We start from the raw sequence: 54,908 nt of genomic DNA, 5'->3' as shown, positions 1-54,908 counted from the left end.
CCACCCCCGCGGCCCTCCCCTCCCGGGGGTAGGACGGTAAACTCGCCTTTGGCCAAGGAGGTCCACACGATGAGAAAAAAACTGTTCTCTGCCGCTGTCTGCGGTTCCGCATTATTGCTCGCCATCACCGGGTGCAGCACCACGTCCGGCAACGGAACGAAGGATGACGGCGCGACCGGATCCGGCACCGGAGCGGATTGCGTCATCAAGTCCGCCGTGCCGATCTCCGCGGCCTTCAGCCTGACCGGAGCGGCAGCGCAGTACGGCGCGAGCCAGAAGAACGCGCTCGAACTCGCCGTCGAAGACCTGAACAAGGTCGGCGGGGTCACCTACGAGCTCACCGTCGAGGACGACGCGACCGACCCCAAGCAGGCCATCCAGGTGTTCGACACCCTGATCGCTTCCGGCGCCGCCGTCATCATCGGCCCGACGCTGTCGAACACGGCCAAGCAGACGAACCCGATCGCCCAGGACGCCAAGGTCCCCGTGCTCGGTGTGTCCAACACCGCTGCCGGCATCACGGAAATCGGCGACTACATCTTCCGGGACTCCCTGACCGAGGATGCCGTCATTCCGCAGACCATCAAGGCGGCCGTCGAGACCCTCGACGTGAAGAAGGTCGTCGTGATGTACAGCAACGACGACGCCTTCACCGAATCCGGCTACCAGGCCTTTGCCGCGGCTCTCAAGGACGAGGGCGTCGACATCGCCGACACGCTGACCTTCTCCAAGGCCGACACCGACTTCCGCGCCCTGCTGAACAAGGCCAAGAAGTCCGACGCCGACGCGATCGTCGTCTCCGGCCTGATCGACGCGGCCGTGCCGCTGGTCACCCAGGCGCGCGAAATCGGCATCGACACCCCGATCATCGGCGGCAACGGCTTCAACTCCCCCGCCCTGATCAAGGGCGCCGGAAAAGCCGCCGAGGGCGTCATCGTGGGTGCCGCGTGGAACTCGGCCTCCGACAACGAGCAGAACGTGAAGTTCATCGAGGACTACACCGCGAAGTTCGATGCCGCCCCCGACCAGTTCTCGGCGCAGGCGTATGCCGGGCTGCAGATCATCGACCACGCGGTTCGCGCCGAGTGCTCGGCGGAGCGCGAGGCCATCAAGGCGGGGCTCGGTGACATCACCGACGTGCCCACCGTGCTGGGCGACGTGAGCCTGAACGAAAACCGCGACGCCGTGCACGACGCACTCGTGCAGGTGGTCAAGGACGGCAAGTTCGCCATCCTGGAGTAGCCTGACCCGCGCACCCCGCTCCGCCTCGCTCAGGTCGTGTGCCGCCCGGATTCCGGGCGGCACACGACCGATAACAGGGACGTCACCATGCAACTCTTTCTCGACGGGATCTTTCTCGGTTCGATCTATGCGCTGTTCGCCATCGGTTTCACGCTGGTGTTCGGCATCCTGGACCGGCTGAACCTGGCTCACGCCTCGGTCTTCACGGCCGGCGCGCTGGTGGGGATCGAGGTGGTGTCGCGGTTCGGGATTTCGATCTGGCTGGCCATCCCGCTGGTGCTCGTCCTGGGCGCCCTGCTGGGCGTCCTGATCGAACGGATCGCGTTCCGGCCGCTCGCCGGACGGCACGATGCGCACTTCGCGGGGCTGATCTCCTCGATCGCGTTCGGGGCGATCATCCTCTCGCTGCTCCAGGCGCTGTTCGGAGCGGACACCCGGCGCTTCCCGGCCGACGCGTTCCCGCAGGCCCGGTTTGAGATCCTCGGCGCCACCGTCTCCCTGCTGCAGGTGATCATCCTGGTCATCAGCGTGTCGCTGATGGTCGTGCTGACCTGGCTGGTCGCCAAATCCAAGCTGGGCCGCGGGATGCGCACGATCGCCGAGAACCCCCACGCCGCCGCCGTGCTGGGGCTGAACGTGGGCCGGATCAGCAGCACCACCTTCGCCATCTCCTCGGCGCTGGGCGCCGTGGCCGGTGTGCTGTTCACCCTCAACGTCAACGCCGCCCAGCTTGGAATCGGCCACGCGGTGGAGCTCAAGGCCCTGGCCGTGATCGTCGTCGGCGGGATGGGATCCCTGCCCGGCGCCCTGGTCGGCGGCCTGATCCTGGGCCTGTCCGAGGTGCTCGCCGTGAATTACATCGGCAGTTCCTGGCGGGACATGGTGGCGTTCGGGCTGCTGTTCCTGATCCTGATCCTGCGGCCCCAGGGCCTGTTCGGCGCACGCAAGACGCGGGAGGTCTGATCATGTTGGTGGAATACAGCTCACTGATCACGTTGATCGCGCTGACGGCCATCCTCGCCTTCAGCTTCTACGCCGTGCTGATCGCCGGCCAGCTCAGCCTGGCCCAGCTCGGGCTGGCGTCGCTCGCCGCCTTCACCTCCTCCCTCGTCGTGCCGGACGAGCCCCTGTTCGGGTTCATCCCGCCGCTGGCCGTCGGCATCGTCTTCGGCATGTGCGTGGGCATCCTCGCCGCGTTCATCCTCGGCCTGCCGGTGATCCGCCTGCGCGGCGTCTTCCTCGCCATCGCCACCCTCGCCTTCGGCGAAATGGTGCGGATCTTCCTGATCAACCAGACCTGGACCAACGGCGCCCAGGGGCTGGGCTTCCCCAAGCTCGTCGGCATCGAGGTCGCCTGGATCGCCCTGATCGTGGTGGCCTACTGGTTCTGGCGCCTGTCCGGATCCCGGATGGGGCGGGCCTTCGCGGCCATTCGCGAAGACGAGCTGGCCGCCACCACCATGGGGATCAACGTGGCCCGGTACCGGATGGCGTCCTTCGTCATCGCGGGGGCCGTGGCCGGCCTCTACGGCGTGCTCCTGGCCTACTTCTCCCGGTTCGCCGACCCCAACGAGTTCTCCTTCACCGCGGCCGTGGACGGCCTGGTCACCGCGGTGGTCGGCGGGGTGACGCTGTTCGTCGGCCCGCTGCTGGGCTCCGTCTTCCTCTCCGTGCTCCCCGAGCTGCAGCGCCTGCTCGGCATCAACGCCGGCTGGATCCGCCCCACCATCTCCGGGGTGCTGCTCCTGGTCGTGATCCTCTTCCTGCCCGGAGGCCTCTCCGGCCTCATCCCGCGGCGGAAGTCCGCCAAACGCCTGGTCGCCAACCCGGCCCTGCGGCCCGACCTGCCTGCCCTCCCCGCGCCCGGCACGGAACTGGTGAGCCTGCAGGGCATCGGCAAGTCCTACGGCGGGGTGCACGCCGTGCGCTCCGTCGACCTCAGCGTGCAGGCCGGGGAGGTCCTCGGCCTGATCGGTCCCAACGGCGCCGGCAAGACCACGCTGGTGAACATGGTCACCGGGCTGACTCCCCCGAGCACCGGCACCGGGGTCGTGCTCGGCGCGGCCCTGACCGCCGGCACCAAGGCTCACCGCCTGGCCCAGTCGGGAGTGGCCCGCACGTTCCAGCAGATCAAGCTCTTCAACCGGCTCTCGGCCCTGGAGAACGTGCTCGTCGGCGGCTACCGGATCACCCACGACACGCTGCTGCGGCGCCTGCTGTTCCTGCCGTCGGCCAGGCGGTTCGAGCGGGAGGCCGTGGCGATGGCATCCGCCCAGCTGATCCGGGTGGGGCTCGGCGACAAGGCGGCCAACGCCGCCGGAGACCTGTCCTACGGCGACCAGCGCCGGCTGGAGATCGCCCGCGCGCTGGCCTCGCATCCGTCGCTGCTGGTGCTCGATGAGCCGGCGGCCGGCATGAACCACGTCGAGGCCGGACGCCTGTCTGAGCTGATCAGGTCGCTGGCCGCCGACGGCATCGCCGTGCTGGTGATCGAGCACAATGTGCGGATGATGCTGGCCACCTGCGACCGGATCATGGTGCTGAACTTCGGCGAGGTCATCGCCTCGGGCAAGCCCGCCGACATCGCCCGCGACCCCAAGGTGCTGGAGGCGTACCTCGGGTCGGCCGGCAATGATGCCGACGTGGAAGCGGCATCCGTTCTCGCCGCAGAGAACCTGGCCGAGGTCGCCGTCGAACTGGCCAGGGAACACGAACAGGGTCCGGATGCCGTGATCGGCGACGACGCCGAACCGAACGGCGCGGCCGAACCGGAGGACAAACGATGAGCGACCCGATCCTGAGCGTGGAGGGCCTGCAGGTCAACTACGGGCGAGTGGAGGCGGTGCGCAACGTGTCCTTCGAGGTGGCGACCGGCGCGCTGGTCACCCTCGTGGGCGCCAACGGCGCCGGCAAGACCTCCATTCTCAATGCCGTTTCCGGGCTCATCCGCCCACGCCACGGTGTGATCAAGTTCAAGGGCCAGGACATCACCAAATGGCCGGCGCACCGGCTGGTGAAGGCCGGGCTGGTGCAGGTGCCCGAGGGGCGGGAGATCCTCGGCACGCTGACCGTGGCCGAGAACCTGAGCCTCGGCGGCTGGCACCGCGGCAGCACCCTGAACGCGAATGTGGCCCGCGTCTACGACCGCTTCCCGGTGCTCTTCGAACGACGCAGGCTCCACGCGGGGGCCCTCTCCGGCGGCGAGCAGCAGATGCTCTCGATCGCGCGGGCGCTCATCGCCGAGCCCGAGATCCTGCTGCTCGACGAACCGTCGATGGGACTCGCGCCAAAAATCGTGGATGAGGTCTTCTCCGTGATCGAGGAGATTCGGAGCACCGGAACCACGGTGGTCCTGGTCGAGCAGAACGCGCGGCGGGCCCTCGCGGCGGCGGACTTCGGTTACGTGCTGGAGACCGGGGAGATCACTCACTCGGGTCCCGCCCACGAACTGCTCGCCGACGAGAAGGTGATCGAGGCGTACCTGGGCCTCGACTAGCGAGCAGCCTCCGAGCGATCCCGGATCCGCGACCACTATGGCGCCGTCGACGGTTCTGCTAGGGTGCCGTCCAGGGTGATGCGGCCATGCTGCGGCACCGGAACGGGAGCAGCCCGCCCGCGGCGGTGGAGGTGACGGAGTGAGCGGTGTCGACACGGTGCAGCGCAGCGCGCTTCACCACAGAACGCTGTTCCTGACCTTCTCCTATCTGGTCGTGCTCGCGCTGATCGCGTTCTGGCCCAGCCGGGTCGACCGCGACGCCGGGGACCTGCTCGGCTCCGTCGTCGGCTGGCTCCATCGGCACGGGGCGCCCCGCTGGATGCACTACGACGTCATCGAATTCGGGGCGAACATCGCGCTGTTCGTGCCGGTGGGGCTCTTCGTGGTGATTCTGGCCGGTGCCAGCCGCTGGTGGCTCGGGCTGGTCGTCGGGTTCACCGCCAGTTGTGTGATCGAACTCGGTCAGCTCGCCTTCGTGCCGGCCCGATTCGCGACGGTGAACGACGTGGTCGCGAACACGGCCGGCGCCACCGCCGGGGCGGCCGCCGCCGTGCTGCTGCTGCTGGCCCTCGGCGTGCCCGCCGACCGCCGGCTGTAGCCGGGCACCCTCCGGGCCGCCGCTACTCGGCCGCTCTCGCACCAGATCCGTGGCCAACTCAGGAGAATCGGCACGCGGGCAGGCAGGTCCCCCGTGTTTCCGGGCGGCCGACGAGGCGCGGCACCGGATCTCCTGAGTTCGCCACGGCGGGAGCCTGACAGTGTCGGCTGGTGCCGGGGAGGCACGCGCTACGGACCGGTGAGGAGGCCCCGGAGCTGCACGGCGGTGGGGTTGGCGGGATCGAGCGAGAGCGCCCGGTCGGTCTCCGCCACGGCACCGGAGATGTCGCCGAGCAGGTAGCGCGCGACGGCGTTCTGCACGGCAACCGCGGAATCCTTCGGGGCGAGTTCCGCCAGGGCCTCGAGCGTCCGTCCGGCCGCGGAGGTATCCCCCGAATTGAGCTGGCCGACGGAGAGCGCCCGCTCGGTGGAGACGGTGGCCAACGGCACCTCGGCGCTGAGCACGACCGCGAGCCAGAGGCCCCACGCGCCCAGGGCGATCGTGCGGACGCCGGACCACAGCGACCGGGTCACCCCCAGCCGCAACCGCAGCCGGCCCCCCACCCTATTGGCCGGGGCGCCGGCTCCGAGGGGGGTTTGCGCCCTCGCGCGCACCCAGACATGGGCCCCCAGAAATGAGGGCACTCCGCAGCGCCAGAGGGCGAAACCGGCGCGGAGAGCTGATACTAAGGGAATGGCCAACACGCGCGTCCGTCGAACGCTCGCGCGCGGGCGGCGCACCGTGCGGCACCACACCCCATCGGTGAGGTCGCGGATCGTGGTGTCGATCCTGGCCGTGGCCGCCCTGGGCCTCGCGGCGTCCGGGGTCGCGGCCTACCTCGTGCAGCGGGAGGGCGTCGTCGCCAGCATCGACGCGCGGCTCCTGCGCACGGTCCCCGACCTGAAGGCGATCGCCTCCGGCGCGACCACCGGCGGCGATACGACCACCGGCACCGGCACGGATACCGACACGGGCCCCGGCCCCGCTTCCGCAGGCGGCCCCGGCCCCACCGCGCTCGCCACCACGGGCGCCGCCGTGTCCTCGCCGCTGACCAGCGTGGATGCCATCCTGCGGGTGGCCATGAAGCAGGTCATCCCGGCCGCGAACGAGAGCGTCCTCGGACTGATCGACGGCAAGCCGGCACTGGTCCCGGCGGCGAACCTGCCCTTCCGGATGGACGAGGACGCCGCGTTCGTCGCGCGGATCCTGGCCGAGGCCGACCCGACCCAGGTGGTGATCGGCACGGCCACGGGCACGGAGCAGACACTTCGCTACCTGATCGTTCCGGTCAGCGCCGCCGGTGACCCGAGCTCGGGCCTCTACGTCGCCGCGTTCGACCTCGACGCCGAGCTCGGCCTGGTCGCCGAGTCCTTCCAGACCTTCGTGCGCGTGGCCCTGGCCGCCCTGATCGTCGTCGGGCTGGTCGCCTGGGTCGTTGCCGGCCGGCTGCTGCGCCCGATCCGGCTGCTGCGGGATGCCGCCGCGGGCAGCACCAACGCCGCCGACCTCACCGAGCGCATCCCGGTGACCGGCCACGATGACGTGTCCGAACTGGCCACGGCCATCAACGGCATGTTCGACCGCCTGCAGGCCTCCTCGCTGAGCCAGCGCCGGCTGCTGGATGACATCGGCCACGAACTCAAGACGCCGATCACGATCATCCGCGGCCACCTCGAACTGCTCGACATCGCGAATGTGGGAGAGGTCAGGGCCACCCGGGAACTCGCCATCGACGAACTCGACCGGATGTCCACGCTCGTCTCCGAGATCTCCCTGCTCGCGTCGTCGTCCGGGCCGAACTTCGTCGAACTCGCCGAGGTCGACATCGAGTCGCTGACCGCCTTCGTGGGCGCGAAGGCATCCGCGCTCGATCCGGCGCGCACCTGGCGCACCGAGTCGGTCAACGTGCTCGCGCAGATCGACTCCCGCCGGATCACCCAGGCCTGGCTGCAACTCGCCGACAACGCCGTCAAGTATTCGACCCCGGGGACCCCGATCACCATCCTCGGCGAGGTCGCCGAGACCCCGGCCGGACCGCATCTCAACCTGTCGGTTCAGGATGCCGGGCCCGGCATCGCCGTCGAGGTCCAGGAGCAGATCTTCGAGCGCTTCCGCCGGCTCGAATCGAGTCGGGGCGTCTACGGCTCCGGGCTCGGGCTGTCGATCGTGTCGGCGATCGCGGAGGCCCACGGCGGCTCCGTGCTGCTGCAGAGCGCGCAGGGTGCGGGATCCGTCTTCACCATCAGCATTCCCCTCGTCGCCGAGGCGGCCATCCCCGAGGCCCTCGTGGGCGCGGAAGCATAAGGAGCACCAGGTGACCAGGATTCTCATTGCCGAGGACGAGTCGCGCATTGCATCGTTCGTGGAGAAGGGGCTGCGCGCGGCCGGCTTCTCGGTGACGATCGCCGACGACGGCCGGGCCGCCGTCGCCGAGGCCGAGACCGGGCAGTACGACCTTTTGGTGCTCGACGTCGGCCTGCCCGGCCTCGACGGCTTCGACATCCTCGAAACACTGCGCGGCCAGGGCAACCGGATCGCCGTCATCATGCTCACGGCACGGGACTCGGCCGCCGACACCCTGCGCGGGCTCGAAGGCGGAGCCAACGACTACATGTCCAAGCCGTTCCGCTTCGACGAGCTGCTGGCCCGGGTGCGGCTTCGGCTGAGGGACGTCCGCCCCGACACCGCCGGCACCCTGGCATCCGGTGATCTCGAACTCGACCTGAAGACCCGGCGGATCCGTGTGGCCGGGCGCCCCGTCGACCTCTCCGCGCGCGAATTCGGCCTGGCCGAGGAGTTCATTCGCCACCCCGAGCAGGTGCTCAGCCGAGAACAGCTGCTCAGCCGGGTGTGGGGCCTCGACTACGACCCCGGCTCGAACGTGGTTGAGGTGTACGTGCGCTACCTGCGCGCCAAGATCGGCGCCGACCGGATCGAGACCGTTCGCGGCATGGGGTACCGCCTGAAATAGAAATGGCCGGGGAGCGTCCAACCCGATGGTCGCTCCCCGGCTCTGGCTACTGTCGGCGCGGTGCGCCGGCAGAGTGTGTGTGGCTAGTCGTCCGACTCGTCTGAATCGTGCGAGTCACCGGAGTCCTCTGAGTCCTCGGAGTCCTCTGAGTATTTCGAGTCCTCTGCGTCCTCTGAGTGGGTCGCTTCGTCTTCGCGCTCGGCCTCGTCGGCGTCGTCCGACTCGTGGTCGACCTCGACCGCGTCATCCGGCTCGACGGCCTCGACGGAACCGGAGGAGTCGGATTCCTGCTCGTTCTCGTCGGCGTCATCGCCGTCGTCGTCCGAGGACGAGTGCTTCGTGCCGGCGTCTTTGGCTGCGTCCCTGGCTGCGTCCTCGGCGTCCTTGGCCGCATCTTTGGCTGCGTCCCTGGCGCTCTTGGCAGAGTCGCGGGCCTCGTCCCTGGCGTCCTTGGCCGCATCGCGGGCTTCGTCGCCGGCCGCGTCGTCATCCGCGCCGGATGCGTCGTCCTCCGGCGTATCGGTGGACTCCGTCGTCCAGCCGAACAATCCGTGGGCGTTCGGGTTCGCGTGCTCGAGGGCGTTCTCGCTGGCGTGCTCGGAGGCGGGCCCGACGCCGCTCACGGGCATGACCTGGCCCGGGGCATCCACGGTCGTCAGGGATGCGGTCGTCGCATACGCGCCGCCGGTGGCGAGCGCCACTCCGAGCAGGCTCGCGGCCCCGGTCATGAACAGCTTCGTTGATTTCTTCATCGTGATGCGCTCCCGTTTCTTCCCGAACCCGATCGGGTCATTGGGGCAACTCTGGCGACGGGAGATGAGGCCACCCGGAGAGCGGGATGAGAGATTTCTCATCCTCGAGGCGGGCCTCGGCCGCCGGACCCGGGTGCCGGACCTGGGAGACGAATATAACCCGGCCTGTCTCGAGGCGCCAGAGGGGCTTACCCCGGCACTATGGGCGCGGCTTAGACTGGTGCCGGAAAATACTCGACGGCACGGGCACCCTGAAACCCGGCCGGGCTTGGGCGGTCGGAAGGCAATCGGTGGGGAAATTCATGCGCTGGGCGCTGGTGCCGCTCATGACGGCCTGGGCCGCGCGGACGGGCGCGAGCCTCGGGCATGTGCCCCGGCCGACGGATGCTCCCCAGGCGCGATCCGCGGGCGTCGATAGCGACCGCGTGCTCGTCTTCGGCAGCGGTCCGGCGGTCGGGTGGGGGGTGCTCAGCCACGATCTCGCCCTGCCGGGTTCCCTCGCCCGGGCACTGTCGGCCCGCACCGGGCGCGGGGTCGACGTCGAGGCCCTCTTCAGCCCCCAGACGACCGCACGTTCGGCGGTGGCGGACCTCGACGACCGCGACCTGGGCCGCTACGACGCCATCGTCGTGACCCTCGGCGGCAATGACGCTCTCACCCTTACCTCGGTGCGGGCGTGGCGCCGCGAACTGTCCGCGTTCCTGAGGCTGCTCGTGCGCACCTCGGGGCGCAGCACGCAGGTCTTCATGCTGGGCGTGCAGCCCATTCGATCCGTGCCCGGGTTCGGCGGGCCGTTCGGCACCATCGCCGACCGGCACGCGGCGGTGCTCAACGAGGCGACGGCAGTGATGTGCCGGGCGCTTCCGCGCACGACATTCGTTCCGTTGACGGCTCGGCCCGGCGTCGCAGCAGACCGGTTCCGCACGGCAGAGGACTACCGCCACTGGGCGGGGATCCTGGCCGCGACCATGGCCGGCCCGCTCGACGCCGAGCATGCCAGGGGCGCACGCCCCGCAGCGGAGAGCCCGGGCGGCGACCACGCCCCGTGAGCCTCCGGCGAGCGCTCCGGCCAGGGCGGGACGCCGCCCGGGAACACGCGGCCCACGCCCAGCCCGGTCGGATTACCCTCGATACATGAGCAGGATTGCGGAGCGCTGGCGGTCGCACCTCCTCACGACTTTTTCCGGCAACTCCGAGGGTCGCCCGCACTGGATCGGCCCGATCGAAGAGGGCGATGACGCCGGCTACTTCGGCCCGGGTTCGGCGGCCTGGGCCGTGCACGGCGGGATGGCGACGATGGTCGCCGGCATCCGTGCCCTGCTCATGCAGACGCTGCACCCGGGCGCAATGGCGGGCGTGCACGACTGGTCGCGGTACCGTGAGGACCCGCTCGGGCGGCTCGGCGGCACCATCCAATGGCTGATCACGGTGACCTTCGCCGACACGAAACTGGCGGGGCTCGAGTCCTCGCGGGTGGCGCGCTTCCACGACCGGGTCGCGGGCACCTACCTCGACGCGCGGGGTGTCGAACGGCCATATGCGGCGGGCGACCCTGAGCTGCTGTCCTGGGTGCATGTGGTGTTCACCGACGCGTTCCTCGCCTGCGAGCAGTTGTGGGGCGGCGACATCCCCGGCGGCGCGGATGCCTACGTGCGCGAATGGGCGATCGCCGGCGAGCTGGTGGGCGTGCCCACCCCGCCGCGCTCGGAGCGGGAGCTGCGGGCGCAACTAGCCGCCTTCTCCGAGGCCGGGACGCTCAAGAGCGACGAGCGCGTGGCCGAGGCGGTGCGCTTCATCCGCAATCCGCCGCTGCGTCGCTCGATGATGCCGGCCTACCGGGTGATGTTCGCCGGAGCGGTCGCGTCGCTGCCGGAGGAGTATCGCCGGATGCTCGGGCTCCGGCGGTCGAGGCTGCCTGCCGTGTGGGCGACGGGCGTGGTGCTCGGGGCGGTGCGGATGCTGCTCGGCAGCCGCTCGACCTCGGAGGATGCCGCGCGGAAGCGGATCGCCCGCCTGCAGACCCGCCGAGATTGACACTTGCGGTCGAGTTGCCCCCGCGCACCGGGCAAACTCGACCGGAACAGGCAAAGTCGGCGCATCCCCCGCTGCGCTGGAAGGGAACCGAGGCGGCGAAAACGCCTCACGAGGGCGCGATCGAGGCGTTTTGGTTGCGTCCCCGTGAGTGGTGTGGTTTCCCGCTCGTGAGCGTTGCTCCGGCAACGTGAAGAGCCACCGTGCGTGGGACGGCGTCCACCTCCGCGTAGCGATCAATAAGTTCCTCATTATCAAGGCTCCCCATTTGGACAACCAGGATGACGACGAATTGACCGAAACCGACACCGATTCTCTGGACGAGTATTACGCCATCTCAAACGGCACCGACCGGTGCGAGGCTGCCGGGCTCCGTGACGACGCCCCGACACACCATGCTCGCGCCCCTGACCCGACCGTCCCCCGGCAGACCAATGCGCCTATTGCAGGATTTGCAGAATAGAGCTCCAGCAAGAACGTCCACGGATTCACCCCCCACCTACGGCTGGTAGCCTCCGGCGTCCGCGTTGTGGCCCGGTGGGTTTCCGCTGATGAGCGTTCTCTCTTGTGAGCTGTTCACCATCGGGGTCGAGGCACGCAGGCGGCCTTGCGATCGTCAGCGGTCGCGAACTGGTCATCCGGTTTCTGCTTGGCGGGGTTGACCCCGGCGCCGTCACTCGTCTTCGCTGGGCTTCCTTTCGGCGACGTTTTCGGCAACTGCTGGCAGGTCTGCCTGTTCCATGTTTTCGATGTGAGTCAGGGACGGGTACGGACCTACTTCGGTTTCGCCCTCCACTGACATATCGCCAATCGGGGTGCCCACGGCCGGTTTGCCTGGCTTCGCGGACTAGGACGTCCCGCTTTCATCAGATACTGGTGTCGCCATCTCTTCGCTCATGGTGGACCTCCGCACGTCGCTTCGCGAACGCTTCGCGAACGCTTCGCTGCTGGTGAGAATATGCCTGCGGTCAGCGCGCGTCCAGTGCACGATTCAACGGTTGCCGCGGCGGGTGTGGGCATTGCGATCTGGACTGATGGTCCTGGCAATTCTGCGACTGGCACAACAGGAACGCGGATTTCAGCTCGGTCCTATCGAGCACCTGTGAGCCCAAACAGCAGCCGCAGGAACCAGGACCAGCCTTGCATCGTGGCTTCGGCGGGGTTCAGACGCCTGTTACGCGCCTCGGCGACCCGACATCGAGCGCACCAAGAACGCAATCACCGCTATCACCAGAAGGATCACACCCACCCACAATAGGAAGTTCAGGGACGGCACAAATCCTCCCGTCAGCAAGAGGACGAGCGCGATGATAGCCACGACGATGAGCAGCATGTTCATGGTGTTCCTTTCCGTTGTTCCCGGAAGGTCCGGGCAATGGAGTACCGGGTGCGTTCGCTATTTCTTGAACATGTCTTTCACCTGTTCGCCGGCCTGCTTCAGACTCGCCTTGGCCTGGTCGGTCTTGCCTTCAGCCTCGAGCGACTTGTCCCCCGCGATCTTGCCCGCGCTCTCCTTGATCTTTCCCGCGGCCTTCTCAGCCGCATTCTTGATCTTGTCAGCCTGACTCATAGTTTCCACCTCTCATCAGTCGAAGACAGTGAGGCCGCGCCGACAGATCGAATCTTCAGCGTTCTGGGCGAGCCCCTTTCCGGCGACGATACCCTCGCGTCAGGGTTGCAACAATGGGGCTGGACACCGGCTCCCGCTTCATCCACCGGCAATTCCGGGGAGCTGAAGGTGCCCTACGCCCGCGCGTTGGCGCCGGAGATGGTCGCGACGGCCCGCGCGCAACGCTGGGAACCGATCGAGGTCATCAAGGCCCTCTTCGTCGAGGAGGTCGCCGGTCGATCCCGGTCCATGCTCGCCACCCGTCGGAAGGCCGCCGGCTTCCCGACCGGGAAGACGTTCGACACCTGGGACGAGTCCGCGTCCTCGATCCCGGTGCCGACGCAGCACGTCCTGCGGACCCTGGAATGGATCGGTCGGAAGGAGAACGTCGTCGTTTGCGGGCCGAGCGGCACAGGGAAGACGTTCTTCCTCGAGGCCCTCGGCCAGCAAGTCGTGGAGGCCGGGATGCGCGTTGCGTGGTTCCGCCTCGAGGACCCAGGCGCGCTGGTCCGCGCGCACCGCTCCGACGACTCCGTCGGCCGCGTGGTCGCCCGGATCCTCCGCGCCGATTTGATCGTGGTCGATGACATCGGGCTGCTCGAAGTGGGTGCCGATGCGGCGGAAGGGCTCTATCGGCTCGTTGACGCCGCCTACGAGAAACGCTCCATCGCCGTGTCGTCGAACCTGCACCCGGGCGGCTTCGACGCCCTGATGCCCTGACGCCCTGATGCCCTGACGCACATGGTGGATTCAACCGGTCGTCGCAACACCTCGATTATGGAGGTATCGGATGGGTCGGCCAGCGGATTGGATGAAAGAGCTGACGGGCAGGTCGCCAATGAAGTCGCCGGGTGCTCCGTCGCTTCGTCGGGAGGTTGAGCGGAAGTTCTGGGGTCAGATAGCAGAAGGGCTAACCAGCGAGAACGCTGCGACTGCGGTCGGCGTGTCGCAGGCGGCTGGTAGCCGCTGGTTCCGGGAGCGTGGCGGTGTGCCGCCTTTTGAGGTGCCCAGGTAAACAAAGCGGTGGCCCGTCTTTGAAGACGGGCCACCGGCGGTTGTTGCCCAAGAAAGGTTCCTGGGTGTGTGCCTTACTCCAGGACGCCGCAGGCGGCCGGGTCCGTCGCTTCTGCAGGCAGGTTCGGGTCCAGTTCGCTTGCACCTCGGCTGAAGTCATAAGAGCCGTTGCCGTTGTAGTCGATGCCGTGGATCACGACGACGCCTTCGCCTTCCCGGATGGAATCTGCGATCTCTTTGGCCGTTCCGGTTCCGTTGGGGCCCGGGTAGCCCGTTCCCGCCACCTTGGTGATGCGGATGTTATCGCGGCTGTAGTGGTAACTGCCATCCGCAGACACCGGGAAACGGGTCACGTCCAGGAAGCTGGCGGGAGTCGTGTCGCCCGTCGTAGTCAGCGACACGACGACCGGTCCGTACGCCGGAATCCCTTCCACGGTGTTTAGGCGGCCATCACCGTTGCTGTCCAGTGCCAGGGTGGGGCACTCGTTCAGCGCTTGGTTGCCGTAGTGGATGTGCTGCGCGTGCGGAGCGTCTGGTGTTAGCCCGGAAGCGTGCACTTCTATGTGCTTGATCTTCTGGTTGCGAACTACTGCGGTAGCGGTGCCGGATGCCCCCGAGCCGTTTAGCTCCGTGAGATTGGCGGTCAGCGTTACCGTTTTGTCGGCACCTGTGGCTTGATCACTGTGCGCTTGAGCTGCGCCGGATCCGAGTGCAGCCGCAGCGAGTAACGCAACGGTTGAGGCTCCGAAAATCCCAATGGAATATCGTTTCACGATTGTCTCCTTGGTTAGCGGCCAACGAGGAGGTCCCGTTGGTCGTGGGTAGTTCGTAACAAACACTAATGAGGTTTGGTCATCTTAAGGGATTTTAGTGCTTTCCCGCCCACGGAGTCGGAGCAATGCTCGTTTGACGCCGAACCCCCTTGGAACTGGGCCATCCGCTCGCGCACAGCCATTGATACCGTGCACAAGAAGACACTCATTGAGTGTCACAATCGCGGACGATCGGTGGTCGGCCGTTGTCCAGGAGGGCAACTCTAGCTGTCGCCTGGCCAACCTCCATACAGTCGGGATCGGCGAGAAACACCCTGTGATCACCATCTCCGTCCGGCGCAGGTCACGTCCCGCACGGTGTTGAGAAGCTCCACCACTCAGCGGGACGTGACCCGTTTTTGTTAGAATCGTCGGATGCCTTCAGCCGGTTCGACCCTCGCCTCCACGGTTTTCCGCTGGTTTCGCGACCGGTTTCGCCCATCCCGCGGCCCGTCCGACGGCGCATCCCGCGGCTCGTCCGACGGAGCATCCCACGGCCCATCCCACGGCCGGTCCCGACGGATCGCCCTCGGCCTGATCGTCGGCCTCGTCGGCCTCGCAGCCATCGGCGTCGTTGCCTCGACGCTCACCCTCGGCGCGGATCCGGAGAACGAAACCGTGCGCGTCACCCGTCCGGCGGAGGGGTCACTGCGGGTGCTGTTCGCCGGGGACTCGATCACGTACGGGCTGTCGGCCGAGGACAAGGACCTCGGGTACCGGCCGCTGATGGTCGATGCGCTGTCCGCGGGCGGGCCGGTCACCGAACTTCGGGCGAACAGGGCCGGCGCCGACACGGGCGTGGTGTCCGGCATCCTGAACGCGCCGGCCAACCTCGACCTGGCGATCATCGAACTCGGCACGAACGACGTGGTCGAGAAGACGCCGCTTCCCCGGTTCGAGACGGTCTACGGTGCGCTTCTGGACCGCATCCGTCACGAGTCGCCGGCCGTGCCGCTGCTCTGCGTCGGCACCTGGGGCAGCGAGGGCGGCGCCGACGGCTCGGATGCCTACAACGCGGTCATCGAGGACGAATGCGGCGAGCGCGGCGGCGCGTTCGTCAGCCTGTACGGGCTCTACCCGGTGGAGGCAAACCGTGGCCCGGCCGGACGGGACGTCTTCGGCGGCACCAGCGACAACTTCCACCCGAACGACCGCGGCTACCGCGCGATCGCCGAGCTGCTCCTCGCCCGCATCAGCGTCGACTGACCGGCCCCTCCCCCGCCGAGATTGGCACTTGCGGTCGAGTTGCCCCCGCGCACCAGGCAAACTCGACCGGAACAGGCAAACTCGGCGCATCCGGGGCGCATCCTTGGCGCACGCTCGGCCCCGCGCCGATCGGAACTCGGCGAGAGTGGGCGAGAGTCGCCGATCGTGCCGAGAATCGCCGGTGCAACGGGGACTCTCGGCAGGAACGGCGACACTCGGCGCATCCGGGGCGCGGGGTGGCGGGGGTTCAGCCGCCCAGCGCAGCCGTCCCGCCCAGCGCAGCGGCCGCGGCCCCGTCCGCCTTGCCGAGGACGGTGAGCACGTAGACGAGCATGATGGCCACCCAGACCCACATCGGCGCGAGGCTGGCGCCGGTCAGGCGCCGCACGGTGACCGAGCGCCCTACCACGTAGGCCCCGGGTGAGAGGATCGCCCAGGCCCAGTGGAACGGCCGGTCCAGGCCGTCGCGCAGCAGCTGCCGGTGGTCGAGGTAGGCCAGCACGACGCTGCCGATCGCGATGCCCCAGCCCAGCAGGGGCGACGACGTCTCGGCGGAGGTGAGCGCCAGGAACGACACCACGGGCAACAGGGCGATGGCCCAGATGTAGTTGTTGAAGACGGATGCCTGCGCCCCCGCCGCCAACGCGCCGTCGATCCCGTAGGCGTTCCGCTCGGGATCATGCAGGTGTTCGGTCCACTGGTCGCCGTCCCACCATCGCTTCTGGGGCAGCCCGGCGGGATCGGCGTACCAGCCCCGCTGGGTGGGGACGTCTGGCGAGGCGTCGCTCACGATGGCTCCTTGCAGGTCGACTCCGGCAAGTCTACGTCGGCGGCTACTTGACGCTGCCCGCGGTCAGGCCGCCGATCAGCCGCTTCTCGATCAGCATGAACAGCACGACGACGGGGATGATCGCCACGACGGACACGCCGAAGACGTAGTGCCAGCTGGTTTCGTACTGACCCACGAACTTGGTCAGCGCCACGGCCAGGGGCTGGTTGCCCGCGGTCGACATGATCACCAGGCTCGCCGCGAACTCGTTCCAGCAGGCGACGAAGGTGAACACGATCGCGGTCACGATGCCGGGCCAGACGAGCGGCAGGTTGATCCTGAAGAGCACCGCGAGGCGCCCTGCCCCGTCGATCTGGGCCGCCTCGTCGATCTCCTTCGGCACCCCGGCGAAGAAGCTGTGCATGATCCACACGGCGAAGGAGAGGTTGAACGCGGCGTTGATCAGGATCATCGCCAGCCAGGTGTCCGAGATGCCGAAGAAACTGAACTGGCGGAAGAGCCCGGAGGTGAGCACGGCCGGCTGCAGCATCTGCGTGACGATGACCAGGAACATGAACACCATCCGCCCCGGGAAGTGGAACCGGGCCGTGTAATACGCGGCCGGGAGGGCCACCAGCAGCACCAGCAGCGTGGCGAAGACGGCGATGATGATGGTCGAGACGAGGTTCTGCACGAGCGGCGTCTCGGGCGTCGACCACATGGTGAGGTAGTTCTCCCAGCGCCACGCGGTGGGGAAGTAGGTGGGGTTCACGGATCGGATCTCGCTCTTGGACTTCACCGAGCCGAAGAACATGATCAGGTACGGGATGACGAAGATGGCCAGGACCACGGCCCCGGCGAGCATCCTGAGCAGCATGGTCCGAAGCGGAACCTGGTCGGCCGTGAACCGGCGCCTCCGGGCGCCATTCGGCGCCTGCGCGATGACGGTCACAATCACAGCTCCTTCATGGGCTTGACGAGCTTCACGTAGATCGCGACGATCACGATGACGATGAGGAACGCGATCACGCTGAGTGCGCTGGCGACGTCGATCTTGTGCTCGTTCTGGATGTACTTGAAGATCATGGTCATCACGGTGTCTGCGTCGTAGCCGGGGATCGACCCCGTCATGATCTTCAGGATCGGCAGCGAGTTGAAGACATTGATGATGTTGATGAGAACCGCCACCGACAGCGCCCCGCGCAGCTGCGGCAGCACAATGGCGACGTAGGTGCGGATGCGTCCGGCCCCGTCCATCTTCGCGGCCTCGAGCACGTCGGCCGGCACCGTTGCCAGGCCGGCGAGGATCGTATAGGTCGTGAACGGGAGGGAGACGAAGACCGCGATGCCGATCGACCAGACGAACGCGCTGGTCGCGTTCTTGGTCCAGCCGTAGGGAGCGTCGATCAGGTTGATGTCGACCAGGAACTTGTTGATGATGCCGATGTACCCCTCGAGCCCGTAGTACACGACGAGGGTGGTCATCACGACGCTCGCGGCCCAGGGGATGAGCACGGCCATGCGAACGATCTGGCGGCCGGGGAACGCCTTGTTGAGGAACTGGGCGAGGGCGAGGGAGGCGAGCACCGCGATCGTCACGACGGCGAAGACCCAGATCACGGTGCGCACCATGATCCCGCCGAGCGGCGCGAAGGCGAACAGGGTCTCGTAGTTCTCGAAACCCACCGAGCCCTTGTCGACGCCGCTCAGGCTGATGTCCCGGGTGGAGTTGTAGATCATCACGACGGCGGGGAACAGCACGACGCCGAAGATCAGGATGAGCGCCGGCCCGATCCAGGGCAGCGCGGAGAAAAGGTCGGTGAGGCGGGTTCCCGCCGCCGCACGTGCTCGCACGACCCCCGCGCGGGGACGGCCGTTGGCCGCCCCCGTGGGGACCGGTGTTTCGTGAATGCTCTGAGTCATGTCGTCAGGGGTCATTTCGTCAGTCACCGGTATTCGTTCGTCGTCGTGCAATGCGTTGTGCGTGGTGCGTTGTGCGGGACTGGCTAGCCGGCGTCGGCCTTGGCCTGGATCTCCGACAGCACCGCCTGGGCGTCCTTACCCTGGGCGAGCTGGCCGACCAGGCTCTTGAAGGCCGCGTTCGTCGCGTCCCACTTCGGGTTGGTGCTCGGGTAGAACTGCGCGTCCGGCAGCATCTCGAGGAACGGAAGGAGATCCTCGTTGCTGTCCATGGCGGACGAGCCCGACTTCGTGGTGGGGAGGAACTTCTCGGCCGTGACCCAGGGAACATACTGGTCTGCCGAGTAGAAGAAGTCGAGGAACTTCGTGATGGCGGCCTGCTTCTTGCCGTCATTCTGGAAGGCCATCAGGTGGTCAGCCACACCGAGGGTGAACGGCTTGCCGTCCATCGTCGGGATCGGGTTGACCGAGTACTTCATCTCCGGGTTTCCGTCGGCGATCTGGCCCACGGTGGGCGGGAGGCCGATGATCATGCCGATCTTGCCCTGCACGAAGACGTCCATCAGCGGGCTGCGGTCGGTCGCGCCGGCATCCGGCTGGGTTGCGCCGGCTTCGACCATCTTCTGGATGAACTCTGCGCCCTTGAGGTTCTCCGGGGTGTCGACCGTGATCTCCGTCGCGTCACCGAAGCCGCCGCCTGCGCCGTAGAACCAGATTGCGCTCTCGGCCTGGGCCTCTTCAGAGCCGAGCGGGAGTCCGTAGCCGGCCACCCCTCCGCCGATCTTGGACACCTTCGTTGCCGCGGCGAGCAGCTCGTCCCACGTCGCGGGAACCTTCGTGACGCCGGCCTGGGCCAGCAGGTCTTCGTTGACGAACAGGGCGCGCGCCGACGCGAGCAGCGGTGCTCCGTACTGCACGCCGTCCACCGATGCGCTCTCGACGAACGAGTCCTGGAAGTCGCCGAGGGTGTCGGCCGAGACGACGTCTTCGATCGGGTAGAGCAGCTCATCGGCCGCGAATCCGGCGAAGGGGCCGCCGTTCATGATGTCGGGGGCCTTGTTGCCCTGCACCTTCGTGGTGACGACGTCGTTGAGGTTGTCCCAGGACTGCACCTCGAGCTCGACCGTGATGTCCTTGTTGGCCGCTTCGAAGTCCTTGATGACGGTTTCCCACAGGCCCTGGGTGTTGTCGGAGTAGCTGGGGACCAGCAGGTTCAGGGTGGTGGCTTTTCCGTCGGCTCCATCGGATGCCGTGCCGCCGCCGAAGCCACAGCCCGCGAGCGACACTGCCGCCAGCGCCGCAGTGGCGACGATTCCTCCCATACGCAGAGACTTCTTCATCGTGGTGAGTTCCTAACCGTTTGTGATTGATAGTGAGCGTTTATTCAACTGATGAATCATTATCATTCAGAAGTAGCCACAGCCTGTCGGTTTCGGCCGGGCAAATCAATCCATGTTTTGTGATCGTTACACGTCGTTAATAATCAAGAATAGACTTTTAGTGATTATTAGTGGAGGTTTGTAGTCATTACCAATCACAAATCAGATTGTTCCGCAACCTTCGAGGAGTCCCGATGACCGCGACCGCCGAACACATGGCCGTCGAACTGGCCTCACAGCCCGAGACCTGGGCGCGTGCAGCCGGGATGACGCGCGAGCAGGCGTTGCTGCCCGCACCGGGCCTCCGGGTCGCCGTCGTGGGCTGCGGCACCTCCTGGTTCATGGCCCAGTCCTACGCGGCCCTGCGGGAGTCCGGCGGCCAGGGCGTGACCGACGCGTTCGCGGCATCCGAGGCCTTCGTCAACCGGGACTACGACGCCATCATCGCCCTGACCCGGTCCGGAACGACCACGGAAGTGCTCGAGCTGGTGCGCGCCCACCGCGGCGCGGCGCCCATCATCGGCATCGTCGGCGACACCTCCTCGCCGCTCGTCGACGAGGTGGACGAGGTCATCGCGCTGCCGTTCGCCGACGAGCAGTCGGTCGTGCAGACGCGTTTCGCCACGACCGCCCTGGCGCTGATGCGGTCCTCCCTGGGCGAAGACCTCAGCGGCGCCATCGCCGACGCGGAACTGGCCATCGCCGACGACCTGGACGACGCCCTGGTCAACGCGGAGCAGTACACGTTCCTCGGTCGCGGCTGGAGCGTCGGCCTGGCGCACGAGGCCGCCCTGAAGATGCGGGAAGCGACCCAGTCCTGGACCGAGTCCTACCCGGCGATGGAATACCGCCACGGTCCAATCAGCATCGCGGCCCCGGGTCGTGTGGTCTGGATGCTGGGGACGCCGCCCACCGGCCTCGTGCGGGATGTGGCGCAGACCGGCGCGCGTTATGTGTCCAGCGCGCTCGATCCGATGGCCGAACTCGTGCGGGTGCACAGGCTCGCCCTGCTCCTCGCCCGGGCCAGGGGACTCAACCCCGACCTCCCCCGCAACCTGACCCGATCTGTCATTCTCGACTCGTGACTCTGATCCCCTCTCCTGACCGGCCGCAGCAGGCTGACCGGCCGCAGCCGCTCGGCCCCGGAACGGCCGTCGCCGCGTTCGACGTGGGCGGCACGGACATGAAGGCCGCGCTGTTCGACTCGTCCGGGCGGATGCTCGGTCTGCGCCGCACGCCCACGCCGCACCGCGGCGCCGAGACCGCCGAAGCCGTGCTCGAGCGTGTCGAGGAGCTCCTGGCCGAGTTCGCGCACACCTTTCCGCACGTGCGGCCGGCCGGCATCGGCCTGATCGCGCCGGGCGTCGTCGACGACGACCAGGGAATCGTGCGAGAGTCCGTGAACCTGGACTGGAACGACGTGCCGTTCCGGCGGCTGCTGGAGGATCGGCTGCACCTGCCCGCGTCGTTCTCCCACGACGTGCGCGCCGCCGGCGAAGCCGAATTCCAGCTCGGCGCCGCCCGCGGGTTCGGCACGGTCGTCGTGATCATCGTCGGCACGGGCATCGCCGCGTCCCTCGTCGTCAACGGCCGGGCCCACGTCGCCGGCGGTTACGCCGGCGAGCTCGGGCACTCGATCGTCGACCCCCGGGGCGCACGGTGTGCCTGCGGGGCACGCGGATGCCTCGAAACCGTTGGCTCGGCCGGCGCCATCAGCCGGCGCTACGCCGAGGCGACCGGCCAGGAGCCGGTCGGAGCCCGGGAGGTGCTGGCGCTGGCCTCGACCGGCGATCCCGCCGCCCGCAGGATCTGGAACGAGGCCATCGACGCGCTCGCGCTCGGCATCGCCCAGGTCACCGCGATCCTGGCCCCGGAGGCCGTCGTCATCGGCGGCGGGCTCGCCGAGGCCGGCGACGCCCTGTTCGTCCCCCTCCGCGAACGGGTCGACGCGCTGCTCAGCTTCCACCGCCGGCCCCTGGTGTTGCCGGCCCTGATCGGCGAGAACGCCGGACTCATCGGCGCCGCCCTGCGCGCCCGGGCCGCGGCCGACCGCTCGGGGCAGGCGTCATGATCGTCACGGTCACGCCCAATCCGGCCCTCGACCTCACCTACCGCCTCTCCACGCTCACCCCCGGCGAAACGCATCGCGTGCCGGCGGCCGCCGTGCGCGCCGGCGGGAAGGGCCTGAACGTCGCCCGGGTGCTGCACCAGCAGGGCCACCCCGTGTTGGCCGTCTCCCCGGCCGGGGCCGCCTCCGGCGAGGAGTTCGCCGCGGAGCTCCGGGCCTCCGGGCTCCCGCACCGGCTCGTCCCCGTGCTCGCGCCCACCCGCCGCTCGGTCGCCCTCGTCGACGAGGGACAGGGCCGCACCACGATCCTCAACGAGTACGGCGAGAACCACACCCCGGCCGAATGGCTGGCCCTGGCCGACGCCACCGCGGCGGCGCTTCCGGGCGCCACCTGCCTGGTCTGCTCCGGCAGCCTCCCCCCGGGCGCCGACGTCGACTTCTTGCCGAACCTCGTGGCCCTGGCGAGCGCCCGCGGCCTGCCAAGCGTGATCGACACGTCCGGCCCCGCGCTCCTCGCCTCGGCCCGGGCCGGGGCGACCGCGCTCAAGCCGAACCGGCAGGAACTGGCCGAGGCCACCGGCGAGCCCGACCCGGTGCGCGGCGCGCGGATGCTGCTCGAGCACGGCGCCGGGATGGTCCTCGTCTCGCTCGGCGAAGAGGGCATGCTCCTGCTCACGGCCGCCGAACCCGGCCGGCTCTGGCGAGCGCGGCTGCCCCGCGTGCTGCCGGGCAACCCGACCGGGGCCGGCGACGCGGCCGTTGCGGCCATCGCGTTCTGCCTGGCCACCGGACTCACCGACCCGGCCCAGATCATCCGCCGGGCCACCGCGTGGTCGGCCGCGGCCGTGCTCATGCCCCTGGCCGGCGAAATCTCCCCCGACCACGCCGCGCTGGCCGATGAAATCCAGGTCGACGAACTCCCAGCCGACTTCCAGATCGCCGAACTCCCAGCCGGCGATATCCCGATCGAAGGACCCCGATGACCCTCACCCCCACCCGAGAGCTGATGCGCTCCGCCGCGACCGGCGGCACCGGGATCGGCGCCTTCAACGTCATCCACCTGGAGACGGCCGAGGCGCTCGTGGCCGCGGCCGAACAGGCAGCTCTCCCCGTCATCCTGCAGATCTCGCAGAACTGCGCGAGCTACCACGGCGGGCTGAGGCCGATTGCGGAGGCCACCCTGGCGATCGCGCGCGCCGCGGCGGTGCCCGTGGCCGTGCACCTCGATCACGCCGAGGACGAAGCGCTCGCCTGCCTGGCCGTGGACCTCGGCTTCGGTTCGGTCATGTACGACGGGGCGCACCTGGACTACGACGAGAATGTGGCCAGCACGGCCCGCGTGGTCGCCTACGCCCACGCGCGCGGCGTGTACGTGGAAGCCGAGCTGGGCACGATCGGCGGCAAGGGCGGCGCCCACGCGCCCGGGGTGCGCACCGATCCCCACGAGGCCGTCGCCTTCGTGCGGGCCACCAATGTCGACGCCCTCGCCGTGGCCGTCGGGTCGTCCCACGCGATGACCAGCCGCGTGGCCGCGCTGGACCTCGAACTCATCGCCCGGCTGCATGCCGCCGTTGCCGTGCCGCTCGTGCTGCACGGGTCATCCGGTGTCTCCGACGAGCAGATCGTCGGCGCGATCTCGGCCGGCATGACGAAGATCAACGTGTCGACCCACCTCAACGGCTTCTTCACCGCCGCAATCCGCGACTACCTGGGCGCCAATCCGACCGTTGTCGACTCGCGGAAGTACGTCGCGGCCGGTCGAGCGGCCCTCACCGGCGAGGCGGCAAGGATGCTGCGGCTGTTCTCGCTCTCACCGGCGATAGATTTACAGAAGCCATGAGGAAGAACAGGAACCCATGAACCGCGCCGAGCGACTCAACGCCGTGCTGGCCCTGCTCGCCGAATCCGGCCAGCTCGAGGTCGACGACATCATCACCCAGCTCGACGTCTCGGCCGCAACGGCCCGCCGCGACCTCGACACGCTGGCCGCCCAGCAGCTGCTCACCCGCACCAGGGGCGGCGCGATCGGGCAGACCGTCGCCTATGACCTCCCCCTCCGGTACAAGAAGGAGCAGCACGCGCCCGAGAAGCAGCAGATCGCCCTGGCCGCCAGCGCGCTCGTCTCCCCCGGCGACGTCGTCGGCCTGTGCGGGGGCACGACGAGCACGGCGATCGCGAGTGTGCTCGGCGCCCGCGCCGATATCATGGAGGCCTCCCCGAACGCCAACCTCACGATCGTCACAAACGCCCTGAACATCGCCGCCCAAATGGCCATGCGCCCGCAGGTGAAGACGGTCGTCACCGGCGGCGTGGTGCACTCCCGCTCCTACGAGCTGGTCGGGCCGTACTCCGACGTCGTGCTGCAGCAGGTCACCATGGACATCGCCTTCATCGGCGTCAACGGCATCGATCCGGCCGTCGGGGCGACCGTTCACGACGAGCGGGAGGCCGCGGTCAACTCGCTGATGGCGCGCCGGGCCACCCGGGCCGTCATCGTCGCCGACTCCAGCAAGATCGGCCGCACGGTTTTCGCCACGCTGGGCGACCTCGGGATCTTCAGCACGCTGATCACCGACGCCGGCATCACGCCCGAGCAGGTCGCCGCGTTCACCGACCGCGGCCTCGAGGTGATCGTCGCGTGAGCGCCCACATCATCCATTCGGCCCGTCTCGTCTCCGGCGGCAGCACCACCGCCGACGCCTGGGTCTCCTTCGAGGGCGACACCGTCGCCGCCGTCGGCACCGGCACCGCCTGGCGCGCGCTCGGCATCGACCCGGCATCGACCACGGATGCCCGCGGCCGCCTGCTCACCCCCGGCTTCATCGACATCCACTGCCACGGCGGGGGCGGGGCGTCGTTCGAGGATGGCGAGGAGGCGATTGAGACCGCGCTCGGCCTGCACCACCGTCATGGCACCACCCGGATCGTTTTGTCGCTCGTGACGGCGAGCCAGGCCGACCTCGAGTCGAGGCTCGCCGTGATCGCCGACGAGACCGAACGGAATCCGCTCGTTCTCGGCGCTCACCTCGAGGGGCCGTTCCTCGACGACGCCTTCCGGGGCGCGCACGATCCCGCCCTGCTGCGCGCGCCGGACCCGCAGTCGATCGACCGGCTGCTCGAGGCCGGGCGCGGGCACATCCGCCAGGTCACGCTCGCCCCCGAACTGCCCGGCGCGACCGCCGCGATCCGCACCCTTGTCGGCGCCGGGATCGCCGTTGCGGTCGGGCACAGCGCCGCGGACTACAGGGAGGCGATGGCCGCGTTCGACAGCGGCGCGTCGATCCTGACCCATGCCTTCAACGGAATGCGCGGCATCCACCACCGGGCTCCCGGCCCGGTCGCAGCGGCGACCCGATCGCCGCAGGTGACCCTCGAGGTGATCAACGACGGGGTGCACGTGCATCCCGAGGTCGTGCGGCTCGCCTTCGCCGCCGCGCCCGGGCGGATCGCGCTGATCACCGACGCCATGGCCGCGGCGGGGTCGTCCGACGGCCGGTACCGGCTCGGCACGCTCGCCGTGACCGTCACCGACGGCGTCGCCCGGGCCGACCGGGGCGGCTCGATCGCGGGGTCCACGCTCACCCTCGATGCGGCGCTGCGACGGGCCGTGACCGAGGTGGGTGTCACCCTGGAGGACGCGGTGACCGCCCTGACCGAGACCCCGGCCCGGGCGATCGGGCGCGCGCACGACCTCGGGCGGCTCGCCCCCGGCTACGCGGCCGACGCCGTGCTGCTGGGCGACGGCTTCGAGGTCGACGCCGTGTTCGCGGCCGGCCGCCGGCTGCACTGATCGGGCGTGCCGAGACGATGACGCTCGTCGAAATCTGCGTGGACGACCTGGCCGGCACCCTCGCGGCCGAAAGCGCCGGCGCCGACCGGGTGGAACTCTGCGCGAACCTCGCCGAGGGCGGGACAACGCCCAGTTTCGGCCTCATCGCCCGGGTGCTCGAGTCGGTGACGACCCTCGGCGTGCAGGTGATGATTCGACCGCGGGGCGGCGACTTCGTGCACTCGGCGAGCGAACTGTCGGTGATGCTCGCGGATGTTCGCGCCGTGCGGGACCTCGCCGCCCAGGCGCCCGCTCCGGTCGGGCTGGTCTTCGGCGTGCTGACCGCGGCCGGCGACATCGACATCCCGGCGATGCGGGAGCTGATCGCCGCGGCGGAGGGGGTGCCGGCGACCTGCCACAAGGCCTTCGACGCGGCCCGGGACCTGTTCGCCGCGCACGACGCGCTCGCCGGGCTCGGCGTGGTGCGCATTCTCACCTCCGGGGGCGCGGCCACGGCCGCGGAGGGGGCCCCGGTGCTGCGCGAGCTGATGGCGAGGGAGCCCGGGGGTCCGGTCATCCTGGCCGGCGGCTCGGTGCGCGTGGCGAATGTCGCCCGGCTCGTCGCGGACACCGGGGTCACGGAGGTGCACCTGCGCGCCCAGGTCCCCGGACCGCGCGGTGACGGCGGGCTGGTCACCGACGCCGCCCTGGTACGCGCCGTCATCGCCGAGCTGGGCGCCACCCGGCCCTGACCCGGCGCGCGCAGCGATCCGCCGCCCACATCGATCCGGCGCCCACGACGCGCCGGGCGCGCACTCCCACGCGCCTGCGATTCACCGGCAACGGCCCCCTCCCTGCAGCATTCGCGCAGCCGGGAGCAGTACCGTTGAAGCCATGTTCGGCAGGGACCGGGTCGACCAGGACAGCGGCCGGGTGCACCACACCGATCAACCAGAAGGAGATTCAGTGTCGAATCACGATCATGAGCCATGCGCGGCAGAACACCTCGAGGTGCGTCATCTGTCCGACCACGAGTGGCGCGTGGGCGACCGGCGCCGAGACGAGCGGTCACCCAAAAAGGTGCTCGGCTACATCCGGCAGCGCGGTTTGAGTTTCGAGGTCATGAATATCGAGGCGCCGCGCCGGCACTACCTCTTCGACCGTTTGGATGCGGCGATCGCATCGTTCACCACTGTCTCGTCCCGCTGACGAGACCCCTGGGCGCGCCCGCGCACCTAGGCTGGACAACGTGGCGCCCTGACCGGGGCGCAAACGATCTGCAGAACGACCGGTGGGAACGACTGGGTGTCACGGCCCGAGCGAAGGAGCTTGCGTCATGGCAACAATCGGATGGATCGGCCTCGGCAACATGGGCGGCCCGATGACCGCAAACCTCGTGAAGGCCGGGCACGCCGTGCGTGGGTTCGACCTCAGCCCCGCCGCGCTCACTGCCGCCGCGGCATCCGGGCTCACCCCGGCCACGAGCATCGCGGATGCCGTCGCCGGCGCCGACGTGGTGTTCACCATGCTCCCCAGAGGCGAGCACGCTCTCGCCGTGTACCTGGGCGAGGGCGGCGTGCTCGAATCGGCCGCGCCGGGCACCCTGCTCGTGGACTCCTCCACCATCGACATGGACTCCGCCCGGAAGCTGCACGATGCGGCCGCCGAGGCCGGGTTCCGGTTCGTGGACGCCCCGGTGTCGGGCGGGATCAGCGGCGCGGAGGCCGGAACGCTCACGTTCATGATCGGCGGCGATCCCGCATCCGTGGCCGCTGCGAGCGTGTTCATCGAGCCGATGTCGGCCAACATCATCCCGACCGGGGCCGCGACGACCGGCCAGGCCGCCAAGATCTGCAACAACCTGATGCTGTTCATCAACCTCGCCGGGGCCGCAGAGGGCGCCGTGCTCGCCGATCGCCTTGGGCTCGACAAGCAGGTGTTCTGGGACATCGCGTCGGTGTCGTCCGGGGACAGCTGGGCGCTGCGCACCTGGTATCCCGTCGCCGGGGTGGTGCCGTCATCGGCGGCCAACCGCGACTTCGCGCCCACGTTCACGGCCGAGCTGGCCAACAAGGACATCAACCTGGCCGTCGCCGCGGCGAACGCCACCAACACCCCGCTGGAGATCGGCGAGCACGTGCAGCAGCTGATGCAGCGGCTGATCGACGCGGGCGAGGGAGCCCGGGACTGCTCCGCGATCGTGAAACTCGTCGACGGGACCCTCGGCGAGACTGCCGCGTCGCCGGCCGCTGCCACGGACCCTGCCCCGACACCGGCGCCTCACGCATGACCCTGCTCGAAAGCGCGATCATCCTGGTCGCCGGGGTCGCCGCGGGCATCATCAACGTGGTGGCCGGCGCCGGCACGCTGATCACCTTCCCGGTGCTGCTGGCGCTGGGTGTTCCGCCGATCACCGCGAACGTGTCGAACACCGTCGGCCTGATCCCCGGGTCGGTCGCCGGCGCCTACGGTTACCGTCGCGAGCTGGCCTCCCAGTGGCGCCCGGTCGCCTGGATGGCGCTGTTCTCCGCCATCGGCGGCATCAGCGGCGGGCTGCTGCTGCTCGTGCTCCCCGGGGACGTCTTCTCCGCCGTCGTGCCGTTCCTGCTGCTTCTGGCCGCGGTGCTCTCGGCCATCCAGCCGCGCGTGGCCCGGTGGGTGCGGCGCAAGGCACCGGCCGCTCCCGCCGGCTCGGTGCCGACCAAATCCTCGGTACTGACCAAAACGGATACCCGGCCGCTCACCCTCGGGCTCGTGCTCGGGGTGCTCGCCACGGGCGTGTACGGCGGCTACTTCGGCGCGGCGCAGGGCGTGGTGCTGCTCGCGCTGCTCGGCATCCTCTGGTCCACCGACATGCACCGCGCCAACGGCGCCAAGAACGTGCTGGCCGGGGTCGCGAACCTCGTCTCGGCGATCATCTTCATCACCAGCGGCACCGTCGACTGGCAGATCGCGATCCTGATCGGCATCGGCGCCGCCACGGGCGGCTGGCTGGGCTCGCACATCGGCCGCCGCCTGTCCGCGCCCGTGCTCCGCACCATCCTCGTGGCCGTCGCCGTCGTCGCCGCCGTAGTCCTCTTCGTGACCTGACCCGGCCTGACCCGGCCCGGCCTGACCGATCTCCCAGGCGCCCCGACTCGCGCCCCAGACCCGCTCGCCGAACTGTGACTTTGGCACCTTCCCACGCCCAACGAAGGTGCCAAACTCACAGTTCGGCGGAGGACGGGTGGGGTGAAAGAGGGCGAAACGGATGCCGGGTCGCGGCGGCCGGAGGAGGCGGGGCTAGATGCCCTGCCAGGCCGGCTTGTTCGCCCAGGCGTAGCGGTAGTAGTCGAGGTTCGCGAGCATGCTCGCCGCCGCCTCGTCGACGACGACCGTGACGTGCGGGTGCAGCTGGATGGCCGAGCCGGGCTGGCTGGCCGTGACCGGCCCCTCGACCGCCGCGGCGATCGCCGCGGCCTTGCCCTCGCCGACGGCCAGCAGCACGAGGTGGCGGGCACGCCGGATCGTGCCGAGCCCCTGGGTGATGCAGTGCACCGGCACGTCGTCGGCAGAGGCGAAGAAGCGGGCGTTGTCGGCCCGGGTCTGCGGGGTCAGGGTCTTCACCCGGGTGAGCGATTCGAACGACGAGCCGGGCTCGTTGAAGCCCAGGTGCCCGGTGCGGCCGATCCCGAGGATCTGCAGGTCCACTCCCCCGGCCCGCACGATGGCCCGCTCGTAGTCGGCGCCGGCGGCGGGCAGACCGGCCGGGTCGCCGCTGGGCACGTGGATGTTGCCCGGCGTGAGCCCGAGCGGGGTGACGACGTCGCGGGTGATGACCGAGCGGTAGCTTTCCGGATGCCCCGCCGGCAGGCCGACGTATTCGTCCAGGGAGAAGCCGCGCACCTGTGAAACGTCGAGCGGGCGATCGGCGAACGAGCGGGCCAGCGAGCGGTAGATCGGCAGCGGCGTCGACCCGGTGGCCAGGCCGAGGACCGCGTCGGGCCGGGCCTCGATCAGCGCGCGGATCGAGGCGGCGATGAGCTCACCGGCGGCATCCGCGTTCTCAACAACAATGACTTCGGCCATCGGACATCCGCCTTCGATCTTGATTACTTATGACCCCAGAATACTAGTTTGGATCACTTTCAATCATCAACGGGTCCGTTCATGCTGCGTTTGCCAGACCAGCGCCACCAGTTCAGCCGGCGCCGATAGACCTAAGGCCGTTGCGCATTCGGACTGAACCGAACCAACTCGAACACGCAAGGAGCATGTCATGCGGTCAACTACTTCCCGACGGGGCGTTCTCGGCGGGACTGCCGCTTCGGCGCTCGTTGCCCTCGCCGCCGTCACCGGTGCGGCCGCACCCTCGCAGCCCGCCGCCTCGGCACAGGCGGCCGCACCATCACAGGCCAACGTCGTCCTCGGCGAACCGCAGGGTGCCGCCCACGCTCACAATGACTATGAGCATGACCGGCCGCTATTCGACGCCCTCGAACACGGATTCACCAGTGTCGAAGCCGATGTCTGGCTCGTCAATGGCGAGCTTCTCGTCGCTCACGACCTCGCGAATGTCCAGCCGGGGGTCACTCTCGAAAGCCTCTACCTAGATCCGCTTGACAGTCTCATCCGCGGGCAGGATCACAGCGTCTACCCCGGCTGGGATGGCACCTTCCAACTGCTGATCGACATCAAGAGCGACGGCGAGAGCACCTACGCTGCGATCGAGGAAGAGCTGGCAGAGCACCCGTCCATCATGACCCGGTACTCCAACGGCAAGACTAAAACCGGACCGGTTATCGCCGTGGTCAGCGGCAACCGGCCCCTGGAAACCATGCGGAACCGTGACTCGCGGTTTGCCTTCTACGACGGACGCTCCGGCGATCTGGCGTCCGGCATACCGGCCGATCTCATGCCGCTGGTCAGTGACAACTGGAACAAGCTTTTCGCCTGGCGGGGTGTCGGGGTGATGCCGGAGAGCGAGAAGGCCAGGTTGCGCGAATACGTGCGGGTGGCGCACGCCCAGGGCTACCGCGTGCGCTTCTGGGCGACCCTCGATGTGCCGGGGGAAGCCCGCGAAGCCATCTGGACCGAGCTGCACGAGGCCGGCGTAGACCACATAAATACCGATGACCTGGCCGCGCTGGAGGAGTTCCTTGGGAGCCGCAGCTAGCGACATCGCCCTCCACCCGCCCGCTCCCGCCATGAATCGCGCCCTACTTGCGTCCCGATCTTCCATTCTCCTGGGGCTGGTTTTCCTGTTCCTGCTCGCGGGAACGTTGCCGGCGTCCGCTCACGTGCGTGACACTGCCGGCTACTCGACAATTCATGGCGACGGCCGTGAAATCTCCTACGAGCTGAGCCTCGAATACGAGATCCTGGCCAAAGCGGTCGACCTGGGGCCGGATGCCCGGGGCGCAGTCGACGACGCCTCTCGCCTGGCGGCGCTCGAGGCCGGAAAGGCTAACCTTTCGGCATACCTGTCCGAACGGGTCGTCATTTATCTGGATGGCGCAGCGTGCGAGCCTCACCTCGATGGAGTCTCCACGACGACCCGTGACGAGAATCCGTACGTGCAGATGGACCTGACCTACACCTGCCCGGGCGAGTCGGGTCAGTACCAATTGACGTACGACGTCTTCTCCGACGTGGACGCGATCTCCGACGAGCACACAAACATCGTCGAGTACCAGATCGGTGCGGACAGCGGCCGCACCGTGATGGACGGCGGCCACAATGAACTTCTCATGGGTGAGAACTCAGTCATCGTCTCGAGTTCCAGATTCGCGCTGATGGGCGTCGAGCACCTCTTGTTCGGCCTGGACCACGTGCTCTTCGTCGTCGCGGTGATGCTCGGCGCGACGAGCCTGCGCAACCTCGTGGGCGTCGTGTCGATGTTCACCCTGGCCCACAGCGTGAGCCTGATCACCGCGCTCCTCGGCTGGGTGCAGGTGGGGGCATCCATCGTGGAGCCCCTGATTGCGCTGTCGATCACATTCGTGGCCATCGAGAATCTGTTGGGCGCCCCGCGCCGCAGACACCTGGTGGTGTTTCTGTTCGGCCTGCTGCACGGGCTGGGATTTGCCGGTTCCCTGAAAATCACCGACGACGTCAGCTGGAACCTGGTGGCCTCGCTGCTCAGTTTCAACATTGGAATCGAAGCGGCCCAGGTTCTGCTGCTGCTCGTGATCTTCCCCCTACTCCTCCTCGTGCGTCGGAGCCGTTTCTCGGCGCCGGTCGTGCGGGGGGCGACCATCGTGGTCGCAGTCTTCGGACTCATCTGGTTCCTAGAAAGGTTCTTCCTCGCATGAAACACCTGGCACCCAAACGGCTCCGCCGTTGGCTTTACGCGGTCACCGCGATCCTGGGCGGGCTCGTGGTCGCCGCGCCGCTGAGCTCGGCCGTCTCGCAGACGATCGACCCACCCAGCGCCGTGATTTCGGGAACCGTCTTCGAAGACGGCAACGGAAACGACGTGTTCGACGCCCGGGAAAAGGTGCTCCCCGGGGTCACCGTGTCGGATGGCGCCACGATCGTCGTGACGGATGCCGATGGTCGCTACAGTCTGGACACCCCCATCCAGCGGCGCACGACCGACCTCGTCTTCATCACCCAGCCCGCCGGGTATTCGGTCGGCACGGACAAGTTCAAGACCCCGCGTTTTTACCGCGATCTGGGTGAACTCGCCACGGGCGAAGCAAAGAGCGTCGACTTCGGGCTGACCAAGGATCCCAAATCCGCGGGCAGCAATTTCACCTTCGGAAACGTCGCAGACCCCCATGTGAACGCCCAGCTCACCGATCAGGTGAAGGAGATCAACTCCACCAAGGAGGATCTGGCCTTCATCCAGGTCAGCGGGGATTTGACCAACAACGCCACCAAGGCCGAGTTCGACTTCTACAAGGCGGCCACGGCCCTCTCCCCCGTTCCGGTCTGGCCTGCGGTCGGCAACCATGAATATGCAGCCGGCGTCGGCTACGCCGCGCGCATCAACAACTACCGCACCAATGTCGGGCCGGAGTGGTATTCCTTCGACTACGGGGACCGGCATTTCCTCGTTCTGGAAAACAACGGCGCGGCACCCTTCGAGGAACAGCTGGAGTGGGCCAAGCAGGATCTTGCCCAGAACGTCGGGGACAAGCGCCTGGTTGTGCTGACCCATCAGCCGATGAACGTGCCCTTCGGGTCGAACTCAATGTATGACCAGTACGGCGCGATCCTCGAGCAGTACGGCGCCGAACTCATCCTGGTCGGCCACGAACACTCCAACGACGTCGAGCCGAACAGTGCATTCGCCGGCTCGGCCAAGCACGTTCAGACCAGCTCCAGTTCGTACACGATTGACAATTCCCCGCGCGGTTTTCGATACGTGGAAATGACGGATGAGACCTTCAAGAATCCCTTCCGGATGTACGGGGCCCAGCAGGACCTCACCATCACCAGCCCGGCCGCAGGTTCGTCCGTTCCGCTGGACGGCTTCCCCGGAATCCAGGTGAATGCCTACGACACCTCGGACGCGCCGACCAAGGTGCAATTCAAGGTCGACGAGGGCAATTGGCGTCCGCTCAAGTCAAGCGGCGAATTCACCTGGCATTCGGCCCTGCCGGATGACGTTCGCGCCGGCGCACACACCGTCGAGGTGCGCGCGGTCGACGCTGCCGGGGCATCCTGGAGCACGTCGTCGAAATTCACCCTGACGAAGGAAAGCGCGATTCTGCCCAAGGCGGGCGCGAACTGGTCCCAGCACCACGGTGACCAGGGCCACACCGGCGTCGCGACCGACAAGATCGAGGCCGGGCAACGCCTGGCGTGGTCCTACCGCACCGAGGGGACGTTCCTCACCGGATCTCCGGTGATTGTCGGGGGCATTGTCTACGCCGGTACGCGGGATGAGAACGGCGACAGCAACAGTGCCGTGCACGCCGTCGACCAGGCCACCGGCAAGAAGCTGTGGAGCTACCCGGTTCCGTCCTCGGTGCACGGCAGCATCGCCGTGTCGGACGGCCTCGTGTTCGTTCCGACGTTGCGGGGCACCCTGTTCGCCGTGGACGCCGCCACCGGAAAGCTGAAGTGGCAGCACGACCCCGAGCCGGCACCGGAGGGCTACAACCAGCGCACCTACGGCTACTACGGCGTCACCGTGGCCGAGGGCAAGGTTCTGTACCCGTATCAGTCGCGGCACGGCGAGGCCAACCTGGGCCTGCTCATCGCCCTGGACGTGAAGACCGGCGAGCGGATCTGGGCATCCGCAATGAGCGGCGCCACCATGAGTGACGGCACTCCCGCCGTGGCCGACGGCCGCGTCTACGTGGGCAACCAGACCGCAGACCGCGTGATCGCCTACGACCTGACCACCGGCGCGAAGCTCTGGACCGGGGGCGCCCAGCTCGGCGGCTGGCAGGACGGTGTGCCGTCCGCCGCAAACGGGCGCGTCTACATCGGCTCCAACAACGGCATCATCGCCCGCGACGGTGTCACCGGCGCGACGCTGTGGACCTACAAGAGCCCGCATCCGTTGCTGGTGAACGGCGGCGCCACCCCGGCCGCCCCGACCATTGCCGGCGACGTGATTTACATGGGCTTCCCGAGCGGCGCAGTCACCGCCCTGGATGCCGCCACCGGTTCGGTGCTCTGGGATCGCCTTCTGCCCGGCGCACAGTACCGCGCCGGCATCCACAGCTCGCCTGCCCTCAGTGGTGACACGCTGTTCGTCGGCTCGAACAACGGCAGCTTCTACGCCCTCGATTCGAACACGGGCCGGTCATTGTGGGAGCACGAGATCGGCACCTGGGTGTCCGCGGGCCCGGCGGTCAGCGGCAACACCGTCGTCGTCGGCGCCTTCGACGGCAACCTCTACGCCTACACCCCCGATGGTGAGGCGGCGAAGCGGTCGGTACCGGGCAAGTGATCAACCGGCGCGTGAACGAGTAACCCGAGCCCCTGCAACCGCAACGGGGAGGGATGGCCACCATGCGGCCGCCCTCCCCGTTGGTCATGGCGGGGGCGGATGCCCAGCGCGGTGACGATGCGCGTGTCCCTCGGCCAGCGTCAGCCCCAGTTCGGTGACCTGTGCCGCCAGTCCAGTGTTGAGGGGGTCTGCTGAATAGGCTTTCAGCGCCTCAGAGAGGGCGGGGACGTTTGGGTCCACGCTGCCGTCGATGATGGCCGTCCACAGTTCCTCGACCGTGTCGCAGAGCTTCGTCGCACCAGTGGGGCCGGCCATGAGCCAGTTGTCAACTAGGGCGGTGACCCGGGGGACACCGGGAACATGTCGGCACACGGCATTGATGACCTGGGCCACGATGATCTGCTGGCGCATCGTTCGCACGTTGCCGAGGATTGGGTCCTGGACAGTCCTCCTGCCGCACGCACCGCACATATGATGTTCCCCTTCTTATGGCATCACGTCGCCGGAGTTGGGTCCGAGCGTCTGGCCCACGTACAGATTCCCGCCGGGTTCGCTGGCAAGCAGCAGTGCGGTGGGGGCCACTTCCGCCGGAACACCGAATCGCCCCAGGGGCAGTTCGGCGCGTTTAGCAGCCTTCCAGCTCTCCGAGATGCCTTCGACCAGCGGGGTCTCGATCGGGCCGGGTGCGATGCTGTTGACCAGCACATTGTCAGGGGCAAGCTCCAGGGCGAGTGCCTTGGTCAGTCCCACCACGCCGGCTTTCGCCGCGCTGTAGTGGCTGAGCCCCTTCCCCCCTTTTATCGCCAGCTGGGAGGCAATGTTGATGATGCGGCCCCACTTCTGGCTGCGCATCTCCCCCACCACCTCCCGGCAGCAGAGGAAGACACCGGTCAGGTCGACCGCTATCGTTTCGCTCCACATTGCGAGGGTCATTTCCTCCAACGGTGACTCCGTAAGCAACCCGGCGCTGTTGACGAGGATCTGGATTGGTCCGAGGCGCTCCCTGGCGAGGTCGAAGGCGCGGCGTACGCTGTCTTCGTCCGAGACGTCTACCCGGATGACGTCGCCTCCGCCGACCCGGTCCAGGACGGCCACCCGGTCACCGTTCGCCCTGAAGGCTTCAACGATTGCCAGGCCGATTCCGCTGCTGCCGCCGGTGACGACCACGGCCCGCCCGTGCCCGGCGTGAGGTTCGCTTTGCATGCTCATCAGGTCCTCCTGTTCTCAGGCACGCATTTTGACGGTCAGTCCGCCGTCGACGGTGAGCGACTGCCCGGTCACGTATCGGGCATCGTTCGAGGTGAGGAATGCGATGACGCTGGCAACCTCCTCCGGTTCCCCGACGCGACCCCAGGGGATGTCGTTCCCTGCTTGCTGGAGGCCGTCGGGGCCGAGCGAGTTGACCGGGTCAAGCGATTGGGGCGTCTTGATGAGTCCGGGAACGATGGCGTTGACGCGGATCTGGCGCGGGCCGAGTTCCACGGCCAAACTGCGAACGAGTCCGAGTACCCCTGCTTTCGCTGCGGCGTAATGGGCATGTCCCTCCCACCCGTAGACTGCGCCGGCAATCGAAGAGACGGCGACCATCGCCCCGCCGTCCGGCATTCTTCCGGCCCCGGCGCGTAGGGTCCGCAGCACTCCCGTGAGGTCGACGTCGAGCATCTCATTCCATCGATCGTCGGAGAGCTCCTCGAGGGCGGAGTTGCGGAGGATGCCGGCGTTCGCGACTACATAATCGAGTCGCCCGAATTCCGCCACCGCCCTTTGGGCGAACGCTTCCACCGATTCCGTCCTGCGAACATCCACCTCGTGGATTACGGCCCGGCCACCTGCTTCGATGACGAGGCGCAGGGTCTCCTCCGGGTCGTGGGGATCTGCAGGGAAAGTACCGATGATAGTGGTTACGCCCTGCCGCGCATAGTGGATCGCTAGGGAGCGGCCGATGCCGCTGGCCGCCCCCGTGATGATCGCTACTTTGGCTTCAGGCATTCGCGACCTGAGGAAGTGCCTCGGGCGGGCTTTCCAGGAGCGCTTCGACCGGTGGCTTGGCCGCGATCATCAGCAAGCCCGAGAAGAGGGTTCCCAACGCGCCCACCCAGAGGGCCGCGGTGCCGGTGTCTGCTCCGGCGGCGACGGCGGTGAACAGTGCCCCGCCGATGATGATGCCGGGCTGGCTCATGGCGCCGATGAACGTTGTTCCGGTTGCGCGGCAACTGACCGGGTAGCACTCCGCCATGAAGTACTGGATGGCAGCGTAGGGGCCGACGAGGAAGAACAGACCGGCGCCGTAGGTGAGGATGATCATTGCCGGGCTGACTGCCAGGGGGCTAAGCATGATGGCGAAGGAAATTCCGGACAAAATCCAGCCTCCGATGATGGTCCTCTTGCGCCCGATCTTGTCGCCGAGCCAGCCGTGGAAGATGTATCCGAAGTAGGCCAGGAGGTTGATGACGATCAACATCCAGAAGGCATCGGACAGCTCCACACCCTTGGCGTTCTTGAGGACGGAACTGCCAAGAATGCTGAAGATCATGATCCCGAAGAAGTTGAATATCCAGGCGAGAGAGAAGACAATCGTGTTCCGGCGCAGGTGAGGTTCCCAGATGCGCTTCAGCGGAGCCACCGACGAGTGCTCAACGCCGTAGGAACGAGCCAGTGCGTGTGCATCGTCTGAGCGCCCGTGCTTCTCCAGCCGGGTGAGTTCGTGGTGGAGTTCAAACTGTGGCGTCTCCTTGAGCTTCTTTGCAATGACCCAAACGATGATCACTGCGGGGACTGTTGCCATCAGGTACAGTGCTCGCCAGCCCAGCGTGGGCAGGAACGCAAGGGCCAGGGCGCTGGCCAGCAGGAAGCCCAGCGGCCAGCCTCCCTGGATGAAGGAGTAGTAGAAGCCGGGGCGCTTGCGCTTCTTCGCGTCCTCTGTGACCTGGTAGACCTCGTTCATGTAGGTCGCGTTGACGGCCTGTTCCGAGAATCCCAGTCCTCCGAAGGAGCGGATCAGTACGACGAGTCCGCTGCTGAGGAACGCGATCCCTGTGGGAATGATTGCGGTCAGTCCCGAGACGATCGCCGTGCCCCCGACCGTGACCATCATGCCCTTCCGGCGGCCCAGACGGTCGATCACCGGTCCGATTCCGAAGGCTACGATTGCCGTGCCAACAGCGATCCACGTGTTGATGGCATAGGATTCCGTCGCTGTCCAGCCGAAGGATTCCTGCATGGCCGGCAGCAGCGTGCCGAAGAGCCCGTAGTCGAAGACGGCGATTGTCCAAGCCAGCAAAGCCAGGGTGGTGGCAATGTTGGTGTCCCTCTTCGAGAAGGCGGGGAACCTGCGCTTCTCGTTCAGCTTCGGTGCCGTCAGATCGACGGCCGAGGACTGTGTGCTCATGAGTTGATTCCCTTTCGTGGTGCGCGGCTGATAAAGGAGTCGGCGATCTGGTCGAAGGTGAGCCAGTTCACGCCGTCGTGCGAGTTGATGTGCTCGATGAGTCGCTCGAGCATGAGGAGCACCTGCGGGCGGCCGGAGACATCCGGGTGGATGGTCATGGTGAACACCGCCTGGTCCATTTCGCGGTAGACCCAGTCGAACTGGTCACGCCACATCTGTTCAATGTCGCGGGGATTGACGAAGCCGTGCGAGTTCGGGGCGGCCTTGATGAACATCATGGGCGGAAGGTCATCCAGGTACCAGTTGGCTGGAATCTCCACGAGGTCGGTTTCGCGGCCGCGAACCAGCGGTTCCATCCAGGTTTCCGCCGCCTTGCTGTAATCGATCTTCTTCCAGCTGTCTCCGACACGGACGTAGTACGGCTCGAAATCACGGTGCATGAGTGAGTGGTCGTACTTGATGCCGCGCTCGAGCAAAATCTCGTTCGTGACAGGCGAGAACTCCCACCAGGGGGCGACGTAGCCGGTCGGGCGACGCCCCGATACCTTTTCAATCAGCTCGATGGATCGGTCCAGGATGGCAGTCTCCTGCTCCCGGGACATGGCGATGGGGTTTTCGTGGGAGTAGCCGTGGACCCCGATCTCATGGCCCGCATCGACGATCATCCGCGTGAGGTCAGGGAAGGTCTCGATGGAATGCCCGGGGACAAACCAGGTTGAGGGCAACTCATACTTCTCGAAGAGACGAAGGAGCCTGGGCCCGCCCACCTCGCCGCTGAAGAGTCCGCGTGAGATGTCACAGGGCGAGTCTTCTCCGCCGTAAGAGCCGAGCATTCCGGCGACGGCATCGACGTCGACGCCGAAGGCGACCTGTATGTCCTTTTTCATGAATCAGCCTTTCAGTATTGGTGTATTGACTGGGTACGTGGGGATTTCGAACCGGGCTGGGGATGCGCTCCGTGCCGGGCGAACGTTTGGGCGATCTGTTCGCGATCCATCCCCAGCCGGAGCAGGAGGCCGAGCAGAACCAGGGCTTGGGATGGCTTGAGCAGCCCTGACGGGATGGCGCCGGCGGTGGCTAGATCCTTGCCCCCACCGTGGCCGTACACCGGCAGAACGGGGCCGGCCTGCACGCGGGTGCTCGTCACGATCACAACGCCGGCGGCAGTGGCATCTGCAATGGCCTGGCACATCACCCGGTTGGCGTTACCACTGCCCGTCGCCTGCAACACCACGCCCGACGCGCCAGCGCCGCAGGACGCCAGCAACAGCAGGGAATCCGCGCCAGGATAGGCCGCCACGAGATCAACGCGCGGGTCGTCTCCGTCGCCGGCGGACGGCAAAGGCAACGGGTCCAGCCTGGGCAGCACGTCGTCCATCTGTATGTCGCCCGCCGCCGAAATGAATCCGGCCTGCCCGAAGTCAGGATTCGTGAACGCGTGGAGATCAAAGGTCTGAGCCTTCCGGACACCTCTGGCTGGGAAGATCTCGCCGGCAAAGCAGAGGAGCACCCCGCGTTCGCGCGCTGCGGCCGAGCCGGCGAGGGCGATCGCTCTGGAAAGGTTGCCTGGCCCGTCCGGTTCGGCCGAATCGGCGGGCCTTTGCGCCCCCGTGAATACGACCGGGCGCGGATCATCATGGGTGAGGTCCGCGAGGAATGCGGTTTCCTCCATGGTGTCGGTGCCGTGGGTGACGACGACACCCATGACCAGGGGATCGGAGAGAGCGTCTGCGATCTTCGCGCAAATGTCGGCCATGTCACCGAAGGTCAGAAGGTAGGAACCCTCATGGAAGAGATCGACGACCCGCACCGGATAGGGAGGCTGCGAGCGCAGGCTCCCCAGAATCTGCTCGCCGCGATCAATCGCGACTGTCGCGCCACCGAACGCCGGCTGCACTCGAGAAGATATCGTGCCGCCCGTTGCCAGTAGCACCACGTGGGCGCCTCCTGGGTCTTTCATGTTCACTCCGATGTGAGGCAACGCAATCGATTGGGTAATCGCGCCAGGCCAGTCCGCGGATATCTGGAGAACTGCGGGTGGACGACACGGGTGTCTGCAAGAACGGGTTCCGCAGGCCTTGTGGCCGATGTCACCCAATCGATTGGGTTGCGGTAGAGGAAACTATAGAATCTGTTGAAGGGGCACGTCAAGCAGCTGCTGAACATTGGTGTCGATCGCATGCGAGCACGCGCGAGATGAAGGGGTCCAGATGAACGACAACAGACCGCCCGAACGCGCCGTCACGTTGAAGGATCTGGCCAGCGAGCTCGGCCTGCACTCCTCGACGGTGTCCCGCATATTGCACTCGGGCACGGACGTCGCGCGGAGCGCAGCCTCTCCGGGGACGGCCGAGCGCGTGCGAGCACTGGCCCGCGAGATGGGCTATTCGCCGGACCCGCAAGCGACGAGCCTGCGAACCCGACGCACACACCTTCTGGGAGTGATCGTCCCCAGGCTCTCCGACCTGGTGCTGGCGATAATGTACGAGGGGATCGAAGAAGCGGCCGCCGAGGCCAACTACTCCACTTTTGTCATGAATTCCCGAGATGACCAGGAACTGCAGCGCCGTAAGACGGAGATCATGTTGGCCCGGCGGGTGGATGGCATGATCTTCGGGGACGCCCATCTCGACGGCAGTCTCCTGGCGGAGCTGTCCGACCGGGGGGTTCCGTTTGTTCTCATGAATCGGCGGGTTCCCGGTTATCCATCGGCCACCTGCGACGATGTTCGGGGAGGCGAGCTCGTCGCTGACCACCTGTGGAGTTCGGGGCACCGCACTGTCTCCGTGATCGCGGGGGAACCCTACGCAAGCACCGCCGTCGACCGGGTGGCGGGTTTTGTCCGCCGCTGGCGGGAGCTAGGCGGCGATATCCCGGACAGCGCGGTCGTGTGGTCTGGCTTCGATACAGTCGGAGGCAGGATCGCGGCGGAGAAGATACTTAAGAATGATGCGCGTCGACCCACCGCGTTGTTCGCAGTCAATGACTTCGCTGCCATCGGCGCTATGGGCGCTGTGCGCTCCCAGGGTTTGCAGGTTGGCCAGGACATGGCCCTTGTCGGATACAACGACACCTCTCTCGCGGCTCAACTTCCGATCTCTTTGTCTTCGGTACACTCCCCCATGCTCGAGATCGGACGCTCCGCGGTGCAGTTGCTTCTTCGTGTTCTCAATGGCGAGCAGGCTGAGTCGATCCGGCTGGAGCCGACGCTCTGCGTGCGTGAGAGCAGCGCATAAGGCGAACTCGAGCACACGACCGGCCAGACGGGCGAGCGCCGCCGACTCCGCCGCCGAGGTTGCCGGTTCCGGTCGAGTTTGCCCGGCGCACCAGGCAAAGTCGACCGGAACCGGCAAACACGCTCGGTCGACCGGCCAAGGTGCGACTGTCCAACCGGGAAACCCCCGCCCCGCGGCGCCGGGCGACGGCCGCGGCCAGGCACGGATGCGCCGGCCTTGTATCGTGAGGCCAGTGAAGTACTCCCTCGCCCTCGTGTTCGCCGCCCTCTTCTGGGCCGGCAATTACGTCGTCGGCGCCGTCGCCGTGCAGTCCATCTCGCCCCTCGACCTCAACTGGTGGCGCTGGACGCTCGCCTCCGTGCCGCTCCTCGTGCTCGCCCAGCTGATCGAGAAGCCCGACTGGCGGGCCGTGCTGCGGCACTGGCCGCGGCTGCTGCTGCTCGCGGCGCTCGGGCTCACCGGGTACACCCTCCTGCTCTACGGGGCGCTGCAGTTCACGACGCCGCAGTCGGCGTCGCTGGTCAACGCGGCCAACCCCGCGGTGATGGTCGTGCTCGCCGCCCTGCTGCTGCACGAGCGGATGGGCTGGCGCGGCATCCTCGGGCTGCTGGTCAGCCTGTTCGGGGTGCTGCTGGTGATCACCGACGGGGCGCTGGCATCCGTCCTGTCGCTGAGGTTCAACCTGGGCGACCTGCTCATGCTCGGCGCGATCGTGGTCTGGAGCCTGTACACGATCTTCGGCCGCGGCCTGAAGGTGCCGCCGATCACCGCGACGGCCGTTCAGGCCGGGATGGTGGCGGTGCTGATGGCGCCGGTAGCGGTGGCCGGCGGGGTGTCCTGGCCGGCCGAGGCGCCCATCGCCTGGGCGCTCGTGTACATCGTGGTCTTCCCGTCGATCGGCTCCTACCTGCTGTGGAACATCGGGGCGCACGGCATGCCGGCGGGCCGCGCCGGCCTCTACCTCAACCTGATCACCGTCTTCACCGTGGTCATCGCCGTCGCCCTGGGCGCGGTGCTCACCGTGCCCCAGCTGCTCGGCGGACTGATCGTCTTCGCGGGCGTCGCGCTGAGTTCGCTGCGCCCGGCCCGCACGGATGCGCCGGCGCCGCGGGATGCACCGATTGAGGTCTCCCCGCCCCTGCCTGGCGCGAAGAAACCCTAGCGAGCGCGCTCCACGTCTTCCCGGGAGTGAGCGGCGAGCAGCTGGCTTGCGCGCTGATGTGAGACCCCGAGAACCGTTCCAACGTCTGCCAGGGTTAGGCCCTGATGCCTCAGCGCTGCCGCGGCTGCGCGCAATTCCCTCGCCGCGTCCTGGCGCAGTCGCAATTCGTCACGCCGCAGGTCCGCTGCCCTTCGTCGATGAGCCTCAATTTCTAAAGGCAGAACATACTCGACTTCAAGATCGACGTTCGCCTCACCGGTCATGATTTCAACCAGGTCCCGAGCCATCGTGGGGATTTCAGATGCGTGTCTTGCTTGCGTGGCGCGAGAGATCTCGCGCACTTCGACATGCCAGAATCGCCCGACGGGTGAAGCCATGGCGTGATACGTGGTCACTTCCACCATCTCCTTCCACGCTTTGGTTCGCACTCCTTGAAAATGCTTTCAGCGGTTAGCTCGTTTATCTCGGTGTGGCGCGGTATGGGAATGATGAGTCCGTCCAGGCTGTACACCTCGTGATTGGCACCCTGTCTGGCGAGCGTCCAGCTCAGATCTGCATCCCTGGCTGCGGCAGCGATTGCCTTCAGCAATTCCCGCCGTTTCATAAACGGTACTCTAGGCCGGGCTTGCAGGGAGCGCAAGACCGATATTGCAAGAGCACGGACGCGTGGCCATTAGCGAATGACAGCCGGCTCCGAGCAAGGGCGCGTCGTTGCGGCCGGTGACGCTCGGGACAACCCCTAACCCACCCGCGTGAGCACCGTGAACGACATCGTCTTGTTCGACCCGTTGATGCAGGTCTGGTAGAGCAGGTCGTACCCCCGCGGGATGTTGCCGGTGCCCTGCGTGTTCGCGTTGAGCACCGCGGCGACCCCGCCCACCCGGTAGGTGCCGGACAGCACGCCCGACAGCGTGATCAGGCCCGAGCTCGGGAAGCGGGACCCGCCGCAGCCCCAGTGCTCGCCGATCACGCGCACGCCGTAGCGCCCGGTGAGGTCGACCGCGCCGTTGCAGGCATCGATCTGGGCCTGCCAGCCCGCCGTCCAGACGTACGTGGTGAACCGGGGCGTGCCGGCAGGCTGCCCCGCCACGGCCGGCGCCTGACCTGCCGAGAATCGGCTGGTGATCCCCTCGGCCCGGATGCCGTCCGCCAGCGTCGCGCGCGGCGCCGGGCCATCCACCTCGCCCAGGTATTGGGCTTCCGCCACCGCCACAGCCCCGGCCGTGACGTGGTTGGCCCCGAAGGCGACGTTGCCCGCCGCCAGGGCCAGCGGCACGGCGAGCATCGCAATGGCCGCGAGTGCGCGGCGGCGCACCGGGTGGCGGCCGGGCAGGCGAAGCGGGCGGGACGAAGTACTCATCAGCAGTCCCCTTTCGGGAAGGGACGCGTGGCGGGTGGTTCGATGCCGCTCAGTCAACTCCGCAACAGCAGAACATGACAAGTGCTCAGGTATAAGGAAGCGCTGCGCGCCTACCCCCCGTTATGGTCACACGGGCACGCCGCCGCCGTGCGGAAAACCCGCACAGGGGCCAGCACAACGGCTCGGCTACACAGCGGCCGGCTACACAGAGGTCAGCTACACCGAGGTCAGAGGCTCCCGAGCCACATCGTCACGGCCGGCATCGAGTCCTCGATCTTGAGCGTGACCACGCCGTAGCTCACCACCCAGAGCAGCACCATGACGCCGATCGGCAGCAGACCGCGGCCGACGCGCCGGCGCACGACGATCGAGCGGCCGAGCACGTACAGCTCCACCGACAGGAAGGACCAGGCCCAGTGGAACGGACGATCGATGCCGTCGAACCGCAGCCCCCGCCAGTCGACGTACGCGAAGATGAGCGAGGCGATCCGCGCGGCGAGGGCGAGGGCATACAGGAAGTAGAAGTCCGGGTTGAGAAGGGCCAGCCACGATGTGACCGAGAGGTCGACCATGGTGGACAACCCCGACGTGAATCCGATCAGGAACCCGGTCAGGTCGAACGCCACGAGCGCGAACAGGGAGAGAAGGGGAAGCCCCACGATCATCCAGATGGATGCGCTGTAGACGGGCATCGCGGACTCCCGCAGCGACACGCGGGCGGCCGGGTTGTTCGCCGCCGCGGGGTCGATCAGGTGTTCGGTCCACCTCGCGCCGTCCCACCAGCGCTGTCGGGGGGCCCCTGACGGGTCCGGGTACCAGCCTGCTTGCGTGGAGATGGTTCCTGCCGTGTCGGTCACGAGGGCTCCTTGATGTTCGGGTGCGGCCAGCATAGAGGGCCGGCGGCACCGCGCCTCAGCCCCCTATTGGGGGATATCGGCAGTCCCGATCAGCGGTTACCCGCGCAGGATGTCGCGCCCCGCGAGCCTCTGCACGTCGCGGGCCGACCAGCCCCGCGTCGCCGGCTCGTCGAAGAGCGCCGGGCAGGAGGCAGGATTCATAGAATGAGCTCGTGGATGTGTACACGTGGGTCAATCTCGGGCTCGTGCTGCTTTTCGTGCTGATCGGCGGGGTGTTCGCCGCCACGGAGATTGCGTTGGTGTCCCTGAGGGAGAGCCAGCTGCACGGGCTGCGGAAGCAAGGAAGTCGCGGGGCCAAGGTTGCCTCGCTCGCGCGTGACCCCAACCGGTTCCTCGCGGCGGTCCAAATCGGCGTTACGGTGGCCGGCTTCCTCTCCGCCGCCTATGGGGCGTCAACGCTGGCCCCGGATGTCGCCCCGCTGCTGAAAGCGCTCGGCCTGTCCGCGGGGGCGGCGGACGTGCTGGCCCTGATCGGCATGACGCTGCTGATCGCGTACCTGTCGCTCGTGCTCGGCGAACTCGTGCCCAAGCGGCTTGCGCTGCAGAGCGCGGCCGGTTTCTCGCTCGCGCTTGCCCCGCCGCTTCTGGTCTTCGCTGCACTGCTGCGACCGGTGATCTGGTTTCTTTCCGTGTCAACGAACGGCGTCGTGAGGATCTTCGGCGGAGACCCGCACGCCAGGAAGGAGGAAATGTCCGTCGAGGAGCTCCGAGATCTGCTCGGCGCCCACCCAGGGCTCGAAGTCGATGAACGAAAAATCCTCGGTGAAGTCCTCACGGCAGCGGATCGAACCGTCGGAGAAGTGATGCGCCATCGCGCGGATGTCGCCTTCCTGATCGGCACCCAGACGATCCCCGAGGCGATCGGCCAGGTACGGGCGATGCCGTACACGCGCTACCCGCTCATCGGCCAATCCGTTGACGACGTGATCGGTTTCGTGCACGTGCGCGATCTTCTCGACCCGGAGGGGAACCGCGGCGCGAGGACGGTCGCCGACCTCGCGCGGCCGATCGTGTTTCTTCCGGGCACGAACCGCATCCTGCCTGCCATGACCCAGCTGCGACGCGCCGGAATACACATGGCCGTCGTGATCGACGAATACGGGGGAACCGATGGCATCGTGACGCTCGAGGACCTCGTCGAAGAGCTCGTCGGCGAGATGCGGGATGAGCGTGACGCCCCCGAGGCGGCGGCCGTGCGCCGCTCCGACGAATCCGGTGCGGCGCTGATCGTGGATGGAAGCGTGAACATCGAGGACTTCGCGGAGCTCACCGGGATCGAACTCGAGGACGGCCCGTACGAGACTGCGGCCGGCTTCATCACGGCTCGCCTGGGCCGCCTGCCCGTCGTCGGCGACACGGTCACCGTCGGCGCGCGCCGGCTCAGGGTTGCCGCCATGGAGCGGCTCCGAATCACCACCATCGAGGTACTCGCTCCTTGAGGGGCGGGAGCCATTCAGGACCTGCAGGTCCCTGACCGGAAACCGGTCGCCTCGATGTTTATGACCTGTTCGGCTTTCAGGCCCCGGCCGAGGTGGTCGGTCAGGCCCAGCCGCGGGTGACGACGAGCTCGTGGATGGAGTTGGCGACGGTGGCCGCGTATCCGGCCACCTCGGGGCTGCCGGTCGTCCGGCCGGCCGCGTCGGCGAACGCTGCGGCCAGGTTCGACCGGATATAGGCGACCCGCTCGGCGGCCAGGTCGGCCGGGATACGGAGCCTGGTGGCCGCTTTGAGTAGCTCCGGCAGGCCGATGGCGTCAAGGGTGTACTCGTCGTCGAGCATCATCGCCGAGCGCAGCGGTTCCCGGGACGAGTACGTCGCGTGGGTGCCGACGTCGTAGAGCGGGGCGAGGGTGGCGCGTCGGCCGGAGAGGAGCATGGAGAAGTTCTTGGCGTGGGCGTCGGTGCAGGCGGCGGAGACGTTGAACACGAGGGCGTCGAAGAATCGGCGGCGGCTGTCGGCCGCGTCGCGGGGGTCGGCGAGGTTGTCGAACAGGGCCGCGACCTGGTTCACGCCGGGGCCGCCGTCCTGCTGGTATTTCCGGGCCGGGGCGACGGAGAGCGCCTGGCAGAGGTCCTCCTGGTGCAGCCGGGCCCACCGGCCCCTGAGCTTCCGCCGGTCGTAGCGGGTGGAGACAAACACCCGGTCGCCCCGGTCGGTGGTCATCAGCTCGTGCCTGGACACGGCCAGGCCGAGTATCTGGGCGGCGGCCATCGTTACATGCTCGTTCACGTCATGGTCGGTGTAGGGCGGGACGGCCGGTTTCAGGATGTGGGTGGTGGGGGTCGAGTCCCTCGGGGTGCCCCAGGTGCCGTCCTCGAACCGGAACAGGGCCACCTTGGGCTGGGCGCCGGGAAGGGACCAGTGCATTTCGGCGCGCTGCTGCCCCCAGGTGTCACGGTGCTCGATGAGGTCCGCGATGACCTCGCCCACCTCGGCGTCGGTCAGCGGGGTGACATCGCCCTGCCGGGTGGCGGCGTCGGGCGAGTCCTCCCCCGGCGGGAGCACCTGGACGGCGCCGGCGGCGTCCCGGCCCACATGGGCGAGGAGGCCGAAGGCGTTCCGGGCTGAGGTGTGGTGCTCGGCGGCGAGCTGGTCGAGCTTGGTGGGGCTGTCGGGGAGGAGGCCTTGGAGGAACGGCAGGACGACCCTGTTGGGGTGTTCCCGGCGGGTCAGCGGCATCGACAGGGACAGCGGGGTGGGACCGCGACGCTCGAGGCGGTAGGCGTCGTCGTACTGGAACGTGGTGTTGCCCTGGGCGCTCTGGTGCAGCGTCCCGGCGTGGGTGCCGTCGAGGTAGACGCTGAGCTCGCGTGCCATCAGCGGTCCAGGTCCCGGAACACGTCGTCGAGGGCGCTGTCGCTCTCGTCCTCCGGGGTGTCTGTAAGGTCGACGTGCAGGTGGAGGGTGTTCAGCACGGTGAAGACCCGGCCGAGGGACGAGCTGGGGTTGCCTGCCTCGAAGTCGAGCAGCCAGTCTCGGGTGACGCCGGCGGCGTCGGCCAGGGCCTGCTGGGTCATCCCGAGGGTTTCGCGTTTCTGGCGCGCTGCGGCGCCGAGGTCCCGGGCGGTGTACACGTCCATGCGGCTCCCTCCGATGTGGGCAACAACCCACATGACTCATTGTGGGTCATAGCCCACATCCCGTCAAGTGGGTTATAACCCACATTTTTGAATGTGGGGTATTTCCCACACAGTCGGTGCCACCCGGCGTCGGCGTCGCCGCGTCGCGACCGGCGTCCTGTTCCTCGAGGACATCATCGAGGAGCTCATCGGAGAGATCGAAGACGCCACCACCGTCTGACCTGCGCTGGGTGTCGCCTCATGCGTTGGTTGTGGACCAATGCGCGGGTAGTGCGCCGCTACGCGCGTGATGCGCCACCCGCGAAGCGGCGCGCCGCCCGCGCAACTCGAAATCTCCGGTGGCGCGGCCCCTGGCGGTCATATTCCGGCGCCAGATGAGGGCTAGCATCGCCGTGCCCCGCAGGACACGCGGCGATCTCCATGGGCGGGTCACCCGCAAACGGACAAGGAGCTAGCAATGAGCACCTCACAGAGTTCCGCTTCCGGGCGATCCAGCCTGGCTGGAGCCATGAGCGCCGCTTTCGGTCTCAGCGGGATTGCAGCGCTGGTGTGGTTGTGGGTGCTGACGGCGACGCCCCTCGACCCGGCGAACTGGGTACGAATCCTGGGGCTGGCCTTCCTCCCCGTCGGCGTCGTGGGCGCGGTCATCGCCGGGACAGCCGGCCTGCGCACTTCCGGCCGACGCTATGCGCTTGTCGGGCTCAGTGCGGCCGCCGTGACGGTGATCGGGTTTGTTCTCCTGATCACCATGTACGGCTAGCGGCTCCCCGGCCAGAGCGGCTCCGTCGCCGCATCCTCCACCGCACGCATCACGCGCAGGATGTTGCGCCCCGCGAGCTTCTGCAGGTCGCCGGCCGACCAGCCCCGGGTCGCCAGCTCGTCGAACAGCGCCGGGTAGGTGCTCACGTCTTCCAGGCCCTGCGGCTGCACCGGCGTGCCGTCATAGTCGCCGCCGATGCCGATGTGGTCGACCCCGGCCACTGCGCGGGCGTGCTCGACGTGGTCGGCCACGTCGGCCAGAGTGGCGTCCGGCCGAGCAGACACGAACCCCGGCACGAACGTGACCTGCAGCACGCCGCCGTTGTCGGCGAGCTTCTCCAGCACGCGGTCCGTCACGTTCCGCGGGTGATCGGTCACCGCCCGTGCCGAGGAGTGCGAGAAGATCACCGGGGCCGTCGTCGCCGCCAGCACGTCGAGCTGGGTGGATTCCGCCGTGTGCGAGAGGTCCACGATCATCCCGATCCGGTTCATCTCCGCCACGATCGCCCGGCCAGTGTCGTTCAGCCCGGTCGTCTGCCGCAGGCCGGTCGCCGAGGCCGCCCAGGCGGTGTCGTCGTTGTGGGTGAGGGTCATGTAGCGCACGCCCAGACGGGCGAACATCCGCAGCGCCCCGAGGGATTCGGCGATCGAGTGCCCGCCCTCGATGCCCATCAGCGAGGCGATCCGCCCCGACGCCCAGACCCGCTCCAGCTCGTACGCCGTGGCAGCGAAGCCGAAGACCTGCGGATACGCGGTGACGAGCCGGTAGACCGCGTCCACCTGCTCGAGGGTCGCGACGACCGCCGCCTGCTCGGGCAGATCCGACGGCACCCACACCGACCAGAACTGCGCGCCCACGTTGCCCTGCCGCAGCCGCGGGATATCCGTCTGCAACTCCGCCCGCACGGCGTCGAGGCCCGCCACCGAGTACCCGGCACTCACGCGCAGCGCGTCCGGCAGGTCATTGTGCCCGTCAATCAGGGGGACGCCGGCCAGTAACTCGTTCATCCGATCGCGCATCACCCAATTCTCCTGCACGGGGCTGCCGCTCGGGACGAACCGGGCACTCTCTAGTCCGCGGAGAAGAAGACCGCCCACACCGCAAGCGCGAACGCCGCGTAGACGGCGAAGATGGCGATGGGCCACGCGCACACGCCAGCCCTCAATCCATCAAGGAAATCCGCCGATTGGATAGGGTGAATTTCCGAGGGGGAACCATGCCGAACGCTTCCACTGCCGCATCGAAGGCGCCTCTGCGGCGCGCCCTCATTGGCGAGCTCGACAGCGTCGAGCAGTCGCACGCGTATGCCGGCGTGGGTGTGGCCGCTCAAACGATCGCCGAGGCCCGTATCCTCGGGATGATTCGCACCGGCGTGCTCCTGTCGGAAAACGTGCTCATCACCGACTCCATGCTCCTCGACGGCGTCTTCTTCCTCTCGGTCGGCCCGACGGAACTCGCGGCGCGGCTCGGGCGCACCGGCCTCCCCCTGCCCCTGATCCTCTCGACTCTCAGCGGATCCCTGCGAGCGGCGCTCGAGGCAAAGGAAGCCGACCCGACATTCACCTGGCAGCTGCGTAAGCACGGCTTCCTCGGCGGGGGCGACGGTGCTTGGCCGCCGCCGCGCGTCCGGGCGGCCTGGGACGCATGGATCGACGCCTCGGAGCGAGGTCTCCTCCCCCTGGATACCGATCACGTGCAGGGTCCGTTCGATCCCGCGATCAGGCGCGCCCTCCTCACCGGCGTCGACCGCCCGGCGAACCTCTCGGAGCCGGCGGCCGGCCTGTTGGCGGTCGGGACGACCCTGACCAGGCGCAGCACTTTCACAACCACCCACGACGCGGCCGTGCAACTCTCACCCCAGGTGACCGACTTCGATGCCGTGCACACCTGGTGGAATGACGCCTACCTCGACGCGCTCGCGCAGGTCACCAACGCGGACTGGATCCGGTTCAAGCCGCGCGCGACAGCAGATCCGCTCGACAAAGGGCGCGGCGACGCGTCCCGGCGCAGGTTCCATTTCTCCGGATCGGTCATCGACACCATGACGGCCGCCCCGCCCACCGTGTTCGCGAGCCTGCACTATGCCGTGAGCCCGCAGCGGGCCCGGCTGGCCAAGAGCCCCAGCCAATCGGCGGTCAACGGGATCGGGTATGCGGTGCGCCAGCACCTCGCGATCCCATCGCGACGCGAAGTGGTCACCAGCAGCGCCATCCGGTTCCTGCTTGCGGCAATCGCTCTCACTGTGGGGCTCCCTTTCGTTCCGGAGCGCTGGGACTGGATTGAGACCGCGTGGATCCTCGCGCTGGTCGCCCTCGCGTCGATGCCCTGGGGAACCCTGCTGACGATCTGGCAGACATCACGGCTCAGCCTGCGTGGCGTAATCTCCGTGAGCGCAGGCCGGCGATGAGCGAGCCCGAAACCGTCTACCTGTGGGAGGACTCCCCCCGACTCGAACTCACCCGGCAGCAGGTCACCCTGCCGTCGGGCCTCACTTTCACCTCGCACACACTGATCGCCCAGAACGGCAGGCCCGGTGTCGTGGTGATCGCCGGAGATGCCGAGCGCATTCTCCTGGTGCGCCAGTTCCGCCCCGGGCCGGGCGCGGAGCTTCTTGAGCTGCCCCGCGGGTTCGGCGAGAACGACCCGAGCGCGTTCGACTCGGCCGAGGCAGCCCAATGCGCCGATGCCGAGCGAGAGCTACTCGAGGAGACCGGGTACCGGGCAAGCGATTCCCGGGTGCTCGGCGGCTACGTCACCGACAGCGCCCTGCTGCCCGGCCGTGTCGCCGTCGTTACAGCGACAGTCGACCCCGCCCAGCACCCGGCCGCCCTCGACGGCGAGGTCAACGCCGTCGTCTGGGTGCAACGTACCGCCCTGAAACCGATGACGCGTCGCGGCGAGTTCTCGGATGCGCACACCCTCGCGGCGCTCGCGCTCCTCTTCGCTGACGAGTGACGCGCCGCCGGTCAGGAGCCGGATACCGCCAGCATCAGGGCCGGCATCGCCTCCTCGAACTTGACCCCGAGCACGACGATTTCCAGCACGATCAGCGCAGCCAGGGCGCCGATCGGCCACAGCCCGCGGCCGGCCTGCCGGTTCACCACAACCGAACGTCCGATCACATAGACCACCACTGAGAGGATGGCCCACGCCCAGCGGAATCGGCGCTCGAACGCGTCGGCGAGCAGTCTCCGCCAGTCGAGGAACGCGAAGATCACCGAGGCGACGTAGATGGCGAAGCCGAGGCCCTGCAGGAACACGTAGTCCAGGTTGACGACGGCCAGGCCTGACGTGGCGCCGATCAGGTACTCCGTCATGTCGAACGAGGCAACCGCGAACAGCGAGAGCAGGGGCAGCCCGATGATCATCCAGATCGAGGCGCTGTAGACGGGCGTGGCCGGCCCGACGACCGGCCTATGCACGGCCCCGTACTTCTCCAGCGCGGGGTCGTGCAGGTGTTCGGTCCACTTGGCCCCGTCCCACCACTGCTGCCGGAGCGCTCCGGAGGGGTCGGCGTACCAGCCGCCCGGTCTCCTGGCCCCTACGGCCTACCCGACGCGGCTCAGCACGGGCTCATCCGACACAGGGCCCCGGACTGGCGGTGACGCCGGCCCGTTCTCGGACTCGGGCTCGGGCTGCCTCTTGTTGATGAAGTAGAAGACCGCCCAAACGGCCAGGGCGAAAGCCGCGTAGCCAGCGAAGATGGCGATCCACAGCATCAGGGGTTCCGGCACCGTCTCCCATGATTTCGGCATGGGCACCAGCACGAAGGAGTACACGGCAAGCCCAGCCGCGTAGACGAGCGCCCGCACCCAGCGCTTCCAGGCCCAGAGGGATGCCCCGCTCAGGAACGCGAGCGGCAGCAGGGCGATCGGCACGGTCGAGATGGCCTCCACGACGAGCACGCTCGCGAGCTCTCCGAGCGCGAGCCGAGCGTCGTAGAGGGCGCCGGAGATCGGCAAGATGAACGCGTCAGGGATCCCGCTGAGGCCGAAGGCCGATTTCAGCGTGGACCCGACTAATGCGCTGTAGCCGACCCACGCTCCGAGACCAATGACGATCAGGTAGGCGGCGCCGACCGTTGTGACCGCCGCGCTGCGCGCTTTGGACAGGCGGCTGCCGAAGTCGATCGCCAGCACCGTACCGAAGATCAGCGCCGGCTCGACGTGGAGGAATTTCGCAAACAGCACGGTCACGAGAATGAGGACAAGGAACAGCGGCCGCGCTGTCAACCGAGGGCGTTCCGCGCCGGTTCGCCGTCGCGTCACCAGCCAGGCAAAGAATGTGCCGCCCAAGTTGACGATGAGGAACGCGACGAACAAGGTAAGGATCAGCCTGAGCGACATCCAGTTCACCCCGAAATCAGGCTCGGCGAAGCTGGCGATGACTGCGCCCGCGACCAGCACGGGGACCGACCACCAGCCGGACACCCCGCCGAAGATTCGCTGCACCACGAGCGGCCTCTTGCGATCGGCCACGATGTCATCGACGGGCCGTGCCCCGCTCCGCTTGGCGCGACGCCCAGCGGGAAGCAGCCAGCGGAAGAAGCCGGCGATCCTCGAGTGGTTGTCCGAGACAACCGAGTTGAGCATCTCCGTAGGCAGGGCGATCAGGATGGCCAGCACGAGCGCCAGCGCGACTGTGAGGCCGACGTGGAGCGCCAAGGCTTCCGCATCCTCCGTCTGATCCAGTGGTTTGAGTGTGCTGAAGACTGAAGGGTCGAACGCGGACCCCTTCTCGACGTCCCGACTCTGCAACAACATTTCGCTGGCTGGAGGGGAAGGAACCGTCACTGTGAAGTAGACGGGGGCGGAGGCATCGTACGGGCAGCCGCCACCGGCCCATTTGCCGCCCTCCCAAACCTTCAGAGCGCATCCGGGATTGCGCACGGTGGGGTTTCCGCTCGCGGGAGTGGACAGTCCAATCACAAAAAGTTCGTGCGTGCCTGGTCCGACCACGTCCAGAGGAATGTCGATGACGCGGTAGCCCGCATTGTCGATCGAAGCACGCTCCACTTTCCATTCCGATGCGTCGCGGCAGGCGCGCACTTCGTCGTCGATCGTCGACGTCGACCACGAGTCCTGGTCGAGGGATTCGTTCGCAAGTTCGAACTCGGCATGAGTGGCGAATTGGTCCAGGAATCCCTTCATCGCCCCTTGCACGCATTCCCTGGACTGCCCGGCCGCAGCTTGGGCTTCTTCCGGGGACCCCCACACCCCGAGATCGCGTTCCCAGCTGCCGATATACGCTTCGGGCACATCCAGCGTTACCTGCCAGAACCAAGAACCGTCGATCGCCTGATCCAGCTCGACACCGCTCGCCGCTGGCGACACGACTACCGGCTCTTCCGCGCTTTGGGCGAAGGCCGGAGCGGCCGAGGCGATCGCACCGAGCACGAGGCTGGCTGCCACCGCCGATCGCACGGCAAAATGACGTCGACGAGACATGTACGAGTACCCCCATGAGCTTCAGCTCTTTTGTGCTGCCTCCCAGAGGCTAGTGAGAGCGTGAGACCTCACAGCGCCAGCGGCTGGCCCCAGTCAGGGGTGCACTTGTCGCTATGACGGGCCGGTGACCGGCTCGTGCCTACTGCTCCAGATCCTCGGAGAGCTGCTGCAGCTGCAGCGCGAGTACGCGGGCACGCTGGGCCAGTTCCGCGCGGTCGGAGACCTCAGCCTCCGGAGCCGCGCCAACGCCCGCCCCAGCGCCACCGGCACCAAACCCACCGGGCTCCACCGGGCGCTGCGCCGGGACGGGGCCCTCGTTCAGCACATCGATGTCGAAGACGACCCGATCGGCCCGGTGCCAGGTCGAAAAGACCTCGATCGGCAGCCCGTTCTCGTCGAGGCTGGTTCCCTCGAGCAGCAGCACCGGCGCCCCGACGGTCACGCCCAGGGCCTGCGCGAGCGCCGCCGAGGCGGGCACGGCGCGCACCTGGCGGCGGCCGGACACGATCGACGCGCCCAGCTTGTCCCGCATCACCGCGTGCAGGGATGCGTTCGTCAGATCTTCGGCGCTGAGCCGCCCGCCGAGCGACACCGGAAGCCAGGTGTGGATGAGCGCAATCGGCTCGTTCCCCACCGAACGCAGGCGCCGGATTCCGAGCACCGCTGAGGTCGCGAGCGCCGCTTCCGCATGGGCGTTCCGCTCCGGGGCGAGGTGCAGCACCTCCGTGGTCACCTGGGCGCCCTCCGCCGCGATCTGGGTGGAGAGGCCCGACATCCGCTGCACCAGGCGGTGATGCTCACCGCGGGGGGCGACGACGCTCCCCCGCCCGCGACCGCGCTTGATCAGCCCCTCGGCCGTCAGCGCGGCGAGCGCCTGCCGCACGACCGACCGGGAGATCCCGAACCGGTCCTGCAACTCGGCCTCGGTCGGTAGGCTCGACCCGGGCGGGAGCTCACCGTCGGCGATGCGGGAACGGATGATCGCGCTCACCTGGCTGTGCATCGGCGTGCGGCTGGTCGAGTCGACCGCCC

General features: G+C 67.8%; 58 protein-coding genes and 2 pseudogenes (1 of these 60 only partly in view). 33 read left to right on the top strand and 27 right to left on the bottom strand.

The features are described from left to right. The first annotated feature begins 69 nt into the window (after positions 1-69). From BLQ39_RS07390 to BLQ39_RS07370, 5 genes are all read left to right on the top strand, one after another. Positions 70-1,242, top strand: a complete 1,173-nt coding sequence (locus tag BLQ39_RS07390; protein ID WP_092322929.1) for an ABC transporter substrate-binding protein — start codon at positions 70-72, stop codon at positions 1,240-1,242. Between the two features lie 87 nt (positions 1,243-1,329). Beyond that, positions 1,330-2,205, top strand: coding sequence for a branched-chain amino acid ABC transporter permease (locus BLQ39_RS07385; RefSeq protein WP_092322927.1), 876 nt, complete (start codon positions 1,330-1,332; stop codon positions 2,203-2,205). A 2-nt stretch (positions 2,206-2,207) separates the two neighbouring features. Then, the gene (locus BLQ39_RS07380; protein ID WP_092322926.1) at positions 2,208-4,028 is read left to right on the top strand and encodes a branched-chain amino acid ABC transporter ATP-binding protein/permease; all 1,821 of its coding nucleotides are present in this window, start codon (positions 2,208-2,210) and stop codon (positions 4,026-4,028) included. Then, complete coding sequence (locus tag BLQ39_RS07375; RefSeq protein ID WP_092322924.1) at positions 4,025-4,738, top strand: ABC transporter ATP-binding protein; 714 nt, start codon at positions 4,025-4,027, stop codon at positions 4,736-4,738. Before BLQ39_RS07380 ends, BLQ39_RS07375 begins: the two co-directional genes overlap by 4 nt. Positions 4,739-4,877: 139 nt before the next feature. Continuing rightward, complete coding sequence (locus BLQ39_RS07370) at positions 4,878-5,336, top strand: VanZ family protein (protein WP_092322923.1); 459 nt, start codon at positions 4,878-4,880, stop codon at positions 5,334-5,336. 188 nt (positions 5,337-5,524) lie between these two features. Here BLQ39_RS07370 and BLQ39_RS07365 read toward each other — a convergent pair whose 3' ends face one another. After that, complete coding sequence (locus BLQ39_RS07365) at positions 5,525-5,869, bottom strand: tetratricopeptide repeat protein (RefSeq protein ID WP_092322921.1); 345 nt, start codon at positions 5,867-5,869, stop codon at positions 5,525-5,527. A 160-nt stretch (positions 5,870-6,029) separates the two neighbouring features. On the opposite strand from BLQ39_RS07365, the gene BLQ39_RS07360 reads away from it, so the two are divergent. Continuing rightward, positions 6,030-7,640, top strand: a complete 1,611-nt coding sequence (locus BLQ39_RS07360) for a sensor histidine kinase (protein ID WP_092322920.1) — start codon at positions 6,030-6,032, stop codon at positions 7,638-7,640. A 10-nt stretch (positions 7,641-7,650) separates the two neighbouring features. Further along, the gene (locus BLQ39_RS07355) at positions 7,651-8,307 is read left to right on the top strand and encodes a response regulator transcription factor (RefSeq protein WP_092322918.1); all 657 of its coding nucleotides are present in this window, start codon (positions 7,651-7,653) and stop codon (positions 8,305-8,307) included. 83 nt (positions 8,308-8,390) lie between these two features. Here the strand turns inward: BLQ39_RS07355 and BLQ39_RS07350 are convergent, their stop codons facing one another. Continuing rightward, positions 8,391-9,059, bottom strand: coding sequence for a hypothetical protein (locus BLQ39_RS07350; RefSeq protein ID WP_092322917.1), 669 nt, complete (start codon positions 9,057-9,059; stop codon positions 8,391-8,393). A gap of 302 nt (positions 9,060-9,361) precedes the next feature. On the opposite strand from BLQ39_RS07350, the gene BLQ39_RS07345 reads away from it, so the two are divergent. The 3 genes from BLQ39_RS07345 to BLQ39_RS07335 all read left to right on the top strand — a co-directional run bounded on the left by BLQ39_RS07345 (position 9,362) and on the right by BLQ39_RS07335 (position 11,553). After that, positions 9,362-10,108 carry an SGNH/GDSL hydrolase family protein gene (locus tag BLQ39_RS07345; protein ID WP_167738564.1) on the top strand — a complete coding sequence of 249 codons (747 nt, stop codon included), beginning with the start codon at positions 9,362-9,364 and terminating at the stop codon, positions 10,106-10,108. Positions 10,109-10,193: 85 nt separating this feature from the next. After that, on the top strand, positions 10,194-11,093 hold the full coding sequence (locus tag BLQ39_RS07340) for an oxygenase MpaB family protein (protein WP_092322914.1): 900 nt from the start codon (positions 10,194-10,196) through the stop codon (positions 11,091-11,093). Positions 11,094-11,358: 265 nt separating this feature from the next. Continuing rightward, a complete protein-coding gene (locus BLQ39_RS07335) occupies positions 11,359-11,553 on the top strand; it encodes a hypothetical protein (protein ID WP_134575314.1) in 195 nt (64 codons plus the stop codon). A gap of 711 nt (positions 11,554-12,264) precedes the next feature. Here BLQ39_RS07335 and BLQ39_RS15585 read toward each other — a convergent pair. Both BLQ39_RS15585 and BLQ39_RS07330 read right to left on the bottom strand, forming a co-directional pair. Continuing rightward, positions 12,265-12,429 (bottom strand): DUF2207 domain-containing protein, encoded by a 165-nt coding sequence (locus BLQ39_RS15585; protein ID WP_143006462.1) that lies wholly within the window; start codon positions 12,427-12,429, stop codon positions 12,265-12,267. A gap of 57 nt (positions 12,430-12,486) precedes the next feature. Then, complete coding sequence (locus tag BLQ39_RS07330; RefSeq protein WP_092322911.1) at positions 12,487-12,660, bottom strand: CsbD family protein; 174 nt, start codon at positions 12,658-12,660, stop codon at positions 12,487-12,489. 168 nt (positions 12,661-12,828) lie between these two features. Here BLQ39_RS07330 and BLQ39_RS07325 point away from each other — a divergent pair, with 168 nt between their 5' ends. Continuing rightward, the gene (locus tag BLQ39_RS07325; protein WP_277870637.1) at positions 12,829-13,419 is read left to right on the top strand and encodes an ATP-binding protein; all 591 of its coding nucleotides are present in this window, start codon (positions 12,829-12,831) and stop codon (positions 13,417-13,419) included. Between the two features lie 91 nt (positions 13,420-13,510). Beyond that, a pseudogene (locus BLQ39_RS16115) lies at positions 13,511-13,699 on the top strand (IS30 family transposase); the annotation flags it as partial. A gap of 88 nt (positions 13,700-13,787) precedes the next feature. Here the strand turns inward: BLQ39_RS16115 and BLQ39_RS15580 are convergent. Further along, on the bottom strand, positions 13,788-14,486 hold the full coding sequence (locus tag BLQ39_RS15580; protein ID WP_134575316.1) for a hypothetical protein: 699 nt from the start codon (positions 14,484-14,486) through the stop codon (positions 13,788-13,790). A 414-nt stretch (positions 14,487-14,900) separates the two neighbouring features. Between BLQ39_RS15580 and BLQ39_RS07310 the strand changes: the two genes are divergently transcribed. Continuing rightward, the gene (locus BLQ39_RS07310) at positions 14,901-15,731 is read left to right on the top strand and encodes an SGNH/GDSL hydrolase family protein (protein WP_092322906.1); all 831 of its coding nucleotides are present in this window, start codon (positions 14,901-14,903) and stop codon (positions 15,729-15,731) included. 247 nt (positions 15,732-15,978) lie between these two features. On the opposite strand, the gene BLQ39_RS07305 is transcribed toward BLQ39_RS07310, so the two are convergent. The 4 genes from BLQ39_RS07305 to BLQ39_RS07290 all read right to left on the bottom strand — a co-directional run bounded on the left by BLQ39_RS07305 (position 15,979) and on the right by BLQ39_RS07290 (position 19,742). After that, positions 15,979-16,521: a DUF2510 domain-containing protein gene (locus BLQ39_RS07305; RefSeq protein WP_092322905.1), complete on the bottom strand. Its 543-nt coding sequence runs from the start codon at positions 16,519-16,521 to the stop codon at positions 15,979-15,981. Positions 16,522-16,564: 43 nt separating this feature from the next. Beyond that, positions 16,565-17,452: a carbohydrate ABC transporter permease gene (locus tag BLQ39_RS07300; RefSeq protein WP_241977018.1), complete on the bottom strand. Its 888-nt coding sequence runs from the start codon at positions 17,450-17,452 to the stop codon at positions 16,565-16,567. A gap of 2 nt (positions 17,453-17,454) precedes the next feature. Then, entirely contained in the window at positions 17,455-18,423 is a 969-nt protein-coding gene (locus BLQ39_RS07295) for a carbohydrate ABC transporter permease (RefSeq protein WP_092323005.1), read from the bottom strand. An 83-nt stretch (positions 18,424-18,506) separates the two neighbouring features. Further along, entirely contained in the window at positions 18,507-19,742 is a 1,236-nt protein-coding gene (locus BLQ39_RS07290; RefSeq protein ID WP_241982918.1) for an extracellular solute-binding protein, read from the bottom strand. A 251-nt stretch (positions 19,743-19,993) separates the two neighbouring features. Here BLQ39_RS07290 and BLQ39_RS07285 point away from each other — a divergent pair, with 251 nt between their 5' ends. From BLQ39_RS07285 to BLQ39_RS07240, 10 genes are all read left to right on the top strand, one after another. Next, a complete protein-coding gene (locus BLQ39_RS07285) occupies positions 19,994-20,884 on the top strand; it encodes an SIS domain-containing protein (RefSeq protein ID WP_092322902.1) in 891 nt (296 codons plus the stop codon). Then, entirely contained in the window at positions 20,881-21,870 is a 990-nt protein-coding gene (locus BLQ39_RS07280) for an ROK family protein (protein WP_241982919.1), read from the top strand. The genes BLQ39_RS07285 and BLQ39_RS07280 overlap by 4 nt, the downstream gene beginning before the upstream one ends. Continuing rightward, positions 21,867-22,850 (top strand): 1-phosphofructokinase family hexose kinase, encoded by a 984-nt coding sequence (locus BLQ39_RS07275; RefSeq protein WP_092322900.1) that lies wholly within the window; start codon positions 21,867-21,869, stop codon positions 22,848-22,850. Before BLQ39_RS07280 ends, BLQ39_RS07275 begins: the two co-directional genes overlap by 4 nt. Next, complete coding sequence (locus BLQ39_RS07270; protein WP_092322899.1) at positions 22,847-23,707, top strand: class II fructose-bisphosphate aldolase; 861 nt, start codon at positions 22,847-22,849, stop codon at positions 23,705-23,707. Before BLQ39_RS07275 ends, BLQ39_RS07270 begins: the two co-directional genes overlap by 4 nt. 16 nt (positions 23,708-23,723) lie before the next feature. Next, positions 23,724-24,509 carry a DeoR/GlpR family DNA-binding transcription regulator gene (locus tag BLQ39_RS07265; protein ID WP_092322898.1) on the top strand — a complete coding sequence of 262 codons (786 nt, stop codon included), beginning with the start codon at positions 23,724-23,726 and terminating at the stop codon, positions 24,507-24,509. Then, positions 24,506-25,657, top strand: coding sequence for an N-acetylglucosamine-6-phosphate deacetylase (gene nagA, locus BLQ39_RS07260; RefSeq protein WP_092322897.1), 1,152 nt, complete (start codon positions 24,506-24,508; stop codon positions 25,655-25,657). Before BLQ39_RS07265 ends, nagA begins: the two co-directional genes overlap by 4 nt. A 17-nt stretch (positions 25,658-25,674) precedes the next feature. After that, positions 25,675-26,388, top strand: a complete 714-nt coding sequence (locus tag BLQ39_RS07255) for a copper homeostasis protein CutC (protein WP_092322895.1) — start codon at positions 25,675-25,677, stop codon at positions 26,386-26,388. Between the two features lie 142 nt (positions 26,389-26,530). Next, positions 26,531-26,845, top strand: coding sequence for a hypothetical protein (locus tag BLQ39_RS07250; protein ID WP_092322894.1), 315 nt, complete (start codon positions 26,531-26,533; stop codon positions 26,843-26,845). A gap of 127 nt (positions 26,846-26,972) precedes the next feature. After that, positions 26,973-27,926, top strand: coding sequence for a 3-hydroxyisobutyrate dehydrogenase (gene mmsB / locus BLQ39_RS07245; protein ID WP_092322892.1), 954 nt, complete (start codon positions 26,973-26,975; stop codon positions 27,924-27,926). Further along, positions 27,923-28,726, top strand: a complete 804-nt coding sequence (locus BLQ39_RS07240; RefSeq protein WP_092322891.1) for a sulfite exporter TauE/SafE family protein — start codon at positions 27,923-27,925, stop codon at positions 28,724-28,726. Before mmsB ends, BLQ39_RS07240 begins: the two co-directional genes overlap by 4 nt. 192 nt (positions 28,727-28,918) lie before the next feature. Here BLQ39_RS07240 and BLQ39_RS07235 read toward each other — a convergent pair whose 3' ends face one another. Next, a complete protein-coding gene (locus BLQ39_RS07235; RefSeq protein WP_092322889.1) occupies positions 28,919-29,704 on the bottom strand; it encodes a glucosamine-6-phosphate deaminase in 786 nt (261 codons plus the stop codon). A 190-nt stretch (positions 29,705-29,894) separates the two neighbouring features. Here BLQ39_RS07235 and BLQ39_RS07230 point away from each other — a divergent pair, with 190 nt between their 5' ends. The 3 genes from BLQ39_RS07230 to BLQ39_RS07220 all read left to right on the top strand — a co-directional run bounded on the left by BLQ39_RS07230 (position 29,895) and on the right by BLQ39_RS07220 (position 34,526). Further along, entirely contained in the window at positions 29,895-30,791 is an 897-nt protein-coding gene (locus BLQ39_RS07230) for a phosphatidylinositol-specific phospholipase C/glycerophosphodiester phosphodiesterase family protein (RefSeq protein WP_092322888.1), read from the top strand. A gap of 124 nt (positions 30,792-30,915) precedes the next feature. Next, positions 30,916-31,929 (top strand): HupE/UreJ family protein, encoded by a 1,014-nt coding sequence (locus BLQ39_RS07225; RefSeq protein ID WP_167738563.1) that lies wholly within the window; start codon positions 30,916-30,918, stop codon positions 31,927-31,929. Then, positions 31,926-34,526 carry an outer membrane protein assembly factor BamB family protein gene (locus tag BLQ39_RS07220; protein WP_092322884.1) on the top strand — a complete coding sequence of 867 codons (2,601 nt, stop codon included), beginning with the start codon at positions 31,926-31,928 and terminating at the stop codon, positions 34,524-34,526. Before BLQ39_RS07225 ends, BLQ39_RS07220 begins: the two co-directional genes overlap by 4 nt. 84 nt (positions 34,527-34,610) lie before the next feature. On the opposite strand, the gene BLQ39_RS07215 is transcribed toward BLQ39_RS07220, so the two are convergent. The 6 genes from BLQ39_RS07215 to BLQ39_RS07190 form a co-directional block, all read right to left on the bottom strand. Next, positions 34,611-34,937, bottom strand: coding sequence for a hypothetical protein (locus BLQ39_RS07215; RefSeq protein WP_134575322.1), 327 nt, complete (start codon positions 34,935-34,937; stop codon positions 34,611-34,613). A gap of 75 nt (positions 34,938-35,012) precedes the next feature. Next, a complete protein-coding gene (locus tag BLQ39_RS07210; RefSeq protein ID WP_198414496.1) occupies positions 35,013-35,735 on the bottom strand; it encodes an SDR family NAD(P)-dependent oxidoreductase in 723 nt (240 codons plus the stop codon). 15 nt (positions 35,736-35,750) lie between these two features. Further along, entirely contained in the window at positions 35,751-36,515 is a 765-nt protein-coding gene (locus BLQ39_RS07205; RefSeq protein WP_092322880.1) for an SDR family NAD(P)-dependent oxidoreductase, read from the bottom strand. After that, a complete protein-coding gene (locus BLQ39_RS07200) occupies positions 36,508-37,914 on the bottom strand; it encodes an MFS transporter (RefSeq protein ID WP_092322879.1) in 1,407 nt (468 codons plus the stop codon). The genes BLQ39_RS07205 and BLQ39_RS07200 overlap by 8 nt, the downstream gene beginning before the upstream one ends. Then, positions 37,911-38,801: a polysaccharide deacetylase family protein gene (locus tag BLQ39_RS07195; protein ID WP_092322877.1), complete on the bottom strand. Its 891-nt coding sequence runs from the start codon at positions 38,799-38,801 to the stop codon at positions 37,911-37,913. The genes BLQ39_RS07200 and BLQ39_RS07195 overlap by 4 nt, the downstream gene beginning before the upstream one ends. Before the next feature lie 11 nt (positions 38,802-38,812). Continuing rightward, entirely contained in the window at positions 38,813-39,850 is a 1,038-nt protein-coding gene (locus BLQ39_RS07190) for an asparaginase (protein ID WP_092322875.1), read from the bottom strand. Between the two features lie 274 nt (positions 39,851-40,124). Here BLQ39_RS07190 and BLQ39_RS07185 point away from each other — a divergent pair, with 274 nt between their 5' ends. After that, positions 40,125-41,150: a LacI family DNA-binding transcriptional regulator gene (locus BLQ39_RS07185; RefSeq protein ID WP_092322874.1), complete on the top strand. Its 1,026-nt coding sequence runs from the start codon at positions 40,125-40,127 to the stop codon at positions 41,148-41,150. A 232-nt stretch (positions 41,151-41,382) separates the two neighbouring features. Then, positions 41,383-42,312, top strand: a complete 930-nt coding sequence (locus tag BLQ39_RS07180; RefSeq protein WP_092322872.1) for a DMT family transporter — start codon at positions 41,383-41,385, stop codon at positions 42,310-42,312. On the opposite strand, the gene BLQ39_RS07175 is transcribed toward BLQ39_RS07180, so the two are convergent. The 4 genes from BLQ39_RS07175 to BLQ39_RS07160 all read right to left on the bottom strand — a co-directional run bounded on the left by BLQ39_RS07175 (position 42,309) and on the right by BLQ39_RS07160 (position 44,529). Next, positions 42,309-42,707, bottom strand: a complete 399-nt coding sequence (locus tag BLQ39_RS07175) for a hypothetical protein (RefSeq protein ID WP_134575323.1) — start codon at positions 42,705-42,707, stop codon at positions 42,309-42,311. The two genes, BLQ39_RS07180 and BLQ39_RS07175, sit on opposite strands and share 4 nt — an antisense overlap. Then, positions 42,704-42,916: a hypothetical protein gene (locus tag BLQ39_RS07170; protein ID WP_198417103.1), complete on the bottom strand. Its 213-nt coding sequence runs from the start codon at positions 42,914-42,916 to the stop codon at positions 42,704-42,706. The genes BLQ39_RS07175 and BLQ39_RS07170 overlap by 4 nt, the downstream gene beginning before the upstream one ends. A gap of 135 nt (positions 42,917-43,051) precedes the next feature. Then, positions 43,052-43,672 (bottom strand): hypothetical protein, encoded by a 621-nt coding sequence (locus BLQ39_RS07165; protein ID WP_092322869.1) that lies wholly within the window; start codon positions 43,670-43,672, stop codon positions 43,052-43,054. A 227-nt stretch (positions 43,673-43,899) separates the two neighbouring features. Further along, positions 43,900-44,529, bottom strand: a complete 630-nt coding sequence (locus BLQ39_RS07160; protein WP_166784474.1) for a DUF2510 domain-containing protein — start codon at positions 44,527-44,529, stop codon at positions 43,900-43,902. A gap of 212 nt (positions 44,530-44,741) precedes the next feature. Between BLQ39_RS07160 and BLQ39_RS07155 the strand changes: the two genes are divergently transcribed. Further along, positions 44,742-46,028, top strand: coding sequence for a hemolysin family protein (locus tag BLQ39_RS07155; RefSeq protein ID WP_092322866.1), 1,287 nt, complete (start codon positions 44,742-44,744; stop codon positions 46,026-46,028). Positions 46,029-46,128: 100 nt separating this feature from the next. Here the strand turns inward: BLQ39_RS07155 and BLQ39_RS07150 are convergent, their stop codons facing one another. Beyond that, positions 46,129-47,406 (bottom strand): HipA domain-containing protein, encoded by a 1,278-nt coding sequence (locus tag BLQ39_RS07150; RefSeq protein ID WP_092322864.1) that lies wholly within the window; start codon positions 47,404-47,406, stop codon positions 46,129-46,131. Further along, a complete protein-coding gene (locus BLQ39_RS07145) occupies positions 47,406-47,669 on the bottom strand; it encodes a helix-turn-helix domain-containing protein (protein ID WP_166784475.1) in 264 nt (87 codons plus the stop codon). Before BLQ39_RS07145 ends, BLQ39_RS07150 begins: the two co-directional genes overlap by 1 nt. 91 nt (positions 47,670-47,760) lie before the next feature. Here BLQ39_RS07145 and BLQ39_RS16110 point away from each other — a divergent pair, with 91 nt between their 5' ends. Both BLQ39_RS16110 and BLQ39_RS07140 read left to right on the top strand, forming a co-directional pair. After that, positions 47,761-47,889 carry a hypothetical protein gene (locus BLQ39_RS16110; RefSeq protein ID WP_255452816.1) on the top strand — a complete coding sequence of 43 codons (129 nt, stop codon included), beginning with the start codon at positions 47,761-47,763 and terminating at the stop codon, positions 47,887-47,889. A 237-nt stretch (positions 47,890-48,126) separates the two neighbouring features. Continuing rightward, entirely contained in the window at positions 48,127-48,429 is a 303-nt protein-coding gene (locus BLQ39_RS07140; protein ID WP_134575327.1) for a hypothetical protein, read from the top strand. On the opposite strand, the gene BLQ39_RS07135 is transcribed toward BLQ39_RS07140, so the two are convergent. Beyond that, positions 48,426-49,436: a dipeptidase gene (locus BLQ39_RS07135; RefSeq protein ID WP_241982920.1), complete on the bottom strand. Its 1,011-nt coding sequence runs from the start codon at positions 49,434-49,436 to the stop codon at positions 48,426-48,428. The genes BLQ39_RS07140 and BLQ39_RS07135 overlap by 4 nt on opposite strands. A gap of 209 nt (positions 49,437-49,645) precedes the next feature. Here BLQ39_RS07135 and BLQ39_RS07130 point away from each other — a divergent pair, with 209 nt between their 5' ends. Then, the gene (locus tag BLQ39_RS07130) at positions 49,646-50,836 is read left to right on the top strand and encodes a hypothetical protein (protein WP_092322858.1); all 1,191 of its coding nucleotides are present in this window, start codon (positions 49,646-49,648) and stop codon (positions 50,834-50,836) included. Continuing rightward, positions 50,833-51,384 (top strand): NUDIX hydrolase, encoded by a 552-nt coding sequence (locus tag BLQ39_RS07125; protein ID WP_092322857.1) that lies wholly within the window; start codon positions 50,833-50,835, stop codon positions 51,382-51,384. Before BLQ39_RS07130 ends, BLQ39_RS07125 begins: the two co-directional genes overlap by 4 nt. Positions 51,385-51,395: 11 nt before the next feature. On the opposite strand, the gene BLQ39_RS07120 is transcribed toward BLQ39_RS07125, so the two are convergent. From BLQ39_RS07120 to BLQ39_RS07110, 4 genes and pseudogenes are all read right to left on the bottom strand, one after another. Continuing rightward, positions 51,396-51,851 carry a hypothetical protein gene (locus BLQ39_RS07120; protein ID WP_241982921.1) on the bottom strand — a complete coding sequence of 152 codons (456 nt, stop codon included), beginning with the start codon at positions 51,849-51,851 and terminating at the stop codon, positions 51,396-51,398. A 33-nt stretch (positions 51,852-51,884) separates the two neighbouring features. Beyond that, positions 51,885-51,941, bottom strand: a pseudogene (locus BLQ39_RS16265) (DUF2510 domain-containing protein); the annotation flags it as partial. A gap of 36 nt (positions 51,942-51,977) precedes the next feature. Next, entirely contained in the window at positions 51,978-53,840 is a 1,863-nt protein-coding gene (locus BLQ39_RS07115) for a hypothetical protein (RefSeq protein ID WP_135109383.1), read from the bottom strand. Positions 53,841-54,015: 175 nt separating this feature from the next. Continuing rightward, a protein-coding gene (locus tag BLQ39_RS07110) for a GntR family transcriptional regulator (protein ID WP_166784476.1) crosses the window boundary here: on the bottom strand, positions 54,016-54,908 show its 3' portion. 25 nt of this gene lie beyond the right edge of the window; the window shows 893 of its 918 coding nt (coding positions 26-918); the start codon falls outside the window, past its right edge — the gene reads right to left on this strand; its stop codon occupies positions 54,016-54,018.

The sequence above is a fragment of the Cryobacterium psychrotolerans genome (assembly GCF_900101115.1).
Classification (GTDB): domain Bacteria; phylum Actinomycetota; class Actinomycetes; order Actinomycetales; family Microbacteriaceae; genus Cryobacterium; species Cryobacterium psychrotolerans.
This window is presented reverse-complemented; position numbering and strand designations above follow the sequence as displayed.

What these genes read in the sequence shown, in the direction of transcription:
- BLQ39_RS07390 (WP_092322929.1), top strand. Translation starts at nt 70, where the DNA reads ATGAGAAAAAAACTGTTCTCTGCCGCTGTCTGCGGTTCCGCATTATTG.
- BLQ39_RS07385 (WP_092322927.1), top strand. Translation starts at nt 1,330, where the DNA reads ATGCAACTCTTTCTCGACGGGATCTTTCTCGGTTCGATCTATGCGCTG.
- BLQ39_RS07380 (WP_092322926.1), top strand. Translation starts at nt 2,208, where the DNA reads ATGTTGGTGGAATACAGCTCACTGATCACGTTGATCGCGCTGACGGCC.
- BLQ39_RS07375 (WP_092322924.1), top strand. Translation starts at nt 4,025, where the DNA reads ATGAGCGACCCGATCCTGAGCGTGGAGGGCCTGCAGGTCAACTACGGG.
- BLQ39_RS07360 (WP_092322920.1), top strand. Translation starts at nt 6,030, where the DNA reads ATGGCCAACACGCGCGTCCGTCGAACGCTCGCGCGCGGGCGGCGCACC.
- BLQ39_RS07350 (WP_092322917.1), bottom strand. Translation starts at nt 9,059, where the DNA reads ATGAAGAAATCAACGAAGCTGTTCATGACCGGGGCCGCGAGCCTGCTC.
- BLQ39_RS07345 (WP_167738564.1), top strand. Translation starts at nt 9,362, where the DNA reads ATGCGCTGGGCGCTGGTGCCGCTCATGACGGCCTGGGCCGCGCGGACG.
- BLQ39_RS07340 (WP_092322914.1), top strand. Translation starts at nt 10,194, where the DNA reads ATGAGCAGGATTGCGGAGCGCTGGCGGTCGCACCTCCTCACGACTTTT.
- BLQ39_RS15585 (WP_143006462.1), bottom strand. Translation starts at nt 12,429, where the DNA reads ATGAACATGCTGCTCATCGTCGTGGCTATCATCGCGCTCGTCCTCTTG.
- BLQ39_RS07330 (WP_092322911.1), bottom strand. Translation starts at nt 12,660, where the DNA reads ATGAGTCAGGCTGACAAGATCAAGAATGCGGCTGAGAAGGCCGCGGGA.
- BLQ39_RS07310 (WP_092322906.1), top strand. Translation starts at nt 14,901, where the DNA reads ATGCCTTCAGCCGGTTCGACCCTCGCCTCCACGGTTTTCCGCTGGTTT.
- BLQ39_RS07295 (WP_092323005.1), bottom strand. Translation starts at nt 18,423, where the DNA reads ATGACTCAGAGCATTCACGAAACACCGGTCCCCACGGGGGCGGCCAAC.
- BLQ39_RS07290 (WP_241982918.1), bottom strand. Translation starts at nt 19,742, where the DNA reads ATGGGAGGAATCGTCGCCACTGCGGCGCTGGCGGCAGTGTCGCTCGCG.
- BLQ39_RS07285 (WP_092322902.1), top strand. Translation starts at nt 19,994, where the DNA reads ATGACCGCGACCGCCGAACACATGGCCGTCGAACTGGCCTCACAGCCC.
- BLQ39_RS07275 (WP_092322900.1), top strand. Translation starts at nt 21,867, where the DNA reads ATGATCGTCACGGTCACGCCCAATCCGGCCCTCGACCTCACCTACCGC.
- BLQ39_RS07270 (WP_092322899.1), top strand. Translation starts at nt 22,847, where the DNA reads ATGACCCTCACCCCCACCCGAGAGCTGATGCGCTCCGCCGCGACCGGC.
- BLQ39_RS07265 (WP_092322898.1), top strand. Translation starts at nt 23,724, where the DNA reads ATGAACCGCGCCGAGCGACTCAACGCCGTGCTGGCCCTGCTCGCCGAA.
- BLQ39_RS07255 (WP_092322895.1), top strand. Translation starts at nt 25,675, where the DNA reads ATGACGCTCGTCGAAATCTGCGTGGACGACCTGGCCGGCACCCTCGCG.
- BLQ39_RS07250 (WP_092322894.1), top strand. Translation starts at nt 26,531, where the DNA reads ATGTTCGGCAGGGACCGGGTCGACCAGGACAGCGGCCGGGTGCACCAC.
- mmsB (WP_092322892.1), top strand. Translation starts at nt 26,973, where the DNA reads ATGGCAACAATCGGATGGATCGGCCTCGGCAACATGGGCGGCCCGATG.
- BLQ39_RS07240 (WP_092322891.1), top strand. Translation starts at nt 27,923, where the DNA reads ATGACCCTGCTCGAAAGCGCGATCATCCTGGTCGCCGGGGTCGCCGCG.
- BLQ39_RS07235 (WP_092322889.1), bottom strand. Translation starts at nt 29,704, where the DNA reads ATGGCCGAAGTCATTGTTGTTGAGAACGCGGATGCCGCCGGTGAGCTC.
- BLQ39_RS07230 (WP_092322888.1), top strand. Translation starts at nt 29,895, where the DNA reads ATGCGGTCAACTACTTCCCGACGGGGCGTTCTCGGCGGGACTGCCGCT.
- BLQ39_RS07220 (WP_092322884.1), top strand. Translation starts at nt 31,926, where the DNA reads ATGAAACACCTGGCACCCAAACGGCTCCGCCGTTGGCTTTACGCGGTC.
- BLQ39_RS07215 (WP_134575322.1), bottom strand. Translation starts at nt 34,937, where the DNA reads ATGCGCCAGCAGATCATCGTGGCCCAGGTCATCAATGCCGTGTGCCGA.
- BLQ39_RS07210 (WP_198414496.1), bottom strand. Translation starts at nt 35,735, where the DNA reads ATGAGCATGCAAAGCGAACCTCACGCCGGGCACGGGCGGGCCGTGGTC.
- BLQ39_RS07205 (WP_092322880.1), bottom strand. Translation starts at nt 36,515, where the DNA reads ATGCCTGAAGCCAAAGTAGCGATCATCACGGGGGCGGCCAGCGGCATC.
- BLQ39_RS07200 (WP_092322879.1), bottom strand. Translation starts at nt 37,914, where the DNA reads ATGAGCACACAGTCCTCGGCCGTCGATCTGACGGCACCGAAGCTGAAC.
- BLQ39_RS07195 (WP_092322877.1), bottom strand. Translation starts at nt 38,801, where the DNA reads ATGAAAAAGGACATACAGGTCGCCTTCGGCGTCGACGTCGATGCCGTC.
- BLQ39_RS07185 (WP_092322874.1), top strand. Translation starts at nt 40,125, where the DNA reads ATGAACGACAACAGACCGCCCGAACGCGCCGTCACGTTGAAGGATCTG.
- BLQ39_RS07170 (WP_198417103.1), bottom strand. Translation starts at nt 42,916, where the DNA reads ATGAAACGGCGGGAATTGCTGAAGGCAATCGCTGCCGCAGCCAGGGAT.
- BLQ39_RS07165 (WP_092322869.1), bottom strand. Translation starts at nt 43,672, where the DNA reads ATGAGTACTTCGTCCCGCCCGCTTCGCCTGCCCGGCCGCCACCCGGTG.
- BLQ39_RS07150 (WP_092322864.1), bottom strand. Translation starts at nt 47,406, where the DNA reads ATGGCACGCGAGCTCAGCGTCTACCTCGACGGCACCCACGCCGGGACG.
- BLQ39_RS07145 (WP_166784475.1), bottom strand. Translation starts at nt 47,669, where the DNA reads ATGGACGTGTACACCGCCCGGGACCTCGGCGCCGCAGCGCGCCAGAAA.
- BLQ39_RS16110 (WP_255452816.1), top strand. Translation starts at nt 47,761, where the DNA reads ATGTGGGGTATTTCCCACACAGTCGGTGCCACCCGGCGTCGGCGTCGC.
- BLQ39_RS07140 (WP_134575327.1), top strand. Translation starts at nt 48,127, where the DNA reads ATGAGCACCTCACAGAGTTCCGCTTCCGGGCGATCCAGCCTGGCTGGA.
- BLQ39_RS07135 (WP_241982920.1), bottom strand. Translation starts at nt 49,436, where the DNA reads ATGAACGAGTTACTGGCCGGCGTCCCCCTGATTGACGGGCACAATGAC.
- BLQ39_RS07130 (WP_092322858.1), top strand. Translation starts at nt 49,646, where the DNA reads ATGCCGAACGCTTCCACTGCCGCATCGAAGGCGCCTCTGCGGCGCGCC.
- BLQ39_RS07125 (WP_092322857.1), top strand. Translation starts at nt 50,833, where the DNA reads ATGAGCGAGCCCGAAACCGTCTACCTGTGGGAGGACTCCCCCCGACTC.